Source organism: Bradyrhizobium sp. BR2003 (assembly GCF_009720285.1).
GTDB classification, from domain to species: domain Bacteria; phylum Pseudomonadota; class Alphaproteobacteria; order Rhizobiales; family Xanthobacteraceae; genus Bradyrhizobium; species Bradyrhizobium elkanii.
The window spans coordinates 1-53,857 of record NZ_SMYJ01000014.1 but is presented as its reverse complement, the minus strand read 5'-3'; the positions used below and the strand labels follow the sequence as shown (position 1 = coordinate 53,857).

The following is a 53,857-nucleotide window of genomic DNA, read 5'->3' as shown; positions in this document are numbered from 1 at the left end:
CTCATGTCCCGCAGAACGTCTGCGTCACGCGCTGCTCGGGGAGCGGCGGATCGGCGTAGGCAGCGAACTGCGGCTGGTCCTCGTAGGGTTTTGCCAGCACCGTCAGCAATTCCTCGAACGGCGTGTAATCATCCGAGTTCACCGCAGCCGCAATCACCGCCTCGATCCGGTGGTTGCGCGGGATGAAGGCCGGATTGACGGCACCCATCGCGGCCTTGCGCTCGGCCGGCGTTTGCGGCTCCAGCGCGAGGCGGGCGCGCCAGCGGGCGGCCCATTCGTCGAACGCCGTGGGATCGGTGAACTGCGCGCGGACGTCGGCGGCGTCATCGGTCGCGGCCTCGCCGAGATGGCGGAAGGTCAGCGTGAAGTCGGCCGCGTTCTTGGCCATCGCGTCCAGCAGATCCTGGATCAAGGCTTCGTCGCCGTCGCGTGTGGTGAACAGGCCGACCTTGGAGCGCAGCCCGGCGTTGTAGGCCGCGGTGAACTTTTCGGGGAATTCGCCGAGGATCACTTGGGCCTGTTCGATCGCCTTCTCCTGCTCGTCCGCGAACAGCGGCAGCAGGCATTCGGCGAGCCGGGTCAGGTTCCACAATGCGATGCGCGGCTGGTTGGCATAGGCATAGCGGCCCATCTCGTCGATCGAGGAGAACACCTGCGCCGGGTTGTAGGCATCGAGGAAGGCGCAGGGGCCGTAATCGATGGTCTCGCCCGAGATCGACGTGTTGTCGGTGTTCATCACGCCGTGGATGAAGCCGACCAGGAGCCAGCGCGCGACCAGAGCGGCCTGCCGCGCCACGACGCCGGCGAGCAGGGCGTGATACGGCTGGGCGGCGTCCTTCAGCTCGGGATAGTGCCTGGCGATGACATGGTCGGCGAGCGCGCGCACGCCGTCGGTGTCGCCACGGGCGGCGAAGAACTGGAAGGTGCCGACGCGGATGTGGCTCGCGGCGACGCGGGTCAGGACCGCACCGGGCAGCGCGGTCTCGCGCATCACGGGCTCGCCGGTGACGACCGCCGCAAGTGATCTGGTGGTCGGGATGCCCAAAGCGAACATCGCCTCGCTGACGATGTATTCGCGTAAGACCGGACCGAGCGCGGCGCGGCCGTCGCCGCGGCGGGAGAACGGGGTCGGGCCGGATCCCTTGAGCTGGATGTCGCGGCGGACGCCGTCCCTGTCGATGACCTCGCCGAGCAGGATGGCGCGGCCGTCGCCGAGCTGCGGAACAAAGTGCCCGAACTGGTGGCCGGCATAGGCCATGGCGATCGGGTCCGCCCCGTCAGGCAGCCGCTTGCCGGCAAGGACTTCTGCGCCCTCCGGCGTCGAGAGCAGGTCGGGGTCCAGCCCGAGCCGGACCGCGAGCGGCCGGTTCAGCTTGATCAGCCCGGGGGAGGCCACCGGGGTCGGCGCGACGCGGGCGAAAAAGTTCGCCGGCAGTGCCGAATAGGTGTTCTGGAACGGGAAATGGATGGTCATATCCCGAAGATAGGCCTGCGGGCCGAATAGGCAAACGATTGGCGGCAAGCCGCCCTAAAATGTGCGGTTTCGGGGCAAAACCGGCCGTTCCCTTGGTTGCCGCACCCGGCCTCGTCGGGTAAACCCTCGGCAACTTCGGGACGGGCCGCAGGGGCTCGCCGATTCGTTTCCTCCGACAATCAGTTTTGGGACTAAAATGCATCGCTACCGGTCACACACATGCGGCGCGCTCCGAGAGGGCGATATCGACCAGACGGTCCGGCTTTCGGGTTGGGTTCACCGGGTCCGCGACCATGGCGGCGTGCTGTTCGTCGATCTGCGCGACCATTACGGCATCACCCAATGCGTGGCCGATCCGGACTCGCCGGCGTTCGCCGAAGTCGAGAAGTTCCGCTCCGAATGGGTGGTGCGGATCGACGGCAAGGTGCGCCGCCGTCCCGCCGGCACCGACAATCCCGAGCTGCCGACCGGCATGGTCGAGGTCTACATCAAGGAGATCGAGGTGCTGGGCCCGGCGGCCGAGCTGCCGCTGCCGGTGTTCGGCGAGCAGGAATATCCTGAAGATATCAGGCTGAAGTACCGCTTCCTCGACCTGCGTCGCGAGAAGCTGCACCAGAACATCATGACCCGCGGCGCGGTGGTCGATTCCATGCGCAAGCGGATGAAGGAGCAGGGCTTCTTCGAATTCCAGACCCCGATCCTGACGGCGTCCTCGCCGGAAGGCGCGCGCGACTTCCTGGTGCCGTCGCGCATCCATCCCGGCAAGTTCTACGCGCTGCCGCAGGCGCCGCAGCAGTACAAGCAGCTCTTGATGATGTCGGGCTTCGACCGCTACTTCCAGATCGCGCCGTGCTTCCGCGACGAGGACCCGCGCGCCGACCGCCTGCCGGGCGAGTTCTATCAGCTCGACGTCGAGATGAGTTTTGTCACCCAGGACGACGTTTTCGCGGCGATGGAGCCGGTGATCACGGGCGTGTTCGAGGATTTTGCCAAGGGCAAGCCGGTCACGAAGAACTGGCCGCGGATTCCGTTTGCGGAGGCCGTGCGCAAATACGGCTCCGACAAGCCCGATTTGCGCAACAAGATCGTGATGCAGGAAGTCTCCGAGCACTTCCGCGGCTCCGGCTTCAAGGTGTTCGCGCGGATGCTGGAAGACCCGAAGAACCAGGTCTGGGCGATCCCTGGCACCGGTGGCGGCTCGCGCGCCTTCTGCGACCGCATGAACTCCTGGGCGCAGGGCGAGGGTCAGCCCGGCCTCGGCTACATCATGTGGCGCGAGGGCGGCGAGGGCGCAGGTCCCTTGGCGAACAACGTCGGCCCGGAGCGGACGGCAGCGATCCGCGACCAGCTTGGCCTCAAGGAGGGCGATGCGGCGTTCTTCGTCGCCGGTGATCCCGAGAAGTTCTGGAAGTTCGCAGGCCTCGCGCGCACCAAGCTCGGCGAGGAATTGAACCTGATCGACAAGGACCGGTTCGAGCTCGCCTGGATCGTCGACTTCCCGATGTACGAGTATGACGAGGAGAACAAGAAGGTCGACTTCTCGCACAACCCGTTCTCGATGCCGCAGGGCGGTCTCGACGCGCTGACGTCGCAGGACCCGCTGACCATCAAGGCGTTCCAGTACGACATCGCCTGCAACGGCTACGAGATCGCCTCCGGCGGCATCCGCAACCACAAGCCGGAAGCGATGGTGAAGGCGTTCGAGATCGCAGGCTATGGCGAGCAGGAGGTCATCGACCGCTTCGGCGGCATGTACCGTGCGTTCCAGTACGGCGCCCCGCCGCATGGCGGCATGGCGGCCGGCCTCGACCGCATCGTGATGCTGCTCTGCGGCACCAACAATCTGCGCGAGATCTCGCTGTTCCCGATGAACCAGCAGGCCATGGACCTGCTGATGGGCGCGCCGTCGGAAGCAACGCCGAAGCAGCTCAAGGAGCTGCACATCCGCACCAACCTGCCGGCGAAGAGCTAGGCAGCTCTTCACCTCGCCCCGCCTGCGGGGAGAGCTCGGATTGCATCGTTAGATGCAATCCGGGTGAGAGGGTCTCCGCGAGTCCGTTCGACAGCGATTTTTCAGAAGCGGCCCCTCACCCTGACCCTCTAAGAGCGAGCTTCGCTCGTCTCGACCCCGTAAGAATGGGGGAGAGGGAAAAGCAGGTAAGGGCCCAGCAATCACAACCCCGTCGAAGCCTCGATCCGGAACTGCGCCAGCGCCGACTGCGGATCGGTCTTGAGCAGCTGCATCAATTGAAGCGCCGGCGCTTTCGCGCGCGGGGTCAGCTTGATGACCAGCGTCTGTCCCGGCGTCTCGATGAACTGGCTGATCGCGGTGACGAGCGCCGTGACATCGGCACCGCTTCCGCTGACCGCTTCGCTCTGCGCCTTGATGCTGTTGAGGACGGCATTACGCGCCTCGTCGCGGCTGATGTTCTGCGAGCGCGCGTACTGTGCGATGGCGAGATCGATAACGCCGAGGTCGTGGACCGTGAGTTCGATCGTGCTGGCTTCGATCTGCACGGCCGCGCCCATGGATTCCGCGGCGCTGGTCGAGAATGCCTCGCGCGGCACGTTGGCGAGCGTGAGCTTCGCCGACGCGTTCAACAGGCCCGCCATGTCGAGCTTGACCGGTTCGAGCGCGAACGAACGTGATGCCTCGGTCCAGGCCGCGCCGAGATCGGCATCGATGGCCATCCGGTCGATCCCGGCGGCGACCAGCGCCTGTTGCCGCGGATCGGCCGCGTCGAGCGGCGCCGCCATCTTTGCGACCAGGCGCAGCTTGCTCGGGATCGATCCGACGAACTGGCCCCAGTCGAGACTGAAGACATCGATGTTGATCGGCTTGCCGGTCGCCTTGTAGGTCGTCGCGACACCCTTGAGCTCGACGCCCTCGATCAGCGGAATCAGCGCCAGCGCCTGTTCCGGCGACGGCTTCTGTCCGGCGAACTGTGCCGACAGCCGCATGAGGTTGGCGACATCGAGTGACTTCAGCGCAAAGCGTCCGACCTTGAAGGGCCCCTGTGGCGCGCGCCCATCGAGCCCTTCGACGGCAAGCACGCCGATCTTGCCGTGTTCGAAATTGAATCGCACGGAAGACAGCTTGAGCGGCCCCTGCGGCGTCTCGAATGCCAGCCCTCGTACTTCGGCATTTCCAATTCCGGCGCCCGAATAGAGGCCGGCGACCTTCTCAAGCAGTTCACGCGCCTGGGCCGGAGACGGCGCCGGGCTCCCTTGGGGTGGGATCATCGCGAGCAATGCCGGGAGCTGCATCTTTGACGGGTTGACCCTGACGTCGTCGACGGTCGCGCCATCGATCCGCACGTTGAAGCCAGGCGTGGCGGTCACGGCATCAGGCGCCACGCTGATCACATAGGGGCCGACCGAAACGTGGCCCTGAATCCGGTATTCTCGATCGTCATTGGCCTTGGCCGGATCGAACATCGCCGCCATCGCACCGAGGTCGATATCGGTCGCGGCGATATTGGCGAGGTCAGTGGTCATCTTGACCGGCTTGCCTGCCGACTGCGAATTGATCCTGTACGCAAGCTTGTCGGTTTTGCTCGACTCGATCTTTCCGTTCTTCATGTTTTCGATGGCAAGGCCCGAGTAGTCGAACGTGCCACCGGCGCCGTCACCGGCGTGCGCGGCGGCGCTGAACGTCATCGTTCCGGTCAATGTGGGCGCGCTCACCGACGATGCGTTGATGCCCGCGAGCTGGGCGAATGCGAACCGGTAAAGCTCGAAGATCGACGACGAGGCCGGAAGCTGGGGCAGGCTGGCGGGGCCGGAATAATCCTTCACCGTGATCCGCGGCGCCTTGTAGGTCAGTGAGGTGATCGTCGGGGTAGGTCCCGCCACGCCGATCTCGACATCGCTGAACTCGACATTGCCGGCGGAGACCCGTGCCGCGTCGGTTTGACCGAGGCCGGTCATCGTGAGACTGGCAATCTTGACGCTGACCGGGGATTGCGTCCCCGACTCGGTGGCGACGTCCGCGATCGTCAGGGTGCGGCTCCTGGTGTCGAATGTGATCTTGCCGTGGCTCGCCTTGGCGCCGGTGGCACGGACCTGCTCGAAGGCGGCCTCGACGTCGCGGGTGACCCGGCGCTGGGCGTAGAAGTCGAAACCGAAGAAGCCGGCGGCCGCGATCACAACCACGGCGATCAGGCCGAGCAGAATTTTCTTCATTCGGTCAACTCCGGATCATCAAGGGAAAAAAATTGCCAATACCGGCCGAATGGCGCGGGGAGGGGCAGGCGTCGATGAACGGCCGGCCCGGGCCTGTTGACGGGGACATTATCCGATGTTGCATCCAAGCGGCTGGACATGCTTCACATCCGGCTCGATTTGCCGGACAAATGACTTTCGCCTGGATTAGCACAGAAACAAGAAATTTGGGCCGGAAACGCGGGGAGCACGCATGTCGTCATCGTCTGAAGAACTCCACAACGCGGCGCTCGCCTACCATCGGCTGCCGCGGCCGGGCAAGCTCGAGATCCAGGCGATCAAGCCGCTTGCCAACCAGCGTGACCTGGCGCTGGCCTATTCGCCGGGCGTGGCCGCCGCCTGCACCGAGATCGCCAAGAACCCCGCCGAGGCGGCGACGCTGACCGCCCGCGCCAACCTCGTGGCCGTGGTCTCGAACGGGACCGCGGTGCTCGGTCTCGGCAATATCGGCCCGCTGGCCTCCAAGCCCGTCATGGAAGGCAAGGCGGTGCTGTTCAAGAAATTCGCCGGCATCGACGTGTTCGACATCGAGATCAAGGCCGACACGATCGAGCGCGTGGTCGAGACCGTCGCCGCGCTGGAGCCGACCTTCGGCGGCATCAACCTCGAGGACATCCGCGGACCGGAATGCTTCGAGATCGAGGCGCAGCTCAAGGAGCGCATGAAGATCCCGGTCTTCCATGACGACCAGCACGGCACCGCGATCATCGTTGCCGCCGCGATCGTCAACGGGCTGTTGTTGAACGGCAAGCAACTGTCCGATGTGAAGATCGTCTGTTCGGGCGCGGGCGCCGCTGCGATCGCAACCCTCAATCTGCTGGTCTCGATGGGCGCGCAGCGCAAGAATATCTGGGTCTGCGACATCGACGGCGTGGTCTATGAGGGCCGTAACACCACGATGGATCGCTGGAAGGCGGTCTATACCCAGAAGACCGACGCACGCGTGCTCGCCGACGTCATTCCGGGCGCGGACATTTTCATCGGCCTGTCGGCGCCTGGCGTGCTGAAGCCCGAAATGGTCAAGCAAATGGGCGACAAGCCGCTGGTGATGGCGCTTGCCAATCCGGTGCCGGAGATCATGCCGGATGAGGCGCGTCTGGCGCGTCCCGACGCGATGATCTGCACCGGCCGGTCGGACTTTCCGAACCAGGTCAACAACGTGCTCTGCTTCCCCTTCATCTTCCGCGGCGCGCTTGACGTCGGCGCCACCGCGATCAACGAGGCGATGAAGCACGCCGCGGTGGACGCGATCGCGCAGCTCGCGCGCGATCCGCCGTCGGATGCGGTGGCCCATGGTTTCGAGAGCGGTGAGACCCAGGGGTTCGGCCCGGGCTCGCTGATCCCGAGCCCGTTCGATCCGCGCCTGATCCTGCGCATCGCGCCGGCGGTGGCCAAGGCCGCGATCGAGTCCGGCGTCGCGACCCGGCCGATCACCAATTTCGACGAATACGCTGCCAATCTCGAACGCTTTGCCTTCCGCTCCGGCCTCACCATGAAGCCGGTGTTCGCCAAGGCGAAGACCCAGCCGGTGCGCGTGATCTACGCCGAAGGCGAGGACGAGCGCGTGCTGCGCGCGACACAGGTGGTGCTCGAGGAAAAGCTGGCGCGGCCGATCCTGGTCGGCCGGCCATCCGTGGTCGAGACCAGGATCAAGCGCTTCGGCCTGTCGATCAAGGCCGGCCGCGATTTCGACCTGATCAATCCCGAGGACGATCCGCGCTACCGTTCCTATGTGCAGTCCTATATCGACGTCGCCGGCCGGCGCGGCGTGACGCCGGAGGCCGCGCGTACCGTGGTCCGCACCAACAATACGGTGATCGCGGCGCTTGCGGTCTCGCGTGGCGAGGCCGACGCGATGCTGTGCGGCGTCGAGGGCCGCTACATGAGCCATTTGCGCCATGTCCGCGAGATCATCGGCTTCCTGCCGGGTGTCAGCGACTATGCCGCGCTGGCGCTGATGATCACCTCCACCGGCGCGCATTTTCTGGCCGATACCCAGGTGCGGCCGAACCCGAGCGCGGAGGAACTCGCCGAAGTGGCGTCGCTCGCGGCGATCCACGTCCAGCGCTTCGCCTTCAAGCCGAGGGTCGCCTTCGTGTCACATTCCGACTTCGGCAGCTATGACACGGATTCCTCGCGCAAGATGCGGCGGGCGACCCAGCTCCTGAAGGACAAGCATCCGGAGATCGAGGCAGACGGTGAAATGCAGGGCGACACCGCGCTGTCGGCGGCGGCGCGGCGCCTGGTGCTGCCGCAGTCGCGGCTGGAAGGCGAGGCCAACATCCTGATCATGCCGAACCTCGATGCCGCCAACATCGCCTACCAAATGATCAAATCGCTGGCGAACGCGTTGCCGGTGGGGCCGATTCTGATCGGTCCGGCGCGCCCAGCGCACATCCTCACCCCCGGCGTGACGGCGCGCGGCATCCTCAACATGACGGCGGTGGCCGCCGTCGAAGCCCAGGAGCGCGCCGGCCGCGCGCAGCCGACGCTGTTCGGCTGACGGCCGTTGTTTGAGCACGTTATGTTCGGAAAGCCGCAGCGCGGTTTTCCGCATCGTGTTTGAGCCGAGATGGATTCGATTTGATCGAGGCAGGCGGAGCGACCATAATCGCTGCGCCTGCTTCGTCCGATTTCTGCCATCCAGTGAGGCCGACCCATGCCAGCGTTCATCACCTTCGGGCGGATCCTGTTCGCCGTGCTGTTCCTCTATTCGGGCGCGAGCAAGCTGTTCGGCATCCAGGCGACGGCGGATCTGCTGGCGGCCAAGGTGACGATCCCGGCCGTGGTCGCGCCCTATACGCAGCAGATCGAAACCTCCGTCGGCATGCCGTTCATGCAGCTCTTGGCAATCGTGATCGGTGGCTTCGAGATCGTCGCGGGGCTGATGATCGCGGTGAATGTGCTGGCGCGGTTCTTCGCGATCCTCCTGATCATCTTCGTGTGCTTCGCCACCTTCTACTTCCATGATTTCTGGAACCAGCCGGCGCCCGACAACGTCAGGACGCTGATCGATGCGCTGAAGAACCTGTCGCTGATCGGCGCGCTGTTCATCATCGCCGGCTATGGCCGCGGCCCGCGCCGCGACGATCCGGCCTATGGCGACGTGTAGGAGACGATACGGCGTAGGATGGGTAGAGCCGCTTTCAACCCAGGCGCCGCCACGGCGTCACGCTGACATCATGCGCAGTGTCGATCAGCTGCGGCGGGCCGGCGTGCAGGCCGTGCACTGACAGCACCTGCTGCGGAGTGCGGGCGGGGACGCCGGGAAAGCACGGCTCGCCGTCGGGGATGCGCACCTTCGGGGCGACCGAGAGCCAGAACGTATCGTAGCGGTCCATGAACATGCCGAACACGCCGGGGCCGCCGATGATCGCGGCCGTGCCCGAGGTCACGCCGGCCTCGCGGCTCGCCGTCTCGAACGGGCAGCCGGCGGGATTCCACAATAGCGCTTTCGGATTATCGGGGTCGGGCGCGATGGCCGCGACCTTGCGGGTCAGGATCAGGCGCCGCCGCTTCGGCGCGTTCGGCTGCTCTTCCTGGGAGTGACGGCCATGCACGATGAGGTCGGCGCGGTCGAGGGCCGCGGTGAAGAACCGCTTGTCGCCCTCGATCTTGAGATCGTCGGGCATCACATTCCGCGCATTCGCCAGCCGGCCATCGGCGGAGACGATGACGAAGCCTTCGATACGCAGCCCGGGCACCAGGATTGTCGCCGGCGCTATTGCTGATCGACGGTCGTGACGACGCTGTTCACCGGGCGCGAGCTTACGGTCGGCAGCTTGACGTCCTTGGCGAGCTCCTGCTCGTATTGCGGCAGCACCGTCACCGGGAACTTGGCGCGCATCGCGACCACCTTGTAGCCGCCGGCCTTGAGCTGCGTCAGCAGCGTCGGCAAGGCTTCCGCGGTGTGCTTCTGGAAGTCGTGCATCAGGATGATGCCCTTGCCGAGCTTGTTCAGCTTCTTCATCACGGTGTCGATCACCTGCTGCGGCTTGCTCGCCTTGAAGTCGAAGGAGTCGAGGTCGCAGGAGAAGATCGCGATGTTGCGGTTGCCGAGATAGGTCACCATCTCCGGCGGATGCTGCAGCGCCGGGAAGCGGAAGAACGGCGAGGGTGAGGTCTCGAGCGCCCACTTGACCGCGGCGTAGCCGCGCTCGATCTCGTCCTTCTTCTGATCCTCGGTCAGCTTCTTGTTGTTCAGATTGGCGTGCGACCAGGTGTGGGCGCCGACCGTGTGGCCGGCGGCATAGACCTGCCGCAGGATTTCGGGGTGATAGGTCGCGTGCTTGCCGATCGGGAAGAAGATGCCCGTGGTGCATTCATCCGCGAGCGCCTTCAGCACTGCCGGCGTGTTGCCCGGCCACGGGCCGTCGTCGAAGGTCAGTACCACCTCATGGTCGCGCAGGAAGTCGAGCTGCTTGAAATGCTCGAAGCCGAAGCCGGGACCGCCGGTGGTGTCGATCTCGACCGTGCGGCCGACGCCGAGCGCGTTCGGATTGTTGCAGGCGGCGCGCGCCGGCTGTGGCGGTTGCTTCGGCGGAACCGGGGCTGCCGTTGCAGTTGCCGGTGCCGGGGCTGCGGCGGCCGGCGCGGGAGCCGCGGCCGATGGTGCTGCCGGTGCCGCGGCGGCGCCCTTGGCGGGCGGCGTCTGCGACCAAGCTGCGCTCGACGCGAGCAACGATACGGTCCCTGCGAAAATCAGACCTGTCGCAATGCGCATGGCGTGTTCCCTGCTGATCGCGCTCCCGGCGCCGGCAATGCCGCGACCGGGTCGCTTCGCCCCCAACCGATCGTACCCTAGTCGCAGTGGCGACGCCAAGGCAATGAACGTGGCGAGCGCGTGTCCAAAATCCTCGTCGGATCAGTTAATTCCGGGGATTATCGCGATATCTCAGGCGCCCGCCAGTGCCCGTGCGATCCCGGTCTTGATGCGCGTGTCGTCGGGCGCAACCGACTCAGCGAAAACGTCGGCGATGTAGCCGTCGCGGCCGACCAGGTATTTGTGAAAATTCCAGCGCGGCACGTCCTTGGGCCGGGCCTCGGCCGCCCAGCGGTAGAACGGATGCGCGCTCGCGCCGCGGACGATTGCTTTCGCCGCGATCGGGAAGGTGACGCCATATTGATGCTGCGCAGTCTCGGCGATCTCGGTCGGGCCGCCGGGCTCCTGGCCGCCGAAATCATTGGAGGGGACGCCGATGATGACGAAGCCGCGATCGCGGAATTCGGTCCAGAGTTGCTGCAGGCCGGCATATTGCGGCGTGAAGCCACAGAGTGAGGCCGTGTTCACGATCATCAGGGGACGGCCGGCATAGTCGGCAAGTCTGATATCGCCGCCGCCGAGTGCCGGAAATGAGAAGGCGTAGGCGGTGATCCGGCTCATCGCGGGCTGCTCGGCACGAAGCGGGCGGGATCCTGCGGCTACGGCTATCGCGGCCACGATCAGTGTCCTGCGGTCCATCATGGTCTCGTCCCCGGAACAGATGTTCATGGGGATCATAATCCGAAGGGGAGGCGCAGGCTTTCAAGAAGGCGTTATTGCTGGAAGCGGGTAGCCCGGATGGAGCGAAGCGAAATCCGGGATCGATCACCTCAACGCAGCGGCAGGATGAAGTCGGTGCCTTCGCCGGTCTCGCCCTGGTTCACGCCGAGGTCGGAGACGATGATCGATCCGCCGGTGCCGAGCGCTTCGCTGATCCGCGCCATCACGTCGGCCGGAATGGAGATGCGGTCGAGCGCCTCGGCCGGGCTGTTGGTCACCGGCTGCGGCTTGGCCTCGGCGACCGCTGCGGCCGCGACCTTCCGACGATGCGAGGCACGCTCCTCGACGTCGATGCGGGCGGCGTTGCGGGTCGGCAGCGTCACCACCGACCAGCGCAGCAGGTTCGCATCGGTCTTGTCGACTTGCGCGGTGAACACATGCGTGCCGAGTGGCCGGTCGCTCGCCGCAATCGTCACCGGCACCTCGAACAGCGGAGCAAAATTCTGCCGCACATAGAGCTTGGAATCCTTGCGGCTGATGAACACTGCGATCTGGCCGGCGCGCTTCGGCACGTCGATCCTGGCGGTGCCCGGCAGCCGCGCCGGATCCTTCTTGGCGTCGGGCGCATCGGCGGCGGTGGCTGCCTCGGCGGGCTTGGCGGCGTCCTTCGTGGCGTCCGCTTTGGGCTCGTCGGCTTTGGCCTCCGCCTTCACCGGATCGCTTGCGGAGACCTCGCTCTTTGGCGTGTCGGTGCTGGCGGTGGTTTCGCCGATAGTCCTGTCATCCGTGGTCCTGTTGCTGTCGCGGACGGCGGAATTGGCCTCGGCCGGCTTGTCGGCGGCGGCTGTCTCGGCCTTCACCGTCTCGGACTTGTCAGCGGCGATCTTCTCCGCGATGGCGTCGCGCGCCGTGGAAGAGGACGCATCGGACATCGTCACCGACGCACTCGCTGCCGGCATCGCGCTGCTGGCGTCGGCGGTGTGGGTGTTGTCGCGCAGCGACGCGGCGGCATGGCCGACGCTGCTGCGCAAATCGAGACTGGACTGCTTGTCGGCGCCCTTGTCGCTCTTCACACCGAGCGGCGCATCCATCTTCAGGATATCGTCGGCGACCGGCTGTTGCGGCGCCACCTTCTGCGTCACCAGCAGCGGGTGGGAGAAACTCTCCGGAGAGATCGTGCCGGGCGTGACGAACACGCGGGCGCCCATCCGCGTCCAGTTGTACATCTTGACCGCGAACGACATCGGCATGCGGATGCAGCCATGGGAGGCCGGATAGCCGGGCAGCACGCCGGCGTGCATGGCGATGCCTGACCAGGTGATGCGCTGCATATACGGCATCGGCGCGCCGCTGTAGATGTTGGACTGGTGATACTTCTGCTTCTGGATGACGCTGAAGACACCCATCGGGGTCGAGTGCCCCTTCATGCCCGTCGACACCGGGCTCTCGGCATAGAGGCCGTTGGCGTCGTAGATACTGACCCGCTGCCGGTCGATCGAGACCGAGATGATCAGGGGGCCTTGCGGCTTGCTGCCGGCCTCCTTCTCGATCCCCGGATTCTTCTTGGCTGCGTTGCGCTTCGGCTTTTGCCGGTGCGGTTGTGGCAGCGGCATCGGCTCGTAGTCGCCGTAGAAGGCGGAGTCGCGGTTCCAGTAATAGAGCGCTGCATCGGCCTGTGTGGAGGCGGCGACGGTGCCGGCGGTCGTCAGAATTGCAAGCTGCCAGAACCGCTCGTTCGCGAAATCAAAAATCGAAATCCGCCGTCCACCTGCGCGCATATTCCGAATCCCAGTCCAAATTTCCTGTTGGTTGTCGCAGACGCACAACGCGTTCACCAGCGCAAGCGATCTAACCCTTCCGTGAGGGGCGGATTTTCGACGAAAGAGTAACAAAAAAGCCTCACAAGAGGTTAAAGCGCCCGGTCCGATCACCGAACTGTCAGCGCCTTCCTGTGCGGCGTTTGCGCACTACATAGGCGGGACCCACCCCCGCGGAGACCTCAATGACATCGAGATATGTGAGCTTGTGTGACCTGCGACGGTTGTCTCGCTGGGGATGCGCGGTGCTGCTGATGTTGCTGGCTTTGGGGCAGGCGGGTCCGGCGGCCGCGGCCGACGAGCCAGACCTGATCTTCCGCCGCTCCACCGTGTTCAAATGGGTGAGCCCCAACGACAAGCTCGCGACCTATGGCGTCGACGATCCCGAGGTCGAGGGCGTCGCCTGTCACTTCACGGTACCGGAAAAGGGCGGCTTCAAGGGCTGGCTTGGCCTTGCCGAGGAAGTCTCCGATATCTCGCTGGCGTGCCGGCAGATTGGGCCGATCCGCTTCAAGACCAAGCTCGGGCAGGGCGACGACATGTTCAGCAAGCGCCGGTCGCTGTTCTTCAAGAAGATGCAGATCGTGCGCGGCTGCGACGCCAAGCGCAATGTGCTGGTCTACATGGTCTATTCGGACCGCCTGATCGAGGGCTCGCCAAAGAACTCGACGTCATCGGTGCCGATCATGCCGTGGGGCGCAGCCGATGCTGCCGTGCAGAAGTGCGGCGAGTTCATTCAATAGCTGGAGCAGCGACTTGGCCCAGGCGGCTGAGGCGGTGGGCGAGCTAGCGCTCGGTTTGCCCGAACTGCTTCGCGCTGATGCCAAGGCCCGGTTTGACCTTCGAGTCGCGGCAGCCGACGAGGCGGACCAGCTTCTGCGGCGCGCACTCATTGTCGCCCATGACGTAGGCGCCTTGCTGCGGCATCGCGGCCGTCATCTGCTGTTGGCCGGATTTGCTCGCCGCGGATTCATTGCCAACACCTATGTTGCCATTGCCCACGACTGACATCCTTCGTTGGATCGGGAGGGATTACGGCAACGTGCCACCGCGAAGATGGTTGCACGGCGCCCAGATGAGTCGGCCAAACCGCCGCCCGGTTCACCGCCGTCTTGCTGTGCTGCTTCCTCTCTCAGCAGAGGAAAGTTAACAAAGCGCGCTAGCTCGTTCAGTTTGCACGCGTAATTGGCCGCGGCTCCGGCAGCGGCCGGGGTCGGCGTTGGTCGCACGAAGTTTTCAACAGCCTTTTAGCCACGCTCCTGCCGCTGAAATCATTGGTGTTTTCCAGCGAAAGTTTCGTGGGCCGCTGGTCGACGAAACAATTCCGGGTCCGACGAAACCATTTTCGGCTTGTTCCGCAGAACTCCCGAAACGGCAGATCGTTATCAGACCGTCACACAACGGCGCCGAACGCCGAGCGGAATAACGGAGACTGTCAGATGCGGACCATGAGCCTGATCCTCGCCTTCGCCTTTGTGATGGCCGGTTCGTCGATGGCAGGTTCCCCGGACAGCGGTTTGCCCGGTATCGGCACCTTCTCCTATAACGGCTCGCCGGTGGTCACCCCGGCCCCGATGGTGATGGCGCAGGCTAACTGACCGCGACGAAAAAAAGAACTGCCGGTAAAGGCTCTCCCATGGTGCTCCGTATCTGTTCCGCCGCGATGTTGGCATCGCTCGTCCTGATGGGTCCCTTGGCGGGCGCCGCGCAGGCTCAATCCCAGCTCCCGCTCGAATCGATGCAGATCCGCTCGCTGTATCGCGTGCCTGAGCCGCGCGACGAGTTCGTGCGGCAATGTGCGCCGCATATGCTCGGCCGCTGGGCACATCCCGAGGCCGTGTGCGGCTGCCTGCACGACCACGCCGCCGCGACGGTGGACGATCCCGACCTGCGCCAGGCGCTGCTGCGCGGAATCAGTGAGACCGGCGTGCCGACCATCGAGACCGATTGGGTGCCGCCGTCCAAGCAGGGCGAGATCGGCCCGACCTTCACCAAGATCGCCAAGCCGACCCTGCAATGCATGTTCGAGCCGGTCTCGAACTGAGCTGCGCATCAAAGCAATGAGGACCGCAGCGCCTCGCGACAGCGCGGCGTTTTATTTTTTGGCGAGGCGCGGCACGCAGCTGCTGGTCCGCACCACGCCGTTCTGGCTCAGCCTGGAGCCGACGACTTGCTTGATCTGCCCGGCCGGGCACGAGCCGTCATCGACAAGGACGCGCTGGCCGACCCGCAGATCGACGATGTCGCCCTCTCGCATGTAGGACTGCTCTGCTGCGGCGGATTGCGCCATCGCGCCAAGAGCTGCGACGCCGACCAGCGCGACGAATCCCAAGCGCAGCATCGCAGCCTCCTTCACTTGTTCTGGATCTTGAGCCCGTCGGGGCCGACATTGATCTGAAGGCCTTCGGGCTGCTTCTTCGCCTGGTAAAGATTGTAGCCGAGCATGCCTGCGATCACGACCAGAGCGGCGATCACGAGATACAGGACGTTGCGATTTGGCATCCGGTATCTCCGTAAGCGGACACTGGAGCGTTTTCAAGCGAAGTGGATACCGGTTCGCGTGAAGAAAACGCGTCAAAACAACAATTGAGAGCCCGGTTCCGATTCCATCGGAACGGAAGGCTCTGACTGAACGCGCGCGACCTTAGTCAGGTGACTGCGATTCTCCTAGAGCGCTGCGGCTTGGCGGATGGCTTGACCGATGTCCTGCGCGTCACACGCAGCGCATCGAGCGTTGTCTTCGCCAATCGTTCCGCGGACGCGACGAGTTGCGGAACCGGATGACCGGAAAATCCCAGCACGAAGCCAGGCAATCGGCGCGCGCGATGATAGGTCTCGGCGAGCAGCCAGCCGCCGACGCCGGCGTCCGCCTTTGCCTGCGCGGCAATCAGCGGATCGGTCGCGGGATCGAGCCGCGCCACGAGGTGCAGGCCCTGCGAGGGCACGGGAACCGTGAGCTCGCCCTCGGATGCATTGGCAAGCGTCGACGCCAGGGCGTCGCGCGCCTCACGGTAGAGTTTGCGCGATTTGCGCAAGTTCGCCGCGAAGGCGCCGGAGTTCAGCATGTCGGCGACCGCGCCTTCCATCAACGTGGCGGGAAAGCGGTCGAGCGCGGCGCGCGCCGCCGTCACCGGACCGATCAAGGCTTCGGGCAGGGCGCAATAGCCGATCCGCAATCCCGGAAACAGCGTCTTGGCGAACGTGCCCATGTAGATCACGCGGCGCAGATGATCGATGCCGGCGAGCGACAGCAGCGGCGCGCCGTCGTAGCGGAACTCGCTGTCGTAATCGTCTTCGAACACGAACGCGCCGGCGTCCCGTGCCCAGTCGAGCAGCTCGAGCCGGCGCGGCATCGACATCTGCACGCCGAGCGGAAACTGATGCGAAGGAGTGACATAGGCGGCGCGCGCTTGCGACGCGGACGCGCGGCCCTTGTCGATGCGCATGCCCGACATGTCGACCGGCACCGACACCGGACGATAGCCGCAATGCTCGATCGCGCGCCGCGCCGCCGGGTAGCCGGGGTCTTCGCACCAGACCTGGTCGCCGGGCTTGAGGATCGCCCCGAGCACGATGCGCAGCGCATGCAGCGTGCCCGAGGCCAGCATGATCTGGTCGGGGTCGCAGCGCAGCCCGCGCGCCGACAGCAGATGGTCCGATATCGCCGCGCGCAATTCGCTGCTGCCGCGGGGATCGCCGTAATGCAGATGCTCGGACCCGAAGGCGCGCAGCCTGCGGCCGGCAAAGGCGCGGAAGCGCTGCAGCGCGCGCTCATCGATATGCGTGCAGCCGAGCGACAGCGCGTTGTGCTGCGGCGGCTCGATCTCGATCTTGGCGCGTCGCGGCGCGGCGGCCTGGGCCGGAATGCGCGCCGCGACGAAGGTGCCGGAGCCCGTGGTTGCCACCGCAAAGCCGTCGGCGATCAGCCGCTCATAGGCCGTGGTGACGGCGTTGCGGCGGAAGCCGGTCTGCTTGGCGAGCGCGCGCGACGGCGGCAGTGGCTCGCCCGGCTTGACGAGGCCGCCGACGATCGCGTGGCACAGCGCCTGATACAGCCGCTGCTGCGAGGCCGCGCCGGGGGTGACGTGCGGGCCGCCGAGGTCGAGCGGCAGCTCGGCCTTGCGCGCCGCGGGCTCCCGGGAATTGGTCGGAATTTTTCGCATGGAATTGGCACTATCGCAGACCAAATGAGCCGCTACAACTCTGGACAGATTTCCAGATTTCGAAAGGCTCACCGTGACCGAAGGCGCATCCGCTCCGTCCTATCCCATGTCGTCCCGCAACCGGGTGAAGCGCCGCCACGACCGCGGCTTCTACGACCACGCCACCGTGCACAAGATCCTCGACGCCTCGATGCTGTGCCACGTCTCCTACGTGATCGACGGCCAGCCTTATTGCACGCCGACGTTCTTCTGGCGCGAGGGCACCAGGCTCTACTGGCACGGCTCGAGCGCGAGCCGCATGCTGGAGAACCAGTCCGAAGGGCAACGCGTGTGCCTGACGGTCGCCCATCTCGACGGCCTGGTGCTGGCGCGCTGCGGCTTCAACCACTCGGCCGACTATCGCGCGGTGATGGCGTTCGGGTCAGCGTATCTCGTCACCGACCCGGCAGAGAAGGAACGCGCGATCGTCGCGATGGTCGACCGCTTCTTTCCCGAGCGTACCGCGAGCCTGCGCGCCAGCAACAAGCAGGAGATCAAGGCGACCTCGTTCATCGCGATGGAGATCGACGAAGCTTCGGCAAAAATTCGCGCCAAGGGCGTCGCCGACGATGACGAGGATTACGAGTTGCCGATCTATGCCGAACGCATTCCGGTGCGCACCGTGCTCGGCGCGCCGGAGCCGTGCCCGCGGCTGCTCGACGGTGTGACGCGGCCTGCGACGCTCGATGGCTATGCGGAAGGCCGGCTGCTCGAAGATGCATTGCGGGATGCCTATTTTGCGCAATACAAGGCGGAGTGAAATCGGGCTACGCTGCGGCTCCCGCCTGATCTGTTTTCCTGATGGAGCCAAAGCATGACTGCCGAGACGCAACAACGAATCCTTAGCGCCGTTGACGAGGGATTCGATGCGCAGCTTGCGACGACGCAGGCCTTTGTCGCGATCCCCTCGACCCGCGGCGCCGAGGGACCGTGCCAGGACATGATCGGCGATCTCCTGCGCGAGCGTGGCTACGAGGTCGACGACTGGCACATCAATCCCGACGAGCTCAAGGACTTGCGCGGCTTCGGCCCGATCGAGCATGATTTCTCGAAGGCGCGCACGGTGGTCGGGACCTACCGCCCGACCACCAATGCCGGCAAATCGCTGATCCTGCAGGGCCACTGCGACGTGGTGCCGACCGGTCCGCTCGAGATGTGGGAGACGCCGCCGTTCTCGCCCGTCATCAAGGACGGCAGGATGTATGGCCGCGGCGCCTGCGACATGAAGTCCGGCACCATCGCCGCGCTCTATGCGCTGGATGCGATCAGGAAGGCCGGGCTGAAGCCGACGGCGCGGATTCACTTCCAGTCCGTGATCGAGGAGGAGAGCACCGGCGTCGGCGCGCTCTCGACCCTGCAGCGCGGCTATCGCGCCGATGCCTGCTTCATCCCGGAGCCGACCAACGGCACGATGATCCGCTCGCAGATCGGCGTGATTTGGTTCCGCCTGAAGGTGCGCGGTTTCCCGGTGCATGTGTTCGAGGCCGGCGCGGGCTCGAACGCAATCATGGCGGCATATCATCTGGTGCATGCGCTGGAGAAGCTCGAGATCGCCTGGAACGAGCGCGCCAAGGCCGACCGCCACTTCAAGGACGTCAATCACCCGATCAATTTCAATCCGGGCATCATCAAGGGCGGCGACTGGGCCTCCAGCGTGCCGGCCTGGTGCGACGTCGACTGCCGCATCGCGGTCTTGCCGGGCTGGTCGATCGCCGAGTGCCAGAAGGAGATTCTGGCGTGCGTGTCGGCGGCGGCGCGCGATCATCGCTTCCTCTCCAACAATCCGCCGCAGGTCGAATGGTCGGGCTTCCTGTCGGAAGGCTACGAGTTGGTGAACTCCGAGGCACCGGAAGCTGCCTTCGCCAAGGCGCACGAGGTCGTCTATGGCGGCGCGGTGGAAGACCGCGCCTTCACCGCGTTGACCGACACGCGCTTCTACGGCTTGAACCACGACATCCCGAGCCTCTGCTTCGGCGCCACCGGCGCGGCGATGCACGGCTTCAACGAATATGTCGAGCTGGAGTCGCTGCGGAAAGCGACCAAGGCGATGGCGCTGTTCATCGCGGAATGGTGCGGCGTGGAGAAGGCGTAACGCGCTCTGCACATGTCATTGGTCTTGCGCTCGATCGCACAACAAATGCGGAGTCGTCCCGGCGAAAGTCGGGACGACATTGGAGGATCTAGCGCTCTGCCCACAACGCCTTCACGATCGCATCGAGCCCATCGGTCAACGCCGCGGGGCCGGGCTGCAAAATGATCGGCGACTTGATCTCGACGATGCGGTCGTTGCGCACCGCCGGCATGTCGCTCCAGCCCTCACGCTTGCGGATGCGGTCGGGCACGACCTTCTTGCCGCACCAGGACGCCAGGATCACGTCGGGCATCGCCGCACGCACGGCGTCAGGCGTGACGATGCGATCCTTGGCCGCCTTGTGCGCGCGCAGATGCGGCAGCGCATCGGTGCCGCCGGCGATCTCGATCAGTTCGGACACCCAGCCGATGCCGCTGATCAGCGGATCGTCCCATTCCTCGAAATAGACTTTTGGCCGCGGTGCCGGGCGCGGCGTTGCGGCGACCGCGGCCAGCCGCTGTTCGAGACCTTGCACAAGCCGATCGGCGCGGTCGGCGGCACCGACCATCGCGCCCAGGGTGCGGATCATCGCGAGGATGCCAGCGACGTCGCGTTGGTTGAAAACGTGGACGGCGACGCCGGCGCGCACGAGATCGGCGACGATTTCGGCCTGCAGATCGGAGAAGGCCAGCACCAGATCGGGATCGAGCGCGAGGATCTTTGGAATGTCGGCGGAGATGAACGCCGAGACGCGCGGCTTCTCGCGGCGGATCCGCGGCGGCCGCACAGCGTAGCCGGAGACGCCGACGATACGGTCCTGCTGGCCGAGCAGATAGAGCGTCTCGACCGTCTCTTCGGTCAAGCAGACGATCCGGCCAGGAGGGAAGTCGCGCATCGATGACGATATGCAGACTCGGCGGCACGTTGTCACTGATGTCATGACGTCATGGTCGCCATTACCTCGCACGTCATTGCCGGGCTCGATCCGGCAATCCATCATGCCGAGAAAGCTTCTTGCGAAGAACGATGGATGCGCGGGTCAAGCCCGCGTATGACGTCCCGAAAAAACCGGAGGAACGTGATGACGCCGCTCGAAAAGATCCAGTCGATGAAGATGCCGTTTGCGGAACTGAAGGGCGTCACCTTCACCGAGGCCGGCCAGGATCGGGTGGTGGCGAAAATGGTGGTGCGGCCGGACCTCTGCACCCTCCGCAACACGATCCATGGCGGCGCGGTGATGGCCCTTGCGGACTCGGTCGGTGCCGCCGCGACCGTGATCAACCTGCCTGAGGACGCCAAGGGAACCACGACGCTGGAGAGCAAGACCAACTTCATCGGCGGGGCCAAGGAGGGGACGACCGTGATCGCGACCGCGACACCGGTTCACCGGGGGCGGCGGACCCAGGTTTGGCAGACCAGGCTGGAGACCGAAGACGGCAAGCTGGTCGCGGTGGTGACGCAGACGCAGCTGGTATTATAATGGGGCAATGATGTGATTTTCCAATCACAGCATTGTTTACTTAAATGAATCTGAGTACTTGAATTTTATGGTGCGGCGCACAATATAGGGGCTGCTAGGGACTCGACGCCTCCTCGAGGGCTACCAAGAGGAGTTATGAAATGAACTATGATTCCATTCGTTCGACGTCCGCCAAGGGCACCGTGCGGACGTTGAGCCAGCAGGAAGAGCTTCCGCTGCTGCGCGATCACCTGCTGCGGCTGGATCGTACTAGCCGTCATGATCGTTTTCATGGCTTCATCGACGACAGTTTCATCCGCCGCTACGCCGAGCGCTGCGCCAATGACGGCACGGTCATCATCGCCTATTTCGAGGACGGCGTGGTCCGCGGCGCGGCCGAATTGCATCCCCCGGAGCAGTCTCCGGATGCACAGCCCGAGATCGCCTTCAGTGTCGAGCGGTCGGCGCGGCGAAAGGGCGTCGGCAGCACCTTGTTCCGCAAGCTGATCGCCGAGGCGCATGCCAAGGGCTACGGCAGCCTGCGCATCACCACCGGCGCGCAGAACGATGCGATGCGGGCGCTCGCCACCAAGTTCGGTGCCCAGCTGACCTTCCGTCACGGGGAGTCGACCGGCAGCATCGACCTGACCGAGCAGCAGCAACCCGAGGCGGCGCCGGCTGTCGCTGCGGTGACGCCGGTCGAGGCCGCGCGCGCGATTGTAGACATGAACCGCGCCTATTGGCGCATGGTGATGCAGATCTCCGGCTGGGGCCGGGCGGCCTGAGCCGGTAGCGTTTCCAAGCGAAGTGGAAACCGGTTCGCGTGAAGGAAACGCGTCCAATAAGAATCTCAGATCAAACGAATAAGGGCAATCCATTCAATGGATTGCCCTTCTTCTTTCAGCAATTGGATGATGCTTCTCAGGTGCCGGTGCGCTTGTCGGTCGCAAAGCGGCGAACCACGCGGCGCTCGACCACGACGGAGCGCTGCGCGCCCTGTTCGCCGGCGATGACGCGGGTGGCCGTGCCGGTGCGGGCACTGACGCGCGCGGTCTTCTTCACCTCGGCGAGCACATCGTCATAGGGCAGCCCCATCAGTGCCGACGCGATCTCGGCCTGGGCCTCCACGTCATCGGTGATACCGATGGCGGCGAAGATTGCTTCTTCCAGCGTCGGCGGATCATGCCGCACGCGCCGGGTGCCATATTTGGTATTCCAGTCTCCGCTCATCGCCGCCTCATCTTTGAATCGCGGGAGATACGTAAGGTCCCCAATGTTGCATTGCAATATGAATGTGAGATGGCAATCCAGCCATGCAGCTAGAGTCTCTCAATCTTGTGAGCGTCATAAAGTTCGATGGTAGTTGCCGCGGCCGTGAGGGATTGCAGCGAGCGGACGAAATCGCGCGACGCCGGGACCGCGAAATGCCCGGCCAGCGCGGCGCGGTCGGCCCATTGCTCGAAGAACACCAGCCTGAGCGGATTCTCGCAATCGACATGGACCGCGTGGGAGATGCAGCCGGGCTCGGTGCGTGAACGATGAACGTGTTCAAGGCTCAGCCGCCGCACCTCGTCGAGCGAGTCGGGGCGGGCGGTGACGCTGCCGGTGACGACGATCATGATCTCCCCCTCCAATGCGCGATGAAGCCAAGTCATCATCGCGCTTTAGGTTCTTGTTTGAGCATGATCTTTTCGTGAAACCGCTTCGCACTTTTCCGGATCATGTTCTACGGGGTGGCTTCTGCCCCGGATGCACTCATCTGTTGCTGCGGCCAGCGCTTCAGTGCGGCGCGGCCGGCATCGGTCAGCACATAGATGCCGCGCTCGGCGCGATCGAACCAGCCATAGACATTATGCAGCAGGATCTTGCCGGCGTCGGGAATATCCGCGCGGAGGTCGCGCACCCGCCGCGGCCCATCCGAAAGCGCCGAGGCGCAGGCCAGCGCCTGCTGCCGGTAGGCGGTCATGATCGGCGCCCGCGTCGATCCGCCCATCGCGGGATCGCCCTTGCGTTTCCGGTGCTCGGTGATCAGCCGTGAACGTTTCTTCGGATTGCGGCGGGGCGCCGCGGTCGGCGGCGGCACCAGCACCTCGACGTCGCCGCGATCGGTCACGCCGAGCATGCCGATGCCGAGCCGCCGGCACAGATTGCGATAGCGCGCGTCGCTCTCGCGGCCCTTGCCTCGGGCCGACACCTTGGCGGCGATCCACACCTCGTCTGCGGCGCCGGCGCGATCGACCGCCTGCAGGATCAGTTCGAGATTGAAGGCGAGCTTGAGCTCGCCGATCACGACGACCGGTGGATCATCGCCGCTCAACGCCACGAGATCGCAGCCGCCAATCTCGCCCTTCACCGTGAAGCCGAGCTTTTCCAGGAAGCTTTTGACGGGCAGATAAAGCGCGGTTTCCAACAGGCAGGCTCCTGCGGCATCCGGCCGCGACTCGGTGCGCCAGCATAGCGCGGAATTGCGCCCGCCGAGGCGGATGGAATTTGCCCAAGACACGGCCGAGCGGCTATTGTCGGAACCGGGACCAGGCGCAGCTCATGATCCGGAACGGGCTCTATCACATCACCGTCGAATTCCTCGACGGCGTCTCTGGCGGCAATCAGGGCGTCATGGTGCTGCGCGACGGACAGATGCGCGGCGGCGACTCGTTTTTCTTTGCCTACGGCAGCTACACCGCAGCCGACGGCAAGTGGAAGGGCGAGGTCACCAATGAGGAGCATTCGCCGACCTATGGCGCGCGCCGGTGTGGGAACGCAAGGTGGTCACCATCGGATTTACCGGCACCTATACCGATCAGACCGCCGAAGGTGACGGCATGGCGCTCGCCGGCAAGCAGAGCATCCGTTTCCGGTCGAAGCTGCGGCTACTGGTTGCGGACTAAACCCGCCCGTTGACCGGCAGCAGCGCGCCGGTGACGGCGCTCGCGGCATCGCTGGCGAGGAACAGGATCACCTCGGCGAGCTCCTTCGGCGTCACCCATTTGGAGATGTCGGCTTTCGGCATCGCGGCGCGATTGGCTGCGGTGTCGATGATCGAGGGCAGCACCGCGTTGACGGTGACCTTGCCCTTGAGTTCCGCGGCGAGCGACTCGGTGAGGCGGTGTACGCCGGCCTTCGAGGCTGCGTAGGGACCCATGCCGGAGGCGGCCTGCAAGGCGCCGAGCGCGCCGATATTGATGATCCGCCCGGCGCCCGACTTGGTGAGATGCGGGATGGCGGCGCGCGAGGTGTTGAGCGCCGTCATCACGTTCATCGCATACATGCGCTGCCAGGTCGCCGGATCGCCGTCGCCGACCGCCTCGAAGGTAAAGCCGCCGGCGATGTTGATCAGTCCGTCGAGCCGGCCGAAATGCGCGGCCGCGTTGTCGATCGCGGCGGTCGCCTGCGCGGTGTCGGTGAGGTCGACACCGCCCAGCTCGATATGGTCGGCCGTCGCCGCAAGCGTGGATGCGGCATGATCGATGCCGGCGACGCGCGCGCCGCGCGCCAGCGCCTCTGCGGCGACCACCTTGCCAAGCGCGCCGAGGGCGCCGGTAATGACGATGGCTTTTCCGTGCATGGCGGTCTCCGCATTCGCGAGCAAACGACTGCCCACTATGATCAGGCGGAATTCATTTGCAATGCCGCCAATTTCGCCGCCTACTGCGCGCATTCATCAATTCATTCGCCTCAAGGATGTTTGCTATGCCGACACCCAGACCGTGCGAAACCCATCTCGATCTCGTCAGGTTCGGACATAAGCTGCCGCACTTCGCGGATGCGCTGCGGCATCAGCGCAAGGTCAAGCTGGTGGCGCTCGGATCGTCGTCGACCGCGGGCGCCGACAACATCCTGCCGTTCCCGCCGCGGCTCGAGATGCTGCTGCGGCAACGCTCCTTCGGCCGGATGATCGACGTGATCAACCGGGGGATCGGCGGCCAGGAGGCGCCGGAGGAGTATTCCCGCATCGAGTCCGACGTGACCGTTGAGGCGCCGGTGCTGGTGATCTGGCAGGTCGGCACCAACGCCGTCTACAAGAGCTACAATCCCGCCGAGGTGCGCGCCGCGCTGGAGGCCGGGCTCGACGTGCTCGCAGCGCTTCCGCTTGACGTCGTCGTGATGGATTCCCAGTACACCCAGGCGATCGTCGGGACGGAAGCTGCGCTCAATCTCGCCAATGTGATCATGCCGATGATCGCCGACGTGACTTCAAGCAAGAAGGTGAATCTGTTCAGCCGCTTCGCGCTGATGAAGCGCTGGACCGATGACGGGATTCCGCTTGGCGAGCTTGACGATGGCGGACAGCTTCACACCAGCGAGTGGGCGACCAATTGCGTGACCCAGTCGCTGTTCGGCGCGATCGACGACGCATTGAAGCCGGAGGCGATCACGTGACGCGACTACGTAAGACTACGGGGTAGGGCCGGTTGGATAAAATTTGCAGCACTTCCGTAAGTCGTTTTCAGAACCCTTTCCTTAGAAGCGGAACTCCAGCCAAGGTAGGGGTTATGCGAATGGGAAATCTTCCGGATCACGGTTTACCGCTCGTTCAGCTTAAGGAGCAGCGGCGCGATCTCGTGGTGGCACTGCAAAACCGCAAGGGACCAGTGGGCAGCTGGGAATTGATGCAGATCGCGGCGATCCAGCAGGCGATCTCGGCGTTCGAGGATGTGATTGCCGACCTCGACGCGGAACTCGAACTCGAGGCCGCGGCGGCCTGAGCGAAGTAAATTTGATCAGGCCTGCAGATAGCGGCCTTCAAGCGCCTTGCGCTCGGCCTGGCCGAGCCCGAGGCCTTCACGGAAATAACCGTCGAGGCTGCCGTAATCGGCATCGATCGCCTCGAATGCAGCCTCGAGAAACGCCGCGCGCACCGTGCCGAGCACCTGCTTGACATCATCGGGCAGCTCGGTGCTGTGGGCGGGGTCGCGCTTGTAGAACTGGTTGGTCAGGAGATAGTCGTCCGCGATCACCTGCTCGGACACGCCGAGCGCGTGCAGGATCAGCGCGCAGGCAAAGCCGGTGCGGTCCTTGCCGGCGGTGCAGTGGATTACGAGCGGCGCGCGGTCTTCCAATAAATGGGCAAACAGCGTGCGATAGCGCGCGGTGTTGTCCTGCACATAACCCCGGTAGGAATCCCGCATCACATCGATCGCATCGGCTTCCGAGAGCTGACGGCTGCTGGCGATCGCGCGCAGCGAAGCCACCACGGTCGGCTCGACCGGGAGCGAATGCACGGTGACGTCGCTCATGCCGCACAGCGCCTCGGCGCGCTCGGCGACGCCGCGGAAATCGAACGCGCTTTTGACCCCGAGCGAGCGCACCACGGCGACGTCCTGCTCGGTGAGATGCGCAAGATGGTTAGAGCGGAAGATCTGGCGCCAGCGCACCGTCCGCCCGTCGCGCGTCTGGTAGCCGCCGAGGTCGCGAAAATTGCTGGCGCCGGCGAGATTGAGGTGACGGGCAGGGGCTTCGGACATCGGGCGGGCCTGTTGCAGCTGATGAGGTCTTGGCGCAGGAATAGCGGCGCAGACAGGTCTATAACCGGCCCGTCAGGGGGAGAATATGACTTATCGCGCGGGCGCCATTGTCATCGGCGCAATTCTTTTCGAGATTCTTGGTTGCTCGGCGGCACCGGCGCAGTCCGCCTTCCGGAGCTATCGCTGTGCTGACGGCACGCAGTTCATTGCAGGGTTCTTCAGCGGGGATGCGCGCGCGCATCTGCAACTCGACGGCAAGGCGGTGACGCTGAAGAAGCGCCTGTCGCTGACGGGCACACGCTACAGGGGTGGCGGGATCACGCTTGAGATCAGCCGGACCGGGCTTGCCAAGCTCCGGCATGCGAGGCGGCCGGCGACGGCCTGCGAGCTGGCATGAAAAAAGGGCCGAAACGCTCGCGTTCCGACCCTTGTTATTGTTCTGCTGCCGTCTGAGGTTTTCGCGCCACGCCTCTCTGTCGCGTCGACATCAGTGATCGCGGCCCGGCTTGGCGTCGTCGATCGCCGCCTGATGGTACCAGCTCTCGCTGCAGGCCGAGGTCTCGACTTCAGCGGCGAGTGCGAGCGCGGTCCGCGTCTCGCCGTAGCGGCGTCCGCCGAGAGCCGCGCGGCCCCCTGCCGGGAATTGATAGATCGTTGCCGATCCCTGGATCGGTGCTTGGTGTTGGCCCGTGGTGATCATGTCAAAGTCTCCTTTGGCCGGAGCGAGCCTCCATGGTGCGCCCGACTCATTCGCGTGTGGTTACCGTGCTTTCGATATCGGCCCGGGCTTGGCGGGGTGCAAGTGACCAAGAAATAGTCATACTTTGACCAATTCATAGGCAAGTTCGGGTTTGCTTCCTGTGAGGCAGGATGCAGCTGACCAACGCTTGAGCCGTGGCGGTGGTTGCAGGGCGCCCAACCGTTGGACACGAACTGTCACATAGTGCTGCCGCCGCATTAAGCGGCAGGCGATACCGTAGCCGAATTTGCTGCAGAAACGGGCGGCGGAGGGCGCTCAGAGAAGATTTTGACTGATCGCGGCGCATGCCAGCCGCGCTGCTATGTCGCAGAAAAAAATGCGATGTCCGCTGTGGACATCCGCGACCGGGCGGGCGCCGCAGTGCAGCGACTGGCATTTTAATTGCTTAGTAAGAGCCGGCCGATGGTGGCCGGGTACGCGTGCGGCGGCCGACTGGCTTTCGGTTCCTCACGGTTTTGCATCATCAACAGAGAGGTTCAATGACCAAGTACAAGCTGGAGTATATCTGGCTCGACGGATATACGCCGACGCCGAGCCTGCGCGGTAAGACGCAGATCAAGGAATTCGCGTCGTTCCCGACCCTCGAACAGCTTCCGCTGTGGGGCTTTGACGGTTCGTCCACCCAGCAGGCTGAAGGCCACAGCTCTGACTGCGTGCTGAAGCCGGTCGCCTGCTATCCCGATGCCGCGCGCGAGAACGGCGTGCTGGTGATGTGCGAAGTCATGATGCCCGACGGCAAGACCCCGCATCCGTCCAATAAGCGCGCCACCATCCTGGACGACGACGGCGCCTGGTTCGGCTTCGAGCAGGAATACTTCTTCTACCAGGACGGCCGCCCGCTCGGCTTCCCGGAGTCCGGTTATCCGGCGCCGCAGGGCCCGTACTACACCGGCGTCGGCTACAAGAACGTCGGCAGCGTCGCCCGCAAGATCGTGGAAGAGCATCTCAACCTCTGCCTCGCCGCCGGCATCAACCACGAAGGCATCAATGCCGAAGTGGCGAAGGGCCAGTGGGAATTCCAGATCTTCGGCAAGGGCTCCAAGACCGCCGCTGACCAGATGTGGATGGCTCGCTATCTGATGCTGCGTCTCACCGAGAGCTACGGCATCGACATCGAATTCCACTGCAAGCCGCTCGGCGACACCGACTGGAACGGCTCGGGCATGCACGCCAACTTCTCGACCAAGTACATGCGCGAAGTCGGTGGCAAGGAGTACTTCGAGAGCCTGATGAAGGCGTTCGACAAGAACCTGATGGATCACATCGCCGTCTACGGCCCGGACAACGACAAGCGCCTGACCGGCAAGCACGAGACCGCGCCCTGGAACAAGTTCAGCTACGGCGTGGCTGACCGTGGTGCTTCGATCCGCGTGCCGCACTCCTTCGTCAACAACGGCTACAAGGGCTATCTGGAAGACCGCCGCCCGAACTCGCAAGGCGACCCCTACCAGATCGCTTCGCAGATCCTGAAGACGATCTCCGAGGTTCCGACCGGAGCGAAGGCCGCGGCCTAAGCTGCTATCGGACCCGGATGGAGTCATCCGGACCGCAAATCGGGTCCGCCACGGCGACAGCCTTGGCGGACCTTCGCTATTTAGCGATACCCTTTGCAGGCCGCCTCCGGCCGAAACCGGTTTCGCTGCGTTATGAACCGCGCTAGACAACGGGTACATCTTGGCTGCCGGGGACACGGCGCTTGTTTGAGGGATTTTACAAGGTCCGGTTCGAACTCGGCGGCGCCGTCGGCCGCAGCGTGATGTATGTCGGCGACGGCAAGATGCTCGGCGGCAATTCGGCATTCGCCCATATCGGCACCTACCGGAAAGCCGGCGACGAGGTCGTAGTCGAGATTCAGACCGTCCGCCACAACCCCGATCCGAACTACCGCGCGATGGCCGGCACCGATGACGCCACGCTGATTGCCAGAGGCCGGCCGGACGGCGAGCTCTATCGCTTCAAGGGCGAACTGAAGGAGTTGCCCGGCGTGCCGTTCCAGTCGGTGATGACGCCGATCACCGGGGAGGACATCCCGATCGCCGGCGGGGTCGGCGAGGGCGGTGTCATCAACGGGCTCTATTCAATCCACATCCGCGTGCTCGACGGGGTCGACGGCGGCCTCACCGGCGTGATGCTGCTGAACAACGGCCGCATCCTCGGCGGCGACGCCTTCTTCTACTATCTCGGCACCTACACCTCCGAGAAAGGCCGCTGGAAGGGCCAGATCCTCAATCAGGAGCACACGTCGGCGATGGGCGAGAACCCGATCTTTGGCGGCCACGAGGTCGGTATCGGCTTTGCCGGCACCTGCGACGCCGAGGGCGCCGTGCTGGAGGCGACCGCGCTTGCCGGCAAGCGCAGCCTGCGGCTCACGGCCGCGCTCAAGCTGATGCGCCGGGCATAGGCATATGGGCAATTCGGTTCGCGTGCTCTCGACGCTGGCGCTGAAGGGCGCGGTCGCGCGGCTTGCCGCCGCCTATCAGGCGGCGAGCGGTGTTGCGATCGACGCCGATTTCGCCCCGACGCTGGCACTGCTCGAACGCCTGCGCGGCGGCGACGGCGCCGACCTCGTGATCCTGACCCGCGAGGGCCTCGACGAGATGATCGGCGAGGGTTGCGTTGCGCGGGAGAGCGCAGTGGATCTTGCGCGCTCCTATGTCGGCGTCGCGGTGAAGGCGGGGGCCGCGCATCCCGACATCGCGACGGAAGCCGCGCTGCGTGCGGCGCTGCTCGGTGCGCGGGCCGTGGCCTATTCGCGGATCGGCGCCAGCGGCATCCTGTTCGCGCAGTTGATCGCGCGTCTCGGTATCGTGGAGGCGATAAACGCGCGGGCGGTGATCATTCCGAGCGGCTTCACCGCGGAGAAGCTCGTCAGCGGCGACGCCGATCTGGCGATCCAGCAGATCAGCGAGTTGAAGCAGATCGAGGGCATCGAGGTCGTCGGGCCGATTCCGCTGGATTTGCAGACCCCAACGGTGTTCTCCGCCGGCCGCGTGGCAGCCTCGCAGCGCGCAGCGGCCGCCGATCATCTGCTGCGCTATCTGTCGTCGGCTGAAGTCGCGCCGGTGCTGCGCCAGACCGGGCTCGAGCCTTGAATTCGCCCGCACGGCGACGCACTCTGCCGGTCATGTTCAAACCACTTCACGCGATTGTCTTTGCTGCGGCGCTGGCCGCGCCCGTGCTTGCCCACGCGCAATCGGCCGACCTCGTGCTGTGCGACCGGCTTGCCGCCGATCCTACCGATCCCGACAAGCCGGCCGACGTGAAGGGCGTGCCCGACATCGCGTCGGCCGACATCGCGACCGCGATCAAGTACTGCGCGGTGGCCGCAAGATCCTCGCGCCGGGCGATGTACGAGCTCGGCCGGGCGTATGCTGCCAACCGGCAGACCGCGGAAGCTGCAAGCGCCTGGCGCAAGGCGGCCGACAAGGGCTCGACATCGGCGATGGTCGAGCTCGGCGTGCTCTACGGCAACGGCACCGGCCTCGCCAGGGACGAGGCGCAGGCGCGCAAATTGTTCGAGCGCGCGGCGCAGGCCGGCAACGCGCGCGGTGTCAGCAATCTCGCCGCGCTCGGCGGCGGCGCGGCGGCTGATCCAGCACGCGCGCGCGAATTGCTCGCCAAGTCCGCCGAGACCAATGCCGAAGCGCAGTACCAGCTCGGCATGATGCTGGCCGACGGCAAGGGCGGCGCGCAGGACGATGCCGGCGCACGGGCGCTGTTCGAGAAGGCCGCCGCGCAGAATCATCCCGGCGCGCTGGAGCGGATGGGCGCCTTCGCGCAAGCCGGCCGCGGCGGGCCGAAGGATAGCGATGCCGCAAAGGCCTATTACGAGCGGGCGGCCGCGCTCGGCGACGAGGATGCCAAGAAGGCGCTGGAGCGGGCTCGCTGCCCCTATGTCATCAAGGACAAGCGCGGCAATCCCGTGACCAATCTCTGCTTCTAATCAAACTGGAACGCTCGCCGCGGCATGTCGTTGACATGCGAAAGGCATTGGCGAGGCGATGTCATGATCCGCAAACTGCGTTCCGGCGAGTACCGCCTCTATTCCCGCAAGGTCAATCCGAAGACCGGCAAGCGCCGCAATCTCGGCACCTTCAAGTCGCGCGCGGCGGCGCAGAAGCACGAGCGCGCCGTGCAGTATTTCAAGCGCCACTAGAGCTTCGGCTCTCAGAACCGAGGCTCTAGCCTCTTGTTTGACGCGTTTTCTTCAGCCGAACCGGCGTCCACTTCGCTCGAAAACGCTATGGTCTCGTTGGGCGACTAAGGCGCGGGGCAGGCCGCGCCGGTTTTCACCCAGGCCTCGACCAGTGCGCCGGCCTGCGCTTGCGTGCCCGGTGCCGGTGCGCGGCCGAAGCCGGGATGCCAGGCCCAGCCCACCAGCGTGTCCTTGCCGATATGCTCGATCAGCTCCTCGACCTTGCGGCCGCCATTGCGCGCGGGGTCGCGGATCTGCGCGCAAATCTCGCCGACGGTCTTGCCGGCCCATGCCATCTCGCGCGGCGCAAGGTGCCATTCAGGGTGGCCCGGCACCCGACCGGGATCGAAATTGGCGTGCTGGTGACAGATCGAGCAGCGCATGGCGTCCTTGCCGTGGCCGTCGGCACCGCGCGTCACCGGTGGCTGATGCATGCGGCTGATATCGCCCTGCCGCGGGCTGTCGCCGGCGGGATGGCAATTGGTGCAGCGCGGATGCGTCAGGACCTTGCCGAGCTCGGTGAAGATCGCCGCCGAGCGCTGCTCGACATTCTCGATGCCGGCAAAGCTTTCCGGCGAGGCGAGGGCTTGGCTCGCGCTCTCCGACGCCGCGTAGCCGGCACACAGGCTGGTCGCGAGCGCCGTCAGCACTGCAACGATCCGAAACCGCGCTTCCGTTGGCATTGCTCGCGCGCTCACTTGCTGGCGGTCAGATAGCGTTTGGAATCGGCGAGAATCACGTCGCGCACCGCCTGATGATACTTGATGTAGCCGGTGCAGCGGCACAGATGGCCGTCGAGCGCATCCGCAATGACGCTCTCGAGCTGGTCCCGCGCCACCGGCGTCTTCGCCAGCCGTTCGAGCAGCACCTGGCCCTCGTTGAGGAAGCCGGCGGTGCAGTAGCCGCACTGGAACGCGAAGTGGTCGATGAAGGCGCGCTGCAACGCCGAGAGTTCGCCGTCCCTGGCGTGGCCCTCGACGGTGCGGATCGCCTTGCCGTCGAAATTCGCGGCCGGCACCACGCAGGTCGGGGTGGTGTAGCTCGTGCCGTCGGGATTATCGACGATAACGGCACAGCTCAGGCATTGCGCGGCGCCGCAGCCGAACTTGGTGCCGGTCATGCCGAGCATTTCCCGAAGGAAATCGTTCATCGAGAGGTCGTCGCGGACCTCGATCGGACCGTGCTTGTGGCCGTTGATGGTGAGGTTGAGCGTCGTCACGCCAGCGCTCCCTTGAGCAGGCTTGTTGTCACCGGCAGTGAGCGGAAGCGGTGGCCGGTGGCATCGTTGATGGCGTTGAGCAGCGCCGGCACGATCGGGATCATCACCACCTCGGCCATGCCCTTCGGCGGCTCGTCCGGCGTCAGTGGCGGCAGCATCTCGATCTCGAGATCGTGCAGCGGCAGGTCGGAGCCGCGTGCGATCAGGTACTGGCCGAGATTCCACTGCCCGTTGCCGGGCCCGCCCTCGAACGGCGGCAGGGTTTCCAGCAGGGCGTAGCCGACGCCCATCGCGAAGCCGCCATGCGACTGGCCGAGCACCACTTCAGGCACCAGCGCCCGGCCGCATTCGAACACGCTGTAGGCCTTGGCGATGCGCAAGCTGCCGGTCGCGCGCTCGATCTCGACGCGGACCAGCGTGCCGCACATCGAGGTGTAGGCGGTTCCGATCCGGTTGTTGTCGGTCGGCGGGAATTTCACGCTTGTTCGGTTGATCCGCTCGAACTGGCTCCGGCCGCGACGAATGGCGAGCGCGTCGATCTCGGCGCGGTACTGTTCGCCGAACAGCGGGAAGCGGGCGCGCGACCAGGCCCAGCGCGAGAAGCTGTGCGCGATGGCGCCGGTGACGAAGCCGCGCGCATGCGCGGTCGCGGCAAGCTTTGACAAGGGCAGCGGTGCGAGATCGTCGAGCACCAACTGGCCATCCTTCCAGTGCGCCCTGTCCCACTGGCGGGCGCGGGGATCGGTCTTGGCGATGTGCCAGAGCTCGAGCGCCGCCGGCCACAGGCCGAAGCGGAAGATGATGCGCGCCGCCTCGGCCGACGAGTGCGTGCCGACATGGGCGCCGATCGAGGCACTGGTCGCCGAGCTGATCGCGGGCACCCAGCGCGGGTTCCTCTCGGCGAGATCCTGGGTCTTCTGATCCATCGTGTAGGGATCGCCCGAGGTGACGAGGCCGAGTGCGTCATAGCTGTCGACCCGGGAGACCGCGACCTCATCGGCGACGGCGCCGAGATGGCTCGCGACCCGGTTGGCGAGCGCGGTGCCGACGCCATTGCCCATTTCGACGTGGTCGCAATGGATCGCGATCCATCCCTCGGCATTGATCTCGACCCGGCCGAGCGAGCAATCCGCGCCCGAGCCGTAATCCTTGGTGACGCAGGCGACGCCCGTGCCGACCAGGCGGCCCTCCGGCGCCTTCTGCTTGAAGTCAGCGCGCTGCCGCCAGATCGGATGCTTCTCGAGCTTGTCGAGGATGTCAGGCGTGCGCACCGACACGATGTAGGGATTGCCGGTCATGGTCCGGCCGTTCTGCTTCAACGCATTGTTGCGGCGGAACGCGATCGGATCGATCTTGAGCTCGCTTGCCGCCTCGTCGATCAGCACTTCCAGCGCGGTCATGGTCTGCAGCGTGCCGTAGCCGCGCATCGAGCCAGCGGTGACGCCGCGCGAATGCAGCGCCACGGTGGTGACGTCGACCTTCGGGATGTCGTAGATGCCGATCGCGGCAGTCGCGGCAACGACCGCAACATTGGCCGAGAAGTTGGCGAGCCCGCCGCCGTCGAGCACATGGTCGGCGGCGAATGCGGTGATCTTGCCGCTCGCACGATCGATACCGATCCGCGAGCGCATCTTGATCGGGTGGCGTTTGATGCCGCCCTGGAATTGCTGGTAGCGATCCTGCGCCAGCCGCACCGGCCGGCCCGGGAAGAACATCGCCGCCAGCGCCACGTAAAGCACGAACGGGGTATGGTCGCGGCCGCCGAAGCCGCCGCCGACATGGGCGAATTGCGCGTTGATGTGCGAGGGCCGGAACGGCGCGCGGGCCTTGCCGAGCATGAAGGCGATCGACTCGGTCGCCTCATAGGGCGACTGCACGCCGAGCACCAGTTCGAGATTGCCGCTGTTGTCGCTGTACCAGGCGAGCCCGCTCTCCGGCTCCAGGAACATCGGATCGACCGACTGGGTCTCGAACTCGCGGTCGAGCACGAGCTGTGTCGGATCGTCCTTGGCGAGCTGCGCGCGGATCGCCTCGCCATAGGTCGCGGCCTTGGCGTAGTCGGCCTTGGTCTCCTTGGCGAGCGGCAGCCAGACCGGCAGCGCCGCGTTCTGGATGCGGCTCGGCGAAACCCAGCCGGCCTGGATCGGCGAATAGACGTCGGGGGTGTCAGGCGTGGCGCCCGCCATGCGCGTGAAGCGATACGCGCCGTAGTTCGGCAGGACGACCGGCCCGGTCTCGTCGCCGAATTTGACGAAGCCGCCGTCGCGCAGCGCGAGGCGCGCGCGGTCGAAAGCGTCGAACTGCTCGAAGATCAACAGCGCGACCGGCTGCCCGAGATAGAGCGGCGTCTTGCCGACCGGGCAGAACAGGTCGCCGGTGTAGAATTCCGGGACCCGCGTTCCGATCCGGTCGAGATCGGCAGCGGTGACGACGACCGACGGCTTTGCCGGACCATCTAGACGGGCAAGGTCCATGCCGGCATAGACGTGCGTCGCGTCGTCGGCGCGCACCAGGATGGCGTGCGCGGTGGTCGCGGGCCAGCCCGGCATGTCGGCGGCGCGAAAGTCGGACGCGTAGAGCTTTGCGCCGGTGACCTTGGCCACGCCGTCGACACGGCCGGCGCCCTTTTCTGCCGGATTGAAATGGCCGCGCCCGGGCAGCGTCTCGCGGCTCGCGAAAGCCGGTTCGTTCGCCAGCGCCAGATGCGACAGGCTGACCGAGATGCCGCCTGCCGACAACCACTTCACGAATTCGCGTCGCGAAGGCCGCATGGTCTGATCTTTCATCGACACCTCGACGATGGCATATCGCGCCGGGGTTTAACAATTGGTGCAATACACGCGGACGTATTGCGGCAAAGCGAGCGCAACCGCAACGCCGCATAAGGTCGTAAGGGGGGCCTCACTTCAGGTCGGCGATGGTGGCCGGTCCCGGACCCGGCGTGATCAGCGTCGGCCACTGCTTGGAACCGAACGGCACCAGCGGCGGCAGGAAGGCCGTCATGCCGCGCTTCCTGGTCTCGGCGATGATCGCTTCGCGCGCATCGCCCCCCATCAGCTCATAGTCCATCAGATGGTAGCTGCCGAAGAACAGCGCGCCGACCGAGCGGTCCGCGATGATCCGGGTCAGCGACTCCAGCATGTCCGACGGCGTCGTGGTGAAGGAGATCGTCTCGATCAGCATCAGGCGGCTGTTGATGGCGTCGGGCCCGAAGAACTGCGCCAGCACGCTGAAGATCACGTTGTTCTGCCGCGCCACATAGATCGTGTTGCTCGCGCCGTAGGTCTTGTCCCAGTCGGCGCCGAGTTGCGACTTCCAGTCGGCCATGACCGTCATCCAGTGCGCGACCTGGGTCTGCGCAGCCCAGGCGACGTTCTTGGCGAGCAGCGGCGCCTGCTTCTTGCCGAACGCCTCGAGCGTCGCGAAGGGGATGGCGCCGGCGGTGAGGCATTCATCCATGAAGGCGATGTTGTTCTTGAGGATGGCGCGGTTGTTGTCGCGCCAGTCCGCCTGCATAGGCGTGGCATCGAGCCCGTCGAGCGCCGACTGCATCCGGCTGCGATAGGCCTGCATGGACCCGCGCCATGCCTTGTCGTCGGGATTATTGACATAGGGGCCGACCACCTCGGCCAGCGCCATCGTGCTGTGGCCGACCGACTTGAGCAGCTGATAGACGATCGGCACCTGCGGCGCCTCGGTCGGCGGCTTGCCCGGCCGGTACAGGATCAGGCGGCCGCCGGCGCCGGAGAACAGGCCGAGGATCACCGGGTGCTTGTCGAGGATGTTCTTCTGGAAGATCCGCGCCGCATCGCCGTAGAGCTCGAACATGCCGGTGTTGAGCGCGAGCACGTCCTTGGTCGCGACGTCGGCCGGCGTTGACGAGGTCTTACCGGAGATCGGCCCCATATAGTCGGGCAGCGACTGGGCCAGGGCTGTGCCGCCGCTGCCGAGCAGCAGCGTCAGCGCGGCGGCCAGGCCAAAGCGATTGATCATGTGATGCTCCTCGAAGCCTCGCCTGTGTCGAGGCCGGGTGCGGCCGCGCGACCATTGGCGGAATGCGCAAATGCTTGGACACAATGAACTGGGAGAGTAGAGAACCGGCAGACCAGATCCCGCGTGACGCAGCACGACACGGACGGTGCCTACAGCTAAGCGACGAATCGGCTGCTGTCCACACCCGGACATTGCGGGCTTGCCTGCGCCAAAAGACGCAATGGTGCGGCGTTCGGCCCGGTGCTATGTGGCGAACAGAATCAATTTTAATTTTTGGATTTTTGCGTGCTCAACGGACTTTACAAGGTCGAGTACGGCATCAACGGCGCATTCGGCCGCAGCATCATGTGCATGCATGACGGCAAGATGCTGGGCGGCAATTCGGCCTTTGCCCATCTCGGCACCTATCAGGTGACGGAAGGCGAGATCGCCGCCGAGGTGGTCACCGAACGCCACAATGACGATCCGAACTTCAAGCCGCTGATGGGCGCCGACGTCACCGTCATCAAGGTGCGCGGCAGGCGCGAGGGTTCCACCATCCTGCTCGAGGGCAAGGCCGACGCCATGCCGGACGGCGTGTTCTGGGCGAATTTGGCGCCGCTCGACGACGAGGCCTTGCCGCCGCGCGGGGCGGTCGGGCCCGGCGGCATCGTCAACGGACTGTACTCTATCCATCTCCGCGCGCTCGACGGTGTCGACGCCGGGCTCACCGGGGTCATGTTGCTGATGGATGGCCGCATCCTCGGCGGCGATGCGTTCTTCTACTATCTCGGCTCGTATTCGTCCGCGGATGGCCGCTGGCGAGGCGAGATCGTCAACCAGGAGCATACGCCGGCGAAGGGAGAGTACCCGGTGTTCGGCGGTTATGAAGTCGGCATCGGCTTCGCCGGTTCGTGCCATGCGGACGGTGCCGAGCTCGAAGGCATCGCGCTGGCCGGCAAGCGCAGCCTTCGCCTGTCCGCCGAACTGCGGCTGATGCGCCGGGCGTAACTAGAGCCCGTCAATCCTTGATCAGAAGCACGCCGCCGATGATCAGCGCGATGCCGGCCAGCCGTGAAACCGACACAGGGTGCTGCGCCAACCCGAACAGGCCAAAATGGTCCATCGCGATGCCCGCGAGCATTTGACCCGCAACCACCAATGCCAGCAGGGTCGCGGCGCCGAGCGGCGGCAGCAGCAGGATCATCAGCAGGATAAAGATGCCGCCGAGGACGCCGCCGCTCCAGGCCCACCACGGCACAGCCGTCACCAGCTTCCAGGACGGCACCGGCTCGCGCGTCGCGACCAGCACGACCGCCATTGTCACGAGCCCGCCGAGATAGCTGACGAGCCCGGCCCAGGCCGGCGAGTTGAGGGCGGACCTGAGATTGCCGTTCAGGACCTGCTGAACGGCAACGCAGATGCCGGCGCCAAGCGCGAGCAGATAGAGAAACCAGATTTGCATGTGATGCCCCAAAACCGATCATCGAACCGCTTCATGTCATATTCGATTGGCAATGATCGTGGCATGCACGAAACGCGGCACGAACCCGCGGAATGGGCTTCCACCCGTGTCCCAGATCGAATAAGAGGCCGCAAACCCTCAGTTCCCCAGTATTAGATCATGATCCGCCTCGATAACGTCTCCAAGCAAGTCGGCCACCAGATCCTCTTCATCGAAGCCTCCGCGGCGCTCCAGAAGGGCGAGAAGATCGGCCTCGTCGGGCCGAACGGCGCCGGCAAGACCACGCTGTTCCGGATGATCTCCGGCCGGGAAATCCCGGACGAGGGTCAGGTCTCGCTCGATCGCGGCATTTCGATCGGCTATTTCAGCCAGGATGTCGGCGAGATGTCCGGCCGCAGCGCGGTCGCCGAGGTGATGGATGGGGCAGGGCCCGTCAGCGTGGTCGCGGCCGAGCTCAGGGAACTCGAGGCCGCGATGGCCGACCCCGACAAGGCCGACGAGATGGACGACATCATCGCGCGCTATGGCGAGGTGCAGCATCAATTCGAGGAACTCGACGGCTACGCGCTCGACGGCCGCGCGCGCGAAGCGCTGGCGGGTCTCGGCTTCAGCCAGGAGATGATGGACGGCGACGTCGGTAAACTCTCCGGCGGCTGGAAGATGCGGGTGGCACTGGCGCGCATCCTCTTGATGCGTCCGGACGTCATGCTGCTCGACGAGCCGAGCAACCATCTCGATCTCGAAAGCCTGATCTGGCTCGAGCAGTTCCTGAAAGGATACGAGGGCGCGCTGCTGATGACCTCGCATGACCGCGAATTCATCAACCGGATCATCAACAAGGTGGTCGAGATCGACGCCGGCCAGCTCACCACCTATTCCGGCAATTACGAGTTCTACGAACAGCAGCGCGCGCTCTCCGACAAGCAGCAGCAGGCGCAGTTCGAGCGGCAGCAGGCGATGCTCGCCAAGGAGATCAAGTTCATCGAGCGCTTCAAAGCGCGCGCCTCGCACGCCGCCCAGGTGCAGAGCCGGGTGAAGAAGCTCGACAAGATCGAGCGGGTCGAACCGCCGCGGCGGCGGCAGACCGTGGCGTTCGAATTCCAGCCGGCGCCGCGCTCGGGCGAGGACGTCGTCAGCCTGAAGAACGTGCACAAGGCCTATGGCAGCAAGCGCATCTATGACGGCCTCGACTTCATGATCCGTCGCAAGGAGCGCTGGTGCGTGATGGGCATCAACGGTGCCGGCAAGTCGACGCTCTTGAAGCTGGTCGCCGGTTCAACCGAGCCCGACGACGGCGCGGTCGCGATCGGCGGCAGCGTCAAGATGGGCTATTTCGCCCAGCATGCGATGGACCTGCTCGACGGCGAGCGCACCGTGTTCCAGTCGCTGGAGGACGCGTTTCCGCAGGCCGGACAGGGCAGCCTTCGCGCGCTCGCCGGCTGCTTCGGCTTCTCCGGTGACGATGTCGAGAAGAAGTGCCGGGTGCTGTCGGGCGGCGAGAAGGCGCGGCTGGTGATGGCCAAGATGCTGTTCGATCCGCCGAATTTCCTGGTGCTGGACGAGCCGACCAACCATCTCGATCTCGCCACCAAGGAAATGCTGATATCAGCGCTCGCCGAGTTCGAGGGCACGATGCTGTTCGTCTCGCACGACCGGCACTTCCTCGCCGCGCTCTCCAACCGCGTGCTGGAGCTGACGCCTGATGGCATCCACCAGTATGGCGGCGGCTACACCGAATATGTCGCGCGTACCGGCCAGGAAGCGCCGGGACTGCGGAGCTAGCTCAAGCTCTCCACCGCGCGCAGAACGCCTCGACGTCGCCGGACTGGAATTCGCCAAGGCGCTCCCAGATGGTCTCGGGCGGCCAGTTCCACCAGGCGATCTGCGACAGCTCGGCGGCGATCTTGCGGTTGAACCGCTCCTTGATCGGCCTGGCCGGCACGCCGCCGACGATGGTGTATGGGGCGACGTCGCGCGAGACCACCGCGCCGGCCGCCAGCACCGCGCCGTCTCCGACGGTGACGCCGGGCAGCACGATCACGCCATGGCCGATCCAGACGTCGTTTCCGATCACGACACGGTCCGCGCGCCGATCGCTGAAGAAGCCGTGATCGCGCTCGGCGGAGGCCGAGTAATATTCGGGGCAGTAGGTGAAGCGGTGCTGCGAGGGACGCTCGACCGGATGATTGGGCGCACCGATGCGGACCTGCGCCGCGATCGCGCAGAAGCGGCCGATCACGGCGTCGGCGACCATGCAGCCGCTGCCGAGGTAGGAGTAATCGCCGAGCTCGGTGTATTCGATCGCGGTGTCGCCGAGCACTTCGCAGCAACGTCCGACTTTGACCTCGCGCAGCTTGACCGTCGGCTCGATGACGGTCTCGGCAAGCTTGGGGCGGGTCAAGTTCGGTGCGTTCATAGCGTTGTCCTCGATGCGACGAGCCGCTTCAGTCGCATGATTTCTATGACGACGAGATGACAAGAGGAGCGGGCCTCGTCTAACGGCCGGTGAGCCGGGCGATGGTCTCGATTTCGTTGGTCCAGATTCCGCCGGAATAATTTTTCGGCAGGCGCCGGAATAGCTCGGCATCGTCGACCCCGGTCGAGAATTCGCCGCCCTGATAAGGCCCGAGCACGAAGACCGCGCTGTTGGCCGCGGCCATGCGGTTGAGGAAGCGGTCCGGCCAGCCCCAGAGCCTGGGCGCGTAGTTGATCGGCACCAGCACGATGGCGTTGCGGCAGGCGTCAGGCACGATGCCGGTCCAGCCATAGCCGAGATAGCCCACGAGGCAGCTCTTGATCGTCGCGCGCGAGATCGTCCGCGTCTCCGGCGCAAGACGCCGGATCGCTTCGATGGGCTGGTCGCCGCCATAGACCATGATCAGCTTGCGCCGTTCGGTGGGGAGCCGGTTCAAGACCGTTGCGAGCTTCTCGCCCTCGGCGGGATCGCGGCTCTTGACGTTGATCAGGAGCCGGCGATCCGGAAAGGTCTTCAGCACCTCGTCCAGCGACGGCATCAGGCCGATGCCCTTGCCGCGGAACGGAAAGGTCTTGCCGCCATCGGCGGTGTAGCCATAGCCGATATCGAGCATCTTCAGTCGCGCCATCGGCTGCTCGCGGGTGACGCCCTGGCCGTCGGTGCGGCAATCGACGGTCCAGTCGTGAAACACGGCGAACTCGCCGTCGGTCGTCGGATGGACGTCGAGCTCGACGATATCGGCGCCGCGATCGAAGCTCGCCCGCATCGAGCGGATCGTGTTCTCGAGATAGTCATGTGTCGGCGGCAGCATACGCGCCGCGGTGCAGGTGTCGTTCCTGAGACCGCGCTCGTCGAAACGCTGCGCCATGCCGCGATGGGCGAGCAGCACCGGCTTGCCGCCGGCATGCGTTGCGAGAAGGCTGGTGTTGTTGAGGTAAATTCCGGCGGCGACGGCAACGATCGCCGCTGCCGCGTATTTCAGTTTCCTGCCCAAGCGACTCGGTTCCTTGCTGGATCGCCGGCCCGGGTAGGGGCGCTTTCTGGTCGATTTGCGGCAACCCAACGTTTCAGTCACGTCAGCATCGGGAATAGACGATGCCAGCAATGCAAAGCCGCATGGCGCGCTGCGCGGCGCTCTGCTTGTGGGGTCAGGCACCGCCCGCTACGCTTCGCAAAAAAGTGGGAGCGAAACAGCCATGAAGCAGATCAGGATCGGCGACATCACGATCGACGCGGTGATCGAGCGCGAAGGACCGTGGCGGCGGCCGCAGGATTTCTTCCCGACCTACAACGACGATGTGTTCAAGCATCATCTGAAGACGATGGAGCCGGAGGTCTTCGACGCCGCGCGCGGCATGATGGTGATCACCTATCAGACCTTCGTGGTGCGGACGCCGCGCTACACCATCCTGGTCGATACCTGCACCGGCGAGGACAAGGGACATCCGCCGCCGTTCGACTTCCCGGGCAAGGAGCGGTGGCGCAACGAGCTGTTTGCGCTCGGCATCTCCTATGAGCAAATCGACTATGTGTTCTGCACCCATCTGCATGTCGACCACACCGGCTGGAATACGACGCTGCGTGACGGGCGCTGGGTGCCGACCTTCCCGAATGCGAAATACGTCTTCCACAAGGGCGAGTATGCGGCCTGGGAGGCCGAGAGCGCCAAGGGCGCCAATCCGCCCGGCACGGTGTTCCGCGACAATTGCCTGCCGATCGTCGAGGCCGGGCAGGCGCTCCTGGTCGATGACGATTATGCGCTTGACGACACCGTGACGCTGACGCCGACGCCCGGCCATTCGCCCTGCCATTGCTGCGTCAACATCTTCTCGAAGGGCCAGCGCGCGGTGGTCGCGGGCGATCTGATGCACCATGCGATCCAGTGCCGCGAGCCGGAATGGTCGGCCAAGCCCGACTGGGACCCGAAGCAGTCGGCGGTATCGCGGCGGAAGTTCTTTGCCTCCGTTGCCGAAACCGACACGCTGATCCTGCCGATCCATTTTCCAACCCCGACGGTCGGCCTGATCAGGGCGGATGGCGATCGCTTCGACTATCGCTTCAAGCGGGAGTAGGCGCGGCGCGGTCGTCAGCAGGTCAAGGTCAGCGTGCTGCGCGGGTCTTGTGCTGAGCCTGGGTCAGAAACCGTTCCAGATCGGCGCACAGGCGATGCGCCATTTCCTCGTCGATCGCAAACGTCGCGACGGTGCCGGAGCAGTCGATCTCGATGGTACCGCGCAACGGCGCGGCGGAGGCGGTCGATACCGCGATGTTGGTCGCTCTCTGCACGCTCATGTCGTCAACGTCCCTTCAGGCCTGACGCCGCCAATCCTCATTTCGGCAATTCCTATCTCGGAATGACGGGACGTCCCTTTCGCCTTCGCTCTTCGATGAATCGCACGCCGATCTCGGCGCCGTCGACGCGAACCAGCTCGCAGCGGCGGAAGGCCAGTCCGCGCGAGGACAGCACCAGGAAGAACTCCTGGGCCTTCAGCACATCGAGCGTTCCGTCGACCTCGAGCCGGGCCCCGCTCTGCGAGACGTCGAGCAGGATGCAACTCCGCCGCCACGTGCCGTCGACACCCATGAGGTTGACGGGATAGCGCGTCTCGAGCGTACGCGTTCCGCCCTGCGGTCACCATATGTCATTGCATCACTCACACGACCTGAGAGCGCTTCCCGCCTGAGAGCGCTGCGTCGTCACCGTGGCCCGCGCCTCCGCATCGTCGATGGTGGCTGGCGGGATTGCGGAGGCGCGGGCTGCGCCGGCATCGATGGCGGCGCGGATCGTGTCCTGAAGATCGGCCCGCGCAAGCTTGAGCAGCCGGGCCTGCCGGCGCGGCGTGGACCGCATCACGAGGTCGGCGAGAACGCGGCGAGGCAGATCCTTGCGCGAGATCAATCCGTCGGCGATGTCGTCGTCGCGCTCGGCGGCATCGACCATCATGGCGAGGCCCGCGCTGGTCAGATCGGCGCCGGGATTGCGCGCGAGGACTCGAAGCACGCTGCAGTCGCCTCGCATCAAGAGAATGTCCGTGAGCTCCGCATTGACGGTCTTGCGTCCTGCGATCGCGCAGAGGTGTCCCTCGGCCCGCATCCAGGCGATGTCGATCAGGTCGGCATCTGGGAGGCACTCGCATTTGCGCAGGATCGGAGCCGCGACATCGGCGTCGTCATGGTTGGCCAGACGGCGCGCGAGTTCCCGCGGCACCAGGCGCAAATCGGCAAGCGAGCGACTGAGCGTGGTCAGGGCCCGCAGCTCGACGCTCTCGATCAGGCGGACCAGGATGTCGTCGAACAGCTTGACGTGGTGGTCGCTGAGGCGGTGAGCGTCGTCGAGAAACAGCCCGGCCACCTCCTGCAGCATGCGCGTGCGGAGGTCTGGGGAACCGGCTCTCAAGACGTGGTCGAGCTTGGCAATAAGATCGGGCGAGGCAATAACTGTCATTGCGGTCTCTAAAATGGTCCGCGACGAGGAACATCATCGTTCCCGATGCCAATCTGCTCCTCGAATCTTTAATAGGGGTATAGAAATTGATGGGGAGGGCCGATCTCGGCGGTGGATATCCCGCCAAAGACTATCGAAATTCGGCAGCCGCGTTACATTGCCGGATTGTCCGGTTCGACGAACGGACCGCATTTTTCCTGATTGAACTTATTGGACGATTCGCATTTTGTGCATGGAAGTTATTGATGAGGCCGGCGCGCAAGGCGCCGCGTCGCGCGCAATTTTTCAAGAGCATTTCACAGGAGCGGTCATTTGACGGCGCCATTGCCGGTGCCGAGAGTCTTTCGTTTTGACGATGTCGATGCATTCCGGAGTTCGATCCGAAATCTGGATGTCGATTTCACGCCACTCGCGCGGAAGATTTCGGCCGAGCAGATCATCCTGAGTTTGCCGGGATGCGAGCTCAACTACACGCAGTCCTTTCCGCGGATCGTCGACGCGCAGCTTGCGCCGCACACCACCGCGGTCGGCTTCACGATGGATGACGGGGTTCCGATCCGCTTCAACGGTGTTGAGCGCGATCGCGCGGTCATCGTGCTCGGTGGCGGCGGCGCGTTCTACTCGTCGGTGGAGGAGACGCCCCGGCAATATGCCTCGGTGATGTTTACGCCGGAGATTGTCGACCGCGGCTGGCCGCAGGCGGGTCTTCAGTTCAGCATTCACGAAGTTTCTCAACGCGCGCAGGATCGGCTGCGTGAAGTGGTAAGGCACATCCTGCTCGTGACGTCGCAGCCGAGCGATGATGCCCAGTTCGCTAGCGGCGAGTCGATCAAGGAGACGCTACTTGCGGCGATCGACAACGCCTTCGCCGAGATCGTGCCGGCCAAGTGGGCGATGCGGGCCAACACGACGCGCCAGTTCAAGATCTTCAACGACGCGCGCGCAATTCTGGCAGGCGACGTGGCGCACCCGATCTACAGCGGCGAACTCGCCAGGCAGATCGGCGTGTCGGTGCGCACGCTGCATGACGCCGTCCAGCGCTACCGGGGTGTCAGCCTGCATCGCTATTTGCGGTTGCGCCGACTCTGGCTGGTGCGCCAGCAACTGCTTGCCGGTGCGCCTAGCGTCAAGACATGCGCGCTGGCCTACGGATTTTGGCACTTGAGCGATTTCTCGCGCAGCTATCGGTCGCAGTTCGGGGAAGCGCCGTCGGAGACGCTGGCCGCCTCGCGCCGTCCGGGCGTCACCCGCGCCGATCCGCCCCGCAGGCACGGTGAGTAACCATCGATCTGAACGGAATCTTAACGGCCGCCGACGAGCCTGTGGGTACGATTTCACCTGAGGCGGCCTGATGCATCCCCGGAGATTTGCGCGTGTTCGTCCGAGCGGATGCGTGTCCAGTGTGGTCAAGCTCCAGCTTGAACCGAAGGCGCCGCTGATCGAATGCCGGCTGGTGGACTATTCCGCCGGCGGGGCCTGCCTGGAATTTGCCAAGCCGATCCAGCTGCCCGAACGTTTCGAAATGTTTCACGGCAATACCCGGAAGCGTTGTCGGCGGGTCTGGAGCAGGGGCGTGCGGGTCGGCGTCTCGTTCTGAGGGCCTGAAGCGTACCGATCAATAGCCGTTCGGGCCGCGCCCTGCGCGACCCGATGGTTTGGCCCGATTGAAGTCTGTCCCGACGAGGGGTGAAAAGGCGTCGGCGATGGGCTCAGGCGCCGCTCTGGCACTTCTTCATGAACGAAGTTTTGGCCGCGCCGGCGAGCTTCTTGCCGTCGGAGCCGACCGCCTTGCTCTCGCAGGCATCCGTGGTGCACTTCTTCATGAACGAGGTCTTGGCCGCGCCGGCCAGCGGCTTGCCGTCCTTGCCGACCGCTTTCGTCTCGCAGGAGGCGTCCTGTGCAAATGCCGAACCGGCGGCAAAGGTCGCGATCACGGCCGCCAAGAAAATCCGCTTCATCTGGGTTCTCCCTAAACCAAACCAGTGGCCGGATTGGATACGGGATTCTTGACCCGATCAAGTTCCCATGGCCGATTTTGTCGATAAAATACCCCGATCAGATCAAGGAAATTTCCGCGTGCAGCGCGGAACAAAATCGGGGAAGCGCGGAATGGATTTCGAGACGCTGGTACAGACACGCAAAAGCGTCCGCGGGTTCAAGAAGCAGCCGGTGTCGCGGGCAACGGTCGAGGAGATCATCGAGGTGGCCAAACGTGCACCGTCCTCGATGAACACCCAGCCCTGGCACGTCCACGTCCTGACCGGGGCGCCGCTGGAGGAAGTGCGCCGCCGCAACATGGAAGAGATGGTCGCCGGCGCCAAGGTGAAGCGCGACATCGTCAGCCATGGCGAGTACCAGGGCGTGCACCGCGGCCGCCAGGTCGACATCGCCAAGAAGCTGTTCGGCGCGATGGGGATCGCCCGCGACGACAAGCCGATGCGGCAGGATTGGGTGCTGCGCGGCTTCCGCCAGTTCGATGCTCCGGTGTCGCTGGTCCTGACCTACGACCGGATCCTCGATCCCGGCGCGGTCTGCCATTTCGATCTCGGCGCGCTCTGCTACGGCATCGTGCTGGCGGCCTGGGATCGCGGCCTTGGCAGCGTGATCAACGGCCAGGGCATCATGCGCTCCGACATCGTGCGCGAGGTCGCCGACATCCCGGAAGACGAGGTGATCATGACCTGCGTCGCGATGGGCTATCCGGACGACAGCTTTGCCGCCAATGCGGTGCGCTCCGACCGCGAGGCCAACGACGATTTTGTCCGCTACGTCGGCTTTGCCGATTAGCGCGGCGTCGATCGCTTGCTCAGGGACAACAACCTCGTGCGGCGCGATCGGCTGCGCGATGCACGGGCGCGTCCCGCGCATTGCGTACGCGCTGACCATGCTGCGGGATATTGAATTCCGCGCCGTGAAACCATCGCGCGAGCGTGAGCGCGGCTGAGCGTTTCCGCTATTCCCGCCGACAAGAAATGCGCTACTGGTTTTTGAAATCCAACAGCGTTAGGCGAGGAATTTCAGATGAGCGATGACGAACAGACAGCCATGATCCGCGAGACCGTCGCGAGATTCGTCGACCGCGAACTGATCCCGCTCGAGCCGCATTATCTGAAATCGAAGCTGCCCGGCAGCGGTCATCCCGAGCTCACGTCGGAACAGCGCAAGCGGCTGCGCGACGTCTCGAAAGAGCTCGGCCTCTGGGGCCTCGATGCGCCCGAGGATCTCGGTGGCCACGACCTGCCGACGCGCACGATGGCTGCGGTGCACGAAGAACTTGGCCGCAGCTGCGTGCCGTTCGTGCTGCCGCCGGACTCGCCGAACCTGCGCATGCTGCAGGCGGTCGGTACCGATGCGCAGAAGAAGAAATATCTGCAGCCCTATATCGAGGGCCGGATGGCATCGGCGATCGCGATCTCCGAGCCCGGCGCCGGCGGCGATCCCGCGGGCATGAAGACGCGCGCGGTGCTCGAAGGCGAACAGTGGGTGCTCAACGGCCGCAAGATCTGGATCAGCAATGCGCGCGCCGCCGACTTCATCATCGTGATGGCGCGGGTCGGCAACGATCAGCGCCAGGGCGGCATCACCTCCTTCATCGTCGAGAAGGGCACGGCGGGCTTCATCATCGAGCGCGAGATTCCGATGGTCGGCGGCGGCTCGACCTACGAGATCGTATTCGAGGATTGCCGCATCCCGAAGGATTCCGTGCTGGGCGAGGTCGGCAAGGGCTACGCGCCGATGCAGCTGCGGCTGCGCACGCGGCGGCTCGAGATGGGATCGACCTGCGTCGGCATCACCAAGCGTGCGCTCGACATGATGTGCGAGCACGCCAAACAGCGCGAGACGTTCGGCGTCAAGCTTGCCGAGCGCCAGGCGATCCAGTGGTGGATCGCCGACATCTCCACGCGCATGCATGCCTGCCGGTTGATGGTGCGGGAGGCCGCCGACAAGACCGACCGCGGCGAGGACATCCGCCACGAGGCCTCGATGATCAAGGTGTTCGCGACCGAGATGGCCTATGACGCCTGCGACCACGCCATGCAGACGCTCGGCGCGCTCGGCGTGACGCTGGAATTGCCGCTCAACGCGCTGTGGCAGAAGGCGCGCCTGATGCGGGTGTACGAAGGCCCGAGCGAGGTGCATCGCCAGGCGATTGCCCGCCGCGTGCTCGGGTTGCGCGGCGGCTAGACGGTTCGCCAGCGGTGACGGGCGGGGCCGTGGCCCGCCATCACCTCAGGCCGCCCGCACGTCGGACAGGAAGCGGTTGACCTGGCCGGCGAGGTCCTTGGACTGCGTCGAGAGCTGTTCGGCCGCGCCCAGCACCTGGTTCGCGGCGCCGCCGGTGTCGTCGGCGGCGCGCTGCACGCCGGAGATGTTGGAATTGACCTCCTGCGTGCCGCGCGCGGCTTCCTGAACGCTGCGCGAGATCTCCTTGGTCGCCGAGCCCTGTTCCTCGATCGCGGCGGCAATCGCGGTGCCGATCTGGTCGATCTCGGTGATGACGTCGATGACGCTGCGGATCGCCGTCACGGTCTCGTCGCTCGCGGTCTGGATCGCGGTGATCTGCTCGGAGATCTCCGTGGTTGCCTTCGCGGTCTGGCCGGCCAGCGACTTCACCTCGGACGCGACCACGGCAAAGCCGCGGCCGGCCTCGCCGGCGCGGGCCGCCTCGATGGTGGCATTGAGCGCGAGCAGGTTGGTCTGTGCCGCGATGCTCTGGATCAGCGTCACGACGTCGCCGATCTTCTGCGCCCCTTCGGCCAGCGAGCGCGCGGTGTCGCCGGTGCGCCGGGCATGGTCGACCGCGCGCGCGGCGATCTCGGTCGAGGTCGCGACCTGACGGGCGATCTCCGAGATCGAGGAGGTCAGCTCCTCGGTGGCGCTCGCCACCGTCTGCACGTTGGTCGAGGTCTGATCGGATGCCGCGGCCACGACGGCGGCCTGGCGGTTGGTGGCGGCGGCGGTGTCCGACATCGATTGCGCCGTCTCCTCCATCACCGAGGATGCCGCGGACAATCCGCCGACCAGCTCGGTGACCTTGGCTTCGAAGGTGCGGGTGAGGTCGTCGAGCACGCGGGCGCGGCGCATCTTGACGTCGTTCTCGGCTTCCTTCTCGGCAGCGAGGCGATCGGCTTCAATCTTGTTGTCCTTGAACACCTGCACGGCGGCGGCCATTGCGCCGATCTCGTCCTTGCGCGCGGCGCCCGGGATCGGCTCGGCGACTTCACCCGCGGCAAGGCGCGACATCCGGCCGGTGAGGGCGGCGATCGGGTTGAGGATGCGACGGCGGACCATGACGATCAAGCCGGCGCTGACGGCAACGACCGCGAGCAGCCCGATCAGCGCGACCACGAAGCTGAAGCGCGCCGACGAATAGGCGCTCGCAAGGCCTTGCTCGGCATTCTCGTAGAATGCGTCGCGCACGGTGATGATGGAGGCGAGGCCGATCTGGGATTCGGCATAATAAGCCTCGACGTCCTGCTCATACTTGCCGGAGATCGCGCCTTCCTTGGCGAGCTTCAGGGCCTTGCCGAAACGCTCGACATAGTCGGCCTGCATCTTGCCCAGCGCCGTCAGGACGTTGGCTGATGTCGCCGGATTGTTGCGCAACTCCTGCAGTGTCGAGAGGATCTGCTCGGTGCGGCCGGTGCTGCGGAACAGCTCCAGCTTTTCCTGTTCGGTCGCGACGCGCTTGGCGCCGACCAGCGCCTTGTGCAGGCTGGCATTGAGGCCGCCGGTGTCGCGCAGCGTCCAGGCGACATTGGCGTAGCTGGCCTGGCGGTAGGCGTTGCCGTCAAGGCCGGCGAGGCGGCGCACCTGCTCGTCGAGCAGCACGGTGACGCCGGCGTTGAGGACGGAGTTGTCGGCGACGATCTTGGTTGCCGCCGGGCGGCGGGCGTCGACCGGACCTGCGATCGCCTTCTCGATCGCGTCGCGGAGCGCGGCGAACTTGGCCTTCAGCGCATCGATCGCGCTCGCAACCGATTCGCCGTCGTCGAGCGAGCCGGGCAGCGTGGCGCGGACCTGATTGACCTTGGCAAGCGCGCCGTCGGTCAGCTTGCGCAGCTTGTCGAGATCGGCGATCTGCTTCTGGTCGATCGCGCCGGTGCTAAACAAGAGGTTGGTGGACATGCCGCGCTCGGAGTTCATGTAGCGCGGGATGTCGCCGACGGCGCGGACGATTTCGAGCCGGCTCTGCGCTGTCGAGACCTTGTCCATGGTCTGGTACTTGGTCACCGCGACATAGGCCGCCAGTCCGCCGCCGACCGCGGACAGTGAGACGATCGCGGCCGTCAGGAGAGTACCGATTTTCATGGGATGCGCGCCATTCTTGACGAGAGAGGGGAGGCCTCAACCGTAGCGGGCGTGCATTAAGCTTGGGTTTATGATGCGGGAGCCGCCGCAACGGTCCCGGCCGTTTGGTCCGAAAGTCGAAGGCGCCGCGTCGCCCGGCCGCGCGTGGCGGCAGGGCGTGACACGTCAGTGCTCGTCGTCGTCAGCGCCCTTGGTCGCGGGGCGGTGTTGGGTGGCGCCGTTCGAGCCCGCTTCGCCGCAGGGGAGCTGGTTCCAGGTGCCATCGGCGGCCTGCTGGTAGGCCTGGCAGCCGGACGAAGTAGTGGTGGTGGATTTTTCGTCGGCCTTCTGCCGCTCGGTGCTCTTCGCCAGCGCAGGCGTGGCAACGGCAGCGATGGCTGCGAGCGAGCCTGCGAAAACCAGCTTTGCGATCCGCATGTCGGTTCCTCCTTCTCGAAGCGAAAACATATCCAGAAAAGAAATCTGGCGATTTTTGGCCACGGCGAAGGGCCTGCGACGAATTGCTTAATGCCGGCGAAACGAGCCGGAAGGCCGGTTAACACTTGTGCGCGGCGGCGCGCCGCGCCGCAGGACGCTGCTGCCGCACCGTGCTAGGATCGACCTATCATGACCCACCGCATTCTCGTGTTCTACGGCTCCTATCGCTCGGATCGCATGGGCATCCGGCTGGCACACTTCGTCGTCGACGGCCTTCGTGCGCGCGGCAACGATGTCGAGTTGATCGATGCCAAGGGGGTCGGCCTGCCGATGCTCGACCGGATGTACAAGGAACATCCCAAGGGGCAGGCACCGGCCGTGCTCGAAACGCTCGCAGGAAAAATCCGCGACGCCGACGGCTTCCTGTTCGTCACCGGCGAGTACAATTGGGGCATCCAGCCCGGGCTGAAGAACCTGACCGACCATTTCCTCGAGGAATGGTTCTGGCGTCCCGCGGCGATCGCAAGCTATTCGGCCGGGCGGTTCGCCGGCGTCCGCGCCGCGACCGCCTGGCACGGCACGCTGTCCGAGATGGGCATGGTGGTGATATCGAGCACGATCGGTGCGGGGCCCATCGCGCAGACGCTGTCGGTCGAGGGTAAGCCGATCGGCGAGGGCGGCAAGGCGCTCGAACGCGCCTTTCCGCGCTTTGCCGACGATTTTTCCTGGTGGATCGAAGCCGCCAAGGCACAGCGGGCGCGCAAGGCGCCGCCTTACTGAGCGCAGGTCTACCAATCCGGGAGTCAGTGATCATGAGCATCTTCGCATCGCCGTTCGATCCCGCGCGCGAGACGGCCCTGGTGACCGGCGCGGGCAACGGCATCGGCCGCGCCATTGCGCAGGCCCTGGCCGGCGAAGGTGTGCGGACGGTGTTCGCCGATCTGCATGAGGACAGGGTTCTGGCGGCGATCAAGGCCGCGCCGCGTCCCGAGCTCGCGGTCGGCTGGGTCGGCGATCTCGCGCAGCGCGCGGCGTGCGACGCCCTGCTGGCGCATGCGCACGCCACGCTCGGGCAGGTGACCCATTTCGTTCACAGCGCTTCGCCGCCGCGCCGCGAAGCCGATCATGCGACGGCCGTCGATGAAGAGACCTGGCGGCAGATGCATGCGGTCAATCTCGATGCCGGCTTTCATCTGTCGCGCGAACTGGCGCGTAAGCTGATCGCATCGAAGACGCCGGGCTCGTTCCTGCTGCTCACCTCGCTGCATGCCGGCACGCCGCGTAACCTGCCACATTACTCGACCGCGAAGGCCGGCATGGCGATGCTGGTGAAGGAGCTTGCCAAGAGCTGGGGCCGCTATGGCATCCGCGTCAATGCGCTGGTGCCCGGCGCGATCGCGGCCGGCGGCTTCGTTGCCGATCCCGCGCTGGCAAAGCACATTCCGCTCGGACGGCTTGGCCAGGCGGACGATCTCGCGCCGATGGCGCTCGCCGTGCTCTCGCACAAGCTCTCCGGTTACGTCACCGGCGCATCGATCGTGGTCGACGGCGGCCTGTCGCTGACCAACTGGTTCGCGCCGCCGGAGCTCGATTGAAGATTGGAGCTTACTCCTTGGTCCTGATGTAGCCCGCAAGCCGCGTCTTCTGGTCCTGGCACCAGGTCGTCATGCTGCCGGCGCGGCGCTGATCGAGGTCGGTGGTCTGGGTTGCGATCGCGACTTCGGTCATCAGGTCGTCGGCCTGCTTCTCGCCCATCTTGCCGCCGGTATGCATGAAGGCGATCGCCTTGCGCACCTTCTCGGTGGTGCCGTCGGGCAGATGCATGTCCTGCGCCCGCTGCACGAGGTCCTGATAGACCAGATCGGTGCCGGGGCACTCGACCTTGGCGGCAAAGGCCTGCAGCACCATCGTGACATAGGCCGAGCGCGGATCGGCATGGGCCGGGGTTGCCGCGACAATCAGGCCGCCGATCAGCAGAGCGTAACGCATCAATTTCCTCCGGAGGTTTTGGACGTTTTTTGTGAGGCTAGCGTCCAAGGGAACCGAGTGCAACCGCCAGGACACACTCACGGAAAGAACCGATCAAACAGACGTGTTCCAACCTGCGCTGCCACGATTTCAGCACGATTTCGGCAGCATGTGGCACAAGTTGACGCAGGGGAGAATGATCGTGTCAAAGTTGGGGCTTGCTGCGGTGCTGGTGGGATCGCTTGCGCTTGGCGGCTGCATGCAGGCGACGCTGTCGCCGGCGACGGATGTCGCGATGACGCCGCGCGATCGGCAATTGCTGGCGCATCCGCCCTATGCGGACGCCAAGATCCCGCAGCAGTTCCAGCGGCACATTGTCGAGTACACCCGTCGGGAGCAGCCGGGTTCGATCCTGGTCGATACCGACGCGCGCTACCTCTATTACGTGCTGCCCGGCGGCAAGGCGATCCGTTACGGCGTCGCCGTCGGCGAGGAGGCGATGGCCTTCTCCGGTGTTGCCACCGTCGGCCGCCTGGCCGAATGGCCGGACTGGGTTCCGACCCAGGATATCCAGGAGCGGCTCGGGCCGTATCCGAAGCGTGTCGCCGGTGGACCGGCCAATCCGCTCGGCGCCCGGGGCATCTACCTGTACCAGGGCAACAAGGACACGCTGTATCGCATCCATGGCACCAATCAGCCCGAATATATCGGGCAGGCGATCTCGTCGGGCTGCATTCGCATGACCAATGGCGACGTGATCGACCTCTATCAGCGGGTCAAGCCGGGCGCGACCGTGGTCGTGCTGCCGCCGGGACAGAGCGCGTAATTCGAATACGAAGCGCAGTGCGGCCGATCGCGTCATCGCGGTCGGCCGCACGCTTTTTACCGATCAGTCAGGCTTCAGCGCAGCGGCATCGGCGGCCGAACCACCGGGCCGCCGTCATCCGCGTCAACAACCGAGGACTGCTGCTGCACCGGCCGCGGTGCCGCAACCGCCTGCGGGGCGGCGGCGGGAGCCGGCAGCGGTGCTGCTGATGTGGGCGGCGGAGGCGGCGGGATGTAGGCCTGCGCCGGACGGCGCATCGGTGGCGGCGCAACGGCGGCATGCGGCGCCGCCTGTGGCGTGACCGCGGCGCGCGGGCGCGGCGGAGCGACCGGCCGCGGCTCGATGGCCCTGGTGTCGGTCTTCGCGACGCGCTGTGCCAACTGATCCTGGCTGGCCTTGAGCTGATCGATGCTGGTCTTCAGCTGCTCGATCTGCTGTCCCATCGACGCGAGATCGCGGGCCATCGATTGCAGCAACTGCGTCTGGTCGGGTGCCGTTGCAGGCGCCACCGGGACACTAGCTGCGACCGGAGCGGCCGCTGCGACCGGAGCGGCCGCGGCAGTCGGTGCTGCGGCGGGGGCGGGCGCGGCTGCGGCCGGTGCGGCCGC

59 protein-coding genes and 2 pseudogenes are annotated in these 53,857 nt (G+C 65.3%); 29 read left to right on the top strand and 32 right to left on the bottom strand.

Annotation, left to right across the window (positions count from 1 at the left end; genetic code table 11):
• Window position 1: 1 nt before the first annotated feature.
• Complete coding sequence (locus tag E2I15_RS08680; protein ID WP_137482752.1) at window positions 2-1,474, bottom strand: protein adenylyltransferase SelO; 1,473 nt, start codon at window positions 1,472-1,474, stop codon at window positions 2-4.
• 196 nt (window positions 1,475-1,670) lie between these two features.
• Here E2I15_RS08680 and aspS point away from each other — a divergent pair, with 196 nt between their 5' ends.
• Window positions 1,671-3,446 carry an aspartate--tRNA ligase gene (gene aspS, locus E2I15_RS08675; RefSeq protein ID WP_137482751.1) on the top strand — a complete coding sequence of 592 codons (1,776 nt, stop codon included), beginning with the start codon at window positions 1,671-1,673 and terminating at the stop codon, window positions 3,444-3,446.
• 200 nt (window positions 3,447-3,646) lie between these two features.
• On the opposite strand, the gene E2I15_RS08670 is transcribed toward aspS, so the two are convergent.
• On the bottom strand, window positions 3,647-5,659 hold the full coding sequence (locus E2I15_RS08670) for an aq_1923 C-terminal domain (protein WP_137482750.1): 2,013 nt from the start codon (window positions 5,657-5,659) through the stop codon (window positions 3,647-3,649).
• Between the two features lie 232 nt (window positions 5,660-5,891).
• Between E2I15_RS08670 and E2I15_RS08665 the strand changes: the two genes are divergently transcribed.
• Together E2I15_RS08665 and E2I15_RS08660 are read left to right on the top strand one after the other, a co-directional pair.
• The gene (locus E2I15_RS08665) at window positions 5,892-8,201 is read left to right on the top strand and encodes an NADP-dependent malic enzyme (RefSeq protein WP_092086399.1); all 2,310 of its coding nucleotides are present in this window, start codon (window positions 5,892-5,894) and stop codon (window positions 8,199-8,201) included.
• A gap of 156 nt (window positions 8,202-8,357) precedes the next feature.
• Window positions 8,358-8,810: a DoxX family protein gene (locus tag E2I15_RS08660; protein ID WP_137482749.1), complete on the top strand. Its 453-nt coding sequence runs from the start codon at window positions 8,358-8,360 to the stop codon at window positions 8,808-8,810.
• 34 nt (window positions 8,811-8,844) lie between these two features.
• On the opposite strand, the gene E2I15_RS08655 is transcribed toward E2I15_RS08660, so the two are convergent.
• From E2I15_RS08655 to E2I15_RS08640, 4 genes are all read right to left on the bottom strand, one after another.
• Window positions 8,845-9,402 carry a dihydrofolate reductase family protein gene (locus E2I15_RS08655; RefSeq protein ID WP_137482748.1) on the bottom strand — a complete coding sequence of 186 codons (558 nt, stop codon included), beginning with the start codon at window positions 9,400-9,402 and terminating at the stop codon, window positions 8,845-8,847.
• A gap of 17 nt (window positions 9,403-9,419) precedes the next feature.
• Complete coding sequence (locus E2I15_RS08650) at window positions 9,420-10,421, bottom strand: polysaccharide deacetylase family protein (RefSeq protein ID WP_137482747.1); 1,002 nt, start codon at window positions 10,419-10,421, stop codon at window positions 9,420-9,422.
• A gap of 171 nt (window positions 10,422-10,592) precedes the next feature.
• Entirely contained in the window at window positions 10,593-11,162 is a 570-nt protein-coding gene (locus E2I15_RS08645) for a glutathione peroxidase (protein WP_137482793.1), read from the bottom strand.
• A gap of 128 nt (window positions 11,163-11,290) precedes the next feature.
• The gene (locus E2I15_RS08640; protein WP_137482746.1) at window positions 11,291-12,958 is read right to left on the bottom strand and encodes a L,D-transpeptidase; all 1,668 of its coding nucleotides are present in this window, start codon (window positions 12,956-12,958) and stop codon (window positions 11,291-11,293) included.
• Between the two features lie 224 nt (window positions 12,959-13,182).
• On the opposite strand from E2I15_RS08640, the gene E2I15_RS08635 reads away from it, so the two are divergent.
• Window positions 13,183-13,740, top strand: coding sequence for a CreA family protein (locus E2I15_RS08635; protein ID WP_026192690.1), 558 nt, complete (start codon window positions 13,183-13,185; stop codon window positions 13,738-13,740).
• Between the two features lie 43 nt (window positions 13,741-13,783).
• Here the strand turns inward: E2I15_RS08635 and E2I15_RS08630 are convergent, their stop codons facing one another.
• Entirely contained in the window at window positions 13,784-14,008 is a 225-nt protein-coding gene (locus tag E2I15_RS08630) for a hypothetical protein (protein ID WP_076832039.1), read from the bottom strand.
• 437 nt (window positions 14,009-14,445) lie between these two features.
• Between E2I15_RS08630 and E2I15_RS38695 the strand changes: the two genes are divergently transcribed.
• Window positions 14,446-14,595 carry a hypothetical protein gene (locus tag E2I15_RS38695; protein WP_196238897.1) on the top strand — a complete coding sequence of 50 codons (150 nt, stop codon included), beginning with the start codon at window positions 14,446-14,448 and terminating at the stop codon, window positions 14,593-14,595.
• Between the two features lie 38 nt (window positions 14,596-14,633).
• Entirely contained in the window at window positions 14,634-15,041 is a 408-nt protein-coding gene (locus E2I15_RS08625; RefSeq protein WP_018271325.1) for a hypothetical protein, read from the top strand.
• A gap of 51 nt (window positions 15,042-15,092) precedes the next feature.
• Here the strand turns inward: E2I15_RS08625 and E2I15_RS08620 are convergent, their stop codons facing one another.
• The 3 genes from E2I15_RS08620 to pdxR all read right to left on the bottom strand — a co-directional run bounded on the left by E2I15_RS08620 (window position 15,093) and on the right by pdxR (window position 17,160).
• On the bottom strand, window positions 15,093-15,338 hold the full coding sequence (locus tag E2I15_RS08620; protein ID WP_155262279.1) for a DUF6719 family protein: 246 nt from the start codon (window positions 15,336-15,338) through the stop codon (window positions 15,093-15,095).
• A gap of 11 nt (window positions 15,339-15,349) precedes the next feature.
• A complete protein-coding gene (locus E2I15_RS38690; RefSeq protein ID WP_016843044.1) occupies window positions 15,350-15,499 on the bottom strand; it encodes a hypothetical protein in 150 nt (49 codons plus the stop codon).
• 146 nt (window positions 15,500-15,645) lie between these two features.
• The gene (gene pdxR, locus E2I15_RS08610) at window positions 15,646-17,160 is read right to left on the bottom strand and encodes a MocR-like pyridoxine biosynthesis transcription factor PdxR (protein ID WP_137482744.1); all 1,515 of its coding nucleotides are present in this window, start codon (window positions 17,158-17,160) and stop codon (window positions 15,646-15,648) included.
• A 106-nt stretch (window positions 17,161-17,266) separates the two neighbouring features.
• On the opposite strand from pdxR, the gene E2I15_RS08605 reads away from it, so the two are divergent.
• Window positions 17,267-17,959, top strand: coding sequence for a pyridoxamine 5'-phosphate oxidase family protein (locus E2I15_RS08605; RefSeq protein ID WP_155262295.1), 693 nt, complete (start codon window positions 17,267-17,269; stop codon window positions 17,957-17,959).
• Window positions 17,960-18,013: 54 nt separating this feature from the next.
• Window positions 18,014-19,291: an ArgE/DapE family deacylase gene (locus E2I15_RS08600; protein WP_137482742.1), complete on the top strand. Its 1,278-nt coding sequence runs from the start codon at window positions 18,014-18,016 to the stop codon at window positions 19,289-19,291.
• 88 nt (window positions 19,292-19,379) lie between these two features.
• Here the strand turns inward: E2I15_RS08600 and E2I15_RS08595 are convergent, their stop codons facing one another.
• The gene (locus tag E2I15_RS08595; RefSeq protein ID WP_137482741.1) at window positions 19,380-20,165 is read right to left on the bottom strand and encodes a cobalamin-binding protein; all 786 of its coding nucleotides are present in this window, start codon (window positions 20,163-20,165) and stop codon (window positions 19,380-19,382) included.
• 186 nt (window positions 20,166-20,351) lie between these two features.
• Here E2I15_RS08595 and E2I15_RS08590 point away from each other — a divergent pair, with 186 nt between their 5' ends.
• Together E2I15_RS08590 and E2I15_RS08585 are read left to right on the top strand one after the other, a co-directional pair.
• Window positions 20,352-20,750 (top strand): PaaI family thioesterase, encoded by a 399-nt coding sequence (locus E2I15_RS08590; protein ID WP_137482740.1) that lies wholly within the window; start codon window positions 20,352-20,354, stop codon window positions 20,748-20,750.
• Between the two features lie 140 nt (window positions 20,751-20,890).
• Window positions 20,891-21,514 carry a GNAT family N-acetyltransferase gene (locus tag E2I15_RS08585; RefSeq protein WP_137482739.1) on the top strand — a complete coding sequence of 208 codons (624 nt, stop codon included), beginning with the start codon at window positions 20,891-20,893 and terminating at the stop codon, window positions 21,512-21,514.
• 136 nt (window positions 21,515-21,650) lie between these two features.
• Here the strand turns inward: E2I15_RS08585 and E2I15_RS08580 are convergent, their stop codons facing one another.
• The 3 genes from E2I15_RS08580 to E2I15_RS08570 all read right to left on the bottom strand — a co-directional run bounded on the left by E2I15_RS08580 (window position 21,651) and on the right by E2I15_RS08570 (window position 23,139).
• Window positions 21,651-21,959, bottom strand: coding sequence for a hypothetical protein (locus E2I15_RS08580; protein WP_016843036.1), 309 nt, complete (start codon window positions 21,957-21,959; stop codon window positions 21,651-21,653).
• Between the two features lie 89 nt (window positions 21,960-22,048).
• Complete coding sequence (locus E2I15_RS08575; RefSeq protein WP_137482738.1) at window positions 22,049-22,348, bottom strand: putative quinol monooxygenase; 300 nt, start codon at window positions 22,346-22,348, stop codon at window positions 22,049-22,051.
• 107 nt (window positions 22,349-22,455) lie between these two features.
• A complete protein-coding gene (locus E2I15_RS08570) occupies window positions 22,456-23,139 on the bottom strand; it encodes a DUF2161 domain-containing phosphodiesterase (RefSeq protein WP_137482737.1) in 684 nt (227 codons plus the stop codon).
• A gap of 134 nt (window positions 23,140-23,273) precedes the next feature.
• Here E2I15_RS08570 and E2I15_RS08565 point away from each other — a divergent pair, with 134 nt between their 5' ends.
• Window positions 23,274-23,630 (top strand): GrlR family regulatory protein, encoded by a 357-nt coding sequence (locus tag E2I15_RS08565; RefSeq protein WP_246729375.1) that lies wholly within the window; start codon window positions 23,274-23,276, stop codon window positions 23,628-23,630.
• Here E2I15_RS08565 and fabG read toward each other — a convergent pair.
• Complete coding sequence (gene fabG / locus E2I15_RS08560; RefSeq protein ID WP_137482736.1) at window positions 23,614-24,294, bottom strand: 3-oxoacyl-ACP reductase FabG; 681 nt, start codon at window positions 24,292-24,294, stop codon at window positions 23,614-23,616. The genes E2I15_RS08565 and fabG overlap by 17 nt on opposite strands.
• Before the next feature lie 125 nt (window positions 24,295-24,419).
• Between fabG and E2I15_RS08555 the strand changes: the two genes are divergently transcribed.
• Entirely contained in the window at window positions 24,420-25,109 is a 690-nt protein-coding gene (locus tag E2I15_RS08555; protein ID WP_137482735.1) for an SGNH/GDSL hydrolase family protein, read from the top strand.
• A gap of 119 nt (window positions 25,110-25,228) precedes the next feature.
• Window positions 25,229-25,435, top strand: coding sequence for a hypothetical protein (locus tag E2I15_RS08550; protein WP_035634033.1), 207 nt, complete (start codon window positions 25,229-25,231; stop codon window positions 25,433-25,435).
• Between the two features lie 15 nt (window positions 25,436-25,450).
• Here the strand turns inward: E2I15_RS08550 and E2I15_RS08545 are convergent, their stop codons facing one another.
• Window positions 25,451-26,194 carry a tyrosine-protein phosphatase gene (locus tag E2I15_RS08545; RefSeq protein ID WP_016843029.1) on the bottom strand — a complete coding sequence of 248 codons (744 nt, stop codon included), beginning with the start codon at window positions 26,192-26,194 and terminating at the stop codon, window positions 25,451-25,453.
• An 85-nt stretch (window positions 26,195-26,279) separates the two neighbouring features.
• Here E2I15_RS08545 and E2I15_RS08540 point away from each other — a divergent pair, with 85 nt between their 5' ends.
• Entirely contained in the window at window positions 26,280-26,591 is a 312-nt protein-coding gene (locus E2I15_RS08540) for an MliC family protein (protein ID WP_137482734.1), read from the top strand.
• A gap of 90 nt (window positions 26,592-26,681) precedes the next feature.
• On the opposite strand, the gene E2I15_RS08535 is transcribed toward E2I15_RS08540, so the two are convergent.
• Window positions 26,682-26,894: a DUF2735 domain-containing protein gene (locus tag E2I15_RS08535; RefSeq protein WP_137482733.1), complete on the bottom strand. Its 213-nt coding sequence runs from the start codon at window positions 26,892-26,894 to the stop codon at window positions 26,682-26,684.
• 539 nt (window positions 26,895-27,433) lie between these two features.
• Here E2I15_RS08535 and E2I15_RS08530 point away from each other — a divergent pair.
• The 5 genes from E2I15_RS08530 to E2I15_RS08510 all read left to right on the top strand — a co-directional run bounded on the left by E2I15_RS08530 (window position 27,434) and on the right by E2I15_RS08510 (window position 31,110).
• The gene (locus E2I15_RS08530; protein ID WP_137482732.1) at window positions 27,434-28,468 is read left to right on the top strand and encodes a glutamine synthetase beta-grasp domain-containing protein; all 1,035 of its coding nucleotides are present in this window, start codon (window positions 27,434-27,436) and stop codon (window positions 28,466-28,468) included.
• A 182-nt stretch (window positions 28,469-28,650) separates the two neighbouring features.
• Window positions 28,651-29,355, top strand: a complete 705-nt coding sequence (locus E2I15_RS08525; protein WP_137482731.1) for a hypothetical protein — start codon at window positions 28,651-28,653, stop codon at window positions 29,353-29,355.
• A gap of 4 nt (window positions 29,356-29,359) precedes the next feature.
• Window positions 29,360-30,046, top strand: a complete 687-nt coding sequence (locus E2I15_RS08520) for a substrate-binding domain-containing protein (protein WP_137482730.1) — start codon at window positions 29,360-29,362, stop codon at window positions 30,044-30,046.
• A gap of 32 nt (window positions 30,047-30,078) precedes the next feature.
• Window positions 30,079-30,897, top strand: a complete 819-nt coding sequence (locus E2I15_RS08515; protein ID WP_137482729.1) for a tetratricopeptide repeat protein — start codon at window positions 30,079-30,081, stop codon at window positions 30,895-30,897.
• Window positions 30,898-30,960: 63 nt separating this feature from the next.
• Window positions 30,961-31,110: a hypothetical protein gene (locus E2I15_RS08510; RefSeq protein ID WP_137482728.1), complete on the top strand. Its 150-nt coding sequence runs from the start codon at window positions 30,961-30,963 to the stop codon at window positions 31,108-31,110.
• 104 nt (window positions 31,111-31,214) lie between these two features.
• Here the strand turns inward: E2I15_RS08510 and E2I15_RS08505 are convergent, their stop codons facing one another.
• The 4 genes from E2I15_RS08505 to E2I15_RS08490 all read right to left on the bottom strand — a co-directional run bounded on the left by E2I15_RS08505 (window position 31,215) and on the right by E2I15_RS08490 (window position 36,361).
• Window positions 31,215-31,832: an Isoquinoline 1-oxidoreductase subunit gene (locus E2I15_RS08505; RefSeq protein WP_137482727.1), complete on the bottom strand. Its 618-nt coding sequence runs from the start codon at window positions 31,830-31,832 to the stop codon at window positions 31,215-31,217.
• An 11-nt stretch (window positions 31,833-31,843) separates the two neighbouring features.
• Window positions 31,844-32,368, bottom strand: coding sequence for a (2Fe-2S)-binding protein (locus tag E2I15_RS08500; RefSeq protein ID WP_137482726.1), 525 nt, complete (start codon window positions 32,366-32,368; stop codon window positions 31,844-31,846).
• Entirely contained in the window at window positions 32,365-35,139 is a 2,775-nt protein-coding gene (locus tag E2I15_RS08495) for a xanthine dehydrogenase family protein molybdopterin-binding subunit (RefSeq protein WP_137482792.1), read from the bottom strand. Before E2I15_RS08495 ends, E2I15_RS08500 begins: the two co-directional genes overlap by 4 nt.
• 130 nt (window positions 35,140-35,269) lie before the next feature.
• The gene (locus E2I15_RS08490; RefSeq protein WP_137482725.1) at window positions 35,270-36,361 is read right to left on the bottom strand and encodes a hypothetical protein; all 1,092 of its coding nucleotides are present in this window, start codon (window positions 36,359-36,361) and stop codon (window positions 35,270-35,272) included.
• A gap of 285 nt (window positions 36,362-36,646) precedes the next feature.
• On the opposite strand from E2I15_RS08490, the gene E2I15_RS08485 reads away from it, so the two are divergent.
• Entirely contained in the window at window positions 36,647-37,351 is a 705-nt protein-coding gene (locus E2I15_RS08485) for a GrlR family regulatory protein (protein WP_137482724.1), read from the top strand.
• A 10-nt stretch (window positions 37,352-37,361) separates the two neighbouring features.
• On the opposite strand, the gene E2I15_RS08480 is transcribed toward E2I15_RS08485, so the two are convergent.
• Window positions 37,362-37,805, bottom strand: coding sequence for a DMT family transporter (locus E2I15_RS08480; protein WP_137482723.1), 444 nt, complete (start codon window positions 37,803-37,805; stop codon window positions 37,362-37,364).
• 159 nt (window positions 37,806-37,964) lie between these two features.
• On the opposite strand from E2I15_RS08480, the gene E2I15_RS08475 reads away from it, so the two are divergent.
• Window positions 37,965-39,587, top strand: coding sequence for an ABC-F family ATP-binding cassette domain-containing protein (locus tag E2I15_RS08475; protein ID WP_137482722.1), 1,623 nt, complete (start codon window positions 37,965-37,967; stop codon window positions 39,585-39,587).
• Between the two features lies 1 nt (window position 39,588).
• Here E2I15_RS08475 and E2I15_RS08470 read toward each other — a convergent pair whose 3' ends face one another.
• The gene (locus tag E2I15_RS08470; protein WP_137482721.1) at window positions 39,589-40,221 is read right to left on the bottom strand and encodes a DapH/DapD/GlmU-related protein; all 633 of its coding nucleotides are present in this window, start codon (window positions 40,219-40,221) and stop codon (window positions 39,589-39,591) included.
• Between the two features lie 79 nt (window positions 40,222-40,300).
• On the bottom strand, window positions 40,301-41,275 hold the full coding sequence (locus tag E2I15_RS08465; protein ID WP_137482720.1) for a glycerophosphodiester phosphodiesterase family protein: 975 nt from the start codon (window positions 41,273-41,275) through the stop codon (window positions 40,301-40,303).
• Between the two features lie 202 nt (window positions 41,276-41,477).
• On the opposite strand from E2I15_RS08465, the gene E2I15_RS08460 reads away from it, so the two are divergent.
• The gene (locus E2I15_RS08460) at window positions 41,478-42,353 is read left to right on the top strand and encodes an MBL fold metallo-hydrolase (protein ID WP_137482719.1); all 876 of its coding nucleotides are present in this window, start codon (window positions 41,478-41,480) and stop codon (window positions 42,351-42,353) included.
• A 28-nt stretch (window positions 42,354-42,381) separates the two neighbouring features.
• On the opposite strand, the gene E2I15_RS08455 is transcribed toward E2I15_RS08460, so the two are convergent.
• From E2I15_RS08455 to E2I15_RS08445, 3 genes and pseudogenes are all read right to left on the bottom strand, one after another.
• Window positions 42,382-42,573 carry a hypothetical protein gene (locus E2I15_RS08455; RefSeq protein WP_137482718.1) on the bottom strand — a complete coding sequence of 64 codons (192 nt, stop codon included), beginning with the start codon at window positions 42,571-42,573 and terminating at the stop codon, window positions 42,382-42,384.
• 52 nt (window positions 42,574-42,625) lie between these two features.
• A pseudogene (locus E2I15_RS08450) lies at window positions 42,626-42,927 on the bottom strand (PilZ domain-containing protein).
• A 4-nt stretch (window positions 42,928-42,931) separates the two neighbouring features.
• Window positions 42,932-43,726, bottom strand: coding sequence for a DUF2336 domain-containing protein (locus E2I15_RS08445; RefSeq protein ID WP_137482717.1), 795 nt, complete (start codon window positions 43,724-43,726; stop codon window positions 42,932-42,934).
• Between the two features lie 312 nt (window positions 43,727-44,038).
• On the opposite strand from E2I15_RS08445, the gene E2I15_RS08440 reads away from it, so the two are divergent.
• Together E2I15_RS08440 and E2I15_RS08435 are read left to right on the top strand one after the other, a co-directional pair.
• Window positions 44,039-45,007 carry an AraC family transcriptional regulator gene (locus E2I15_RS08440; protein ID WP_246668339.1) on the top strand — a complete coding sequence of 323 codons (969 nt, stop codon included), beginning with the start codon at window positions 44,039-44,041 and terminating at the stop codon, window positions 45,005-45,007.
• A 70-nt stretch (window positions 45,008-45,077) separates the two neighbouring features.
• Entirely contained in the window at window positions 45,078-45,323 is a 246-nt protein-coding gene (locus E2I15_RS08435) for a PilZ domain-containing protein (RefSeq protein ID WP_026192700.1), read from the top strand.
• A 112-nt stretch (window positions 45,324-45,435) separates the two neighbouring features.
• On the opposite strand, the gene E2I15_RS08430 is transcribed toward E2I15_RS08435, so the two are convergent.
• On the bottom strand, window positions 45,436-45,684 hold the full coding sequence (locus E2I15_RS08430; protein ID WP_028332303.1) for a hypothetical protein: 249 nt from the start codon (window positions 45,682-45,684) through the stop codon (window positions 45,436-45,438).
• A 151-nt stretch (window positions 45,685-45,835) separates the two neighbouring features.
• Here E2I15_RS08430 and E2I15_RS08425 point away from each other — a divergent pair, with 151 nt between their 5' ends.
• Both E2I15_RS08425 and E2I15_RS08420 read left to right on the top strand, forming a co-directional pair.
• The gene (locus E2I15_RS08425) at window positions 45,836-46,513 is read left to right on the top strand and encodes a nitroreductase (protein ID WP_137482716.1); all 678 of its coding nucleotides are present in this window, start codon (window positions 45,836-45,838) and stop codon (window positions 46,511-46,513) included.
• Window positions 46,514-46,747: 234 nt separating this feature from the next.
• Window positions 46,748-47,911 carry an acyl-CoA dehydrogenase family protein gene (locus E2I15_RS08420; protein ID WP_137482715.1) on the top strand — a complete coding sequence of 388 codons (1,164 nt, stop codon included), beginning with the start codon at window positions 46,748-46,750 and terminating at the stop codon, window positions 47,909-47,911.
• A 45-nt stretch (window positions 47,912-47,956) separates the two neighbouring features.
• On the opposite strand, the gene E2I15_RS08415 is transcribed toward E2I15_RS08420, so the two are convergent.
• Together E2I15_RS08415 and E2I15_RS08410 are read right to left on the bottom strand one after the other, a co-directional pair.
• On the bottom strand, window positions 47,957-50,038 hold the full coding sequence (locus tag E2I15_RS08415; protein ID WP_137482714.1) for a methyl-accepting chemotaxis protein: 2,082 nt from the start codon (window positions 50,036-50,038) through the stop codon (window positions 47,957-47,959).
• Window positions 50,039-50,203: 165 nt separating this feature from the next.
• On the bottom strand, window positions 50,204-50,455 hold the full coding sequence (locus E2I15_RS08410) for a hypothetical protein (protein ID WP_137482713.1): 252 nt from the start codon (window positions 50,453-50,455) through the stop codon (window positions 50,204-50,206).
• 189 nt (window positions 50,456-50,644) lie between these two features.
• Here E2I15_RS08410 and E2I15_RS08405 point away from each other — a divergent pair, with 189 nt between their 5' ends.
• A complete protein-coding gene (locus tag E2I15_RS08405) occupies window positions 50,645-51,235 on the top strand; it encodes an NADPH-dependent FMN reductase (RefSeq protein ID WP_137482712.1) in 591 nt (196 codons plus the stop codon).
• Window positions 51,236-51,267: 32 nt separating this feature from the next.
• The gene (locus E2I15_RS08400) at window positions 51,268-52,050 is read left to right on the top strand and encodes an SDR family NAD(P)-dependent oxidoreductase (protein ID WP_137482711.1); all 783 of its coding nucleotides are present in this window, start codon (window positions 51,268-51,270) and stop codon (window positions 52,048-52,050) included.
• Between the two features lie 10 nt (window positions 52,051-52,060).
• On the opposite strand, the gene E2I15_RS08395 is transcribed toward E2I15_RS08400, so the two are convergent.
• Complete coding sequence (locus E2I15_RS08395; RefSeq protein WP_137482710.1) at window positions 52,061-52,444, bottom strand: hypothetical protein; 384 nt, start codon at window positions 52,442-52,444, stop codon at window positions 52,061-52,063.
• 175 nt (window positions 52,445-52,619) lie between these two features.
• Between E2I15_RS08395 and E2I15_RS08390 the strand changes: the two genes are divergently transcribed.
• Complete coding sequence (locus E2I15_RS08390; protein WP_155262278.1) at window positions 52,620-53,249, top strand: L,D-transpeptidase; 630 nt, start codon at window positions 52,620-52,622, stop codon at window positions 53,247-53,249.
• A 74-nt stretch (window positions 53,250-53,323) separates the two neighbouring features.
• On the opposite strand, the pseudogene E2I15_RS08385 reads toward E2I15_RS08390, so the two are convergent.
• Window positions 53,324-53,857, bottom strand: a pseudogene (locus E2I15_RS08385) (hypothetical protein); the annotation flags it as partial.

Bases quoted from the DNA above. Each gene is read 5' to 3' on its own strand.
- E2I15_RS08680 (WP_137482752.1), bottom strand. From the start codon at position 1,474: ATGACCATCCATTTCCCGTTCCAGAACACCTATTCGGCACTGCCGGCG.
- aspS (WP_137482751.1), top strand. From the start codon at position 1,671: ATGCATCGCTACCGGTCACACACATGCGGCGCGCTCCGAGAGGGCGAT.
- E2I15_RS08670 (WP_137482750.1), bottom strand. From the start codon at position 5,659: ATGAAGAAAATTCTGCTCGGCCTGATCGCCGTGGTTGTGATCGCGGCC.
- E2I15_RS08665 (WP_092086399.1), top strand. From the start codon at position 5,892: ATGTCGTCATCGTCTGAAGAACTCCACAACGCGGCGCTCGCCTACCAT.
- E2I15_RS08660 (WP_137482749.1), top strand. From the start codon at position 8,358: ATGCCAGCGTTCATCACCTTCGGGCGGATCCTGTTCGCCGTGCTGTTC.
- E2I15_RS08650 (WP_137482747.1), bottom strand. From the start codon at position 10,421: ATGCGCATTGCGACAGGTCTGATTTTCGCAGGGACCGTATCGTTGCTC.
- E2I15_RS08645 (WP_137482793.1), bottom strand. From the start codon at position 11,162: ATGATGGACCGCAGGACACTGATCGTGGCCGCGATAGCCGTAGCCGCA.
- E2I15_RS08640 (WP_137482746.1), bottom strand. From the start codon at position 12,958: ATGCGCGCAGGTGGACGGCGGATTTCGATTTTTGATTTCGCGAACGAG.
- E2I15_RS08635 (WP_026192690.1), top strand. From the start codon at position 13,183: ATGACATCGAGATATGTGAGCTTGTGTGACCTGCGACGGTTGTCTCGC.
- E2I15_RS08630 (WP_076832039.1), bottom strand. From the start codon at position 14,008: ATGTCAGTCGTGGGCAATGGCAACATAGGTGTTGGCAATGAATCCGCG.
- E2I15_RS38695 (WP_196238897.1), top strand. From the start codon at position 14,446: ATGAGCCTGATCCTCGCCTTCGCCTTTGTGATGGCCGGTTCGTCGATG.
- E2I15_RS08625 (WP_018271325.1), top strand. From the start codon at position 14,634: ATGGTGCTCCGTATCTGTTCCGCCGCGATGTTGGCATCGCTCGTCCTG.
- E2I15_RS08620 (WP_155262279.1), bottom strand. From the start codon at position 15,338: ATGCTGCGCTTGGGATTCGTCGCGCTGGTCGGCGTCGCAGCTCTTGGC.
- E2I15_RS38690 (WP_016843044.1), bottom strand. From the start codon at position 15,499: ATGCCAAATCGCAACGTCCTGTATCTCGTGATCGCCGCTCTGGTCGTG.
- pdxR (WP_137482744.1), bottom strand. From the start codon at position 17,160: ATGCGAAAAATTCCGACCAATTCCCGGGAGCCCGCGGCGCGCAAGGCC.
- E2I15_RS08605 (WP_155262295.1), top strand. From the start codon at position 17,267: ATGTCGTCCCGCAACCGGGTGAAGCGCCGCCACGACCGCGGCTTCTAC.
- E2I15_RS08600 (WP_137482742.1), top strand. From the start codon at position 18,014: ATGACTGCCGAGACGCAACAACGAATCCTTAGCGCCGTTGACGAGGGA.
- E2I15_RS08595 (WP_137482741.1), bottom strand. From the start codon at position 20,165: ATGCGCGACTTCCCTCCTGGCCGGATCGTCTGCTTGACCGAAGAGACG.
- E2I15_RS08590 (WP_137482740.1), top strand. From the start codon at position 20,352: ATGACGCCGCTCGAAAAGATCCAGTCGATGAAGATGCCGTTTGCGGAA.
- E2I15_RS08585 (WP_137482739.1), top strand. From the start codon at position 20,891: ATGAACTATGATTCCATTCGTTCGACGTCCGCCAAGGGCACCGTGCGG.
- E2I15_RS08580 (WP_016843036.1), bottom strand. From the start codon at position 21,959: ATGAGCGGAGACTGGAATACCAAATATGGCACCCGGCGCGTGCGGCAT.
- E2I15_RS08575 (WP_137482738.1), bottom strand. From the start codon at position 22,348: ATGATCGTCGTCACCGGCAGCGTCACCGCCCGCCCCGACTCGCTCGAC.
- E2I15_RS08565 (WP_246729375.1), top strand. From the start codon at position 23,274: ATGATCCGGAACGGGCTCTATCACATCACCGTCGAATTCCTCGACGGC.
- fabG (WP_137482736.1), bottom strand. From the start codon at position 24,294: ATGCACGGAAAAGCCATCGTCATTACCGGCGCCCTCGGCGCGCTTGGC.
- E2I15_RS08555 (WP_137482735.1), top strand. From the start codon at position 24,420: ATGCCGACACCCAGACCGTGCGAAACCCATCTCGATCTCGTCAGGTTC.
- E2I15_RS08550 (WP_035634033.1), top strand. From the start codon at position 25,229: ATGGGAAATCTTCCGGATCACGGTTTACCGCTCGTTCAGCTTAAGGAG.
- E2I15_RS08545 (WP_016843029.1), bottom strand. From the start codon at position 26,194: ATGTCCGAAGCCCCTGCCCGTCACCTCAATCTCGCCGGCGCCAGCAAT.
- E2I15_RS08540 (WP_137482734.1), top strand. From the start codon at position 26,280: ATGACTTATCGCGCGGGCGCCATTGTCATCGGCGCAATTCTTTTCGAG.
- E2I15_RS08535 (WP_137482733.1), bottom strand. From the start codon at position 26,894: ATGATCACCACGGGCCAACACCAAGCACCGATCCAGGGATCGGCAACG.
- E2I15_RS08530 (WP_137482732.1), top strand. From the start codon at position 27,434: ATGACCAAGTACAAGCTGGAGTATATCTGGCTCGACGGATATACGCCG.
- E2I15_RS08520 (WP_137482730.1), top strand. From the start codon at position 29,360: ATGGGCAATTCGGTTCGCGTGCTCTCGACGCTGGCGCTGAAGGGCGCG.
- E2I15_RS08515 (WP_137482729.1), top strand. From the start codon at position 30,079: ATGTTCAAACCACTTCACGCGATTGTCTTTGCTGCGGCGCTGGCCGCG.
- E2I15_RS08510 (WP_137482728.1), top strand. From the start codon at position 30,961: ATGATCCGCAAACTGCGTTCCGGCGAGTACCGCCTCTATTCCCGCAAG.
- E2I15_RS08505 (WP_137482727.1), bottom strand. From the start codon at position 31,832: ATGCCAACGGAAGCGCGGTTTCGGATCGTTGCAGTGCTGACGGCGCTC.
- E2I15_RS08495 (WP_137482792.1), bottom strand. From the start codon at position 35,139: ATGCGGCCTTCGCGACGCGAATTCGTGAAGTGGTTGTCGGCAGGCGGC.
- E2I15_RS08490 (WP_137482725.1), bottom strand. From the start codon at position 36,361: ATGATCAATCGCTTTGGCCTGGCCGCCGCGCTGACGCTGCTGCTCGGC.
- E2I15_RS08480 (WP_137482723.1), bottom strand. From the start codon at position 37,805: ATGCAAATCTGGTTTCTCTATCTGCTCGCGCTTGGCGCCGGCATCTGC.
- E2I15_RS08475 (WP_137482722.1), top strand. From the start codon at position 37,965: ATGATCCGCCTCGATAACGTCTCCAAGCAAGTCGGCCACCAGATCCTC.
- E2I15_RS08470 (WP_137482721.1), bottom strand. From the start codon at position 40,221: ATGAACGCACCGAACTTGACCCGCCCCAAGCTTGCCGAGACCGTCATC.
- E2I15_RS08460 (WP_137482719.1), top strand. From the start codon at position 41,478: ATGAAGCAGATCAGGATCGGCGACATCACGATCGACGCGGTGATCGAG.
- E2I15_RS08455 (WP_137482718.1), bottom strand. From the start codon at position 42,573: ATGAGCGTGCAGAGAGCGACCAACATCGCGGTATCGACCGCCTCCGCC.
- E2I15_RS08445 (WP_137482717.1), bottom strand. From the start codon at position 43,726: ATGACAGTTATTGCCTCGCCCGATCTTATTGCCAAGCTCGACCACGTC.
- E2I15_RS08435 (WP_026192700.1), top strand. From the start codon at position 45,078: ATGCATCCCCGGAGATTTGCGCGTGTTCGTCCGAGCGGATGCGTGTCC.
- E2I15_RS08430 (WP_028332303.1), bottom strand. From the start codon at position 45,684: ATGAAGCGGATTTTCTTGGCGGCCGTGATCGCGACCTTTGCCGCCGGT.
- E2I15_RS08425 (WP_137482716.1), top strand. From the start codon at position 45,836: ATGGATTTCGAGACGCTGGTACAGACACGCAAAAGCGTCCGCGGGTTC.
- E2I15_RS08420 (WP_137482715.1), top strand. From the start codon at position 46,748: ATGAGCGATGACGAACAGACAGCCATGATCCGCGAGACCGTCGCGAGA.
- E2I15_RS08415 (WP_137482714.1), bottom strand. From the start codon at position 50,038: ATGAAAATCGGTACTCTCCTGACGGCCGCGATCGTCTCACTGTCCGCG.
- E2I15_RS08410 (WP_137482713.1), bottom strand. From the start codon at position 50,455: ATGCGGATCGCAAAGCTGGTTTTCGCAGGCTCGCTCGCAGCCATCGCT.
- E2I15_RS08405 (WP_137482712.1), top strand. From the start codon at position 50,645: ATGACCCACCGCATTCTCGTGTTCTACGGCTCCTATCGCTCGGATCGC.
- E2I15_RS08400 (WP_137482711.1), top strand. From the start codon at position 51,268: ATGAGCATCTTCGCATCGCCGTTCGATCCCGCGCGCGAGACGGCCCTG.
- E2I15_RS08395 (WP_137482710.1), bottom strand. From the start codon at position 52,444: ATGCGTTACGCTCTGCTGATCGGCGGCCTGATTGTCGCGGCAACCCCG.
- E2I15_RS08390 (WP_155262278.1), top strand. From the start codon at position 52,620: ATGATCGTGTCAAAGTTGGGGCTTGCTGCGGTGCTGGTGGGATCGCTT.